We start from the raw sequence: 56,218 nt of genomic DNA, 5'->3' as shown, positions 1-56,218 counted from the left end.
ATGGTCTGACGCCGCAAATTCTCGATCACGCGAAACACTCCTTCGGCGCGTCGTCGCGCCCTGTCCTGCTGGGGATACCGAGTCACATCTCGTCGATATCAGGGCGAGAAAATGTCGAAGGCGCGACCTGCAAGCTTCCCGCCCTCAAATCATCGCGCATCTCGGGATCTGCGACGAGACCGCAACGGCAGGGTGTTCGGAGCATCGTGAACACCGCGTGTGCGAGAAGCCGACGCGCGGCCGATGCGCGGCCGAGGCGTTCGTCACCGGGCAAGATCAGGTAGCTCGAAGGGTCGCATATCACCACTCGTGCATAGATATGACGCGTGGCACATCAGTATTTTGCCAGCAAATGGAATGGCCGTTGGCGTGTTTGATGGATATGTCACAAGCTTGTCAAACGAACGACATAGCTTTGCCGGCGGAAAGACTTCAGCGGAGAGGCGGCGTGGGGTCGTTGATGATCCGGGCGGCGTGGCATGATCGAGATCCCGCTTCCCTCGCCCATTGTGACCGCCCCCTGCCTTGTCGCGACGCCGCTCGGCGCTCTCGAGGCGGACAAGCGCGAGCCCTTGGCCGGATCTTGGTCTGACCAAGCGGACGCGCGGTGACGCGAACTGAGCTGGTGAACGCCTGCCTCAGACCTGCAGCCGACGGTCGAGGCGAGCCGTCGGGCCGACCTAGCCGACAACGAGACAGGACGCCCATGGCCCTCGGAATGCACGACACCGGTTCCTCGCGCGCGGGCACGCTCGGGCCCGATCTCGACCGCGACGGCGTCGCCAAGGCCTACGGCCGCTGGGCCCCGGTCTATGATCTGGTCTTCGGGCCCGTCTTCGCGCAGGGCCGTACCCTGGCGGCGGCCGCCGCCGAACGGATCGGCGGCCGCATCCTGGAAGTCGGCGTCGGCACCGGCCTGTCGCTGCCGGCCTACAGGCGCGCCCGCAGCATCGTCGGCATCGACATCTCGGCCCCCATGCTCGAGAAGGCGCGTCAGCGCGTGGCGCGGCTGCGTCTGCGCAACGTGGAGCGCCTCGCCGTCATGGACGCCGAGCAGCTCGACTTCCCGGACGCCGCCTTCGACGTGGTGGTGGCGCAGTACGTCGTCACGGCTGTCCCCAATCCCGAGGCGGCGCTGGACGAGTTCGCCCGGGTGCTGCGCCCCGGCGGCGAGATCGTGATCACCACGCGGATCGGCGCCGAGGCCGGCCTGCGGCGCGCGGTGGAGCGCACCCTCGCTCCGGTGACGAGCCGCCTCGGATGGCGGACCGAGTTCGCCTGGGAGCGCTACGCGGCCTGGGCCGCCGGCGCGCCGGTGGAGATCGTCGAGCGCCGGGCGCTCCCGCCGCTCGGCCACTTCTCCCTGCTGCGCCTGCGCAAGCGCGCCGCCTGAACGCGCATCAGCTTCGACCAACCCACCACCATCGATCGGGGACCCACATCATGGCGAGTTTTCGGGAGGCACTGCGCGTCCAGCGCTGGGACGACCACCGCTACTATCACCACAACCGCGTCAATCAGAGCTTGCACGTGGTGAGCGCGATCAGCTTCCTGGTCGCCTACGCCCTGGCGTTCAGGGATCCGGCCACGGCGGCCCTGATCGGCTGGCTGGTGGCGATGACCTCGCGGCAGGCCGGCCACCTGTTCTTCGAGCCCAAGGGCTACGACCACGTCAACGACGCGACCCACGAGCACAAGGAGGAGATCAAGGTCGGCTACAACCTGCAGCGGAAGGTCGTGCTCCTGGCGATCTGGGCCCTGTCGCCCCTGCCGCTCTACTTCGACCCGAGTCTGTTCGGCCTGATCGCGCCGCACCAGAGCACCGCGGACCTGATCCGCAACGTCGGCTGGATCTGGCTGTGGCTGGCGCTCGCCGGCCTGCTGTTCCGAATGGTGCAGCTCTTCGTCCAGCGCGACGTCCAGACCGGCCTCGTCTGGGTGGCCAAGATCCTCACCGACCCGTTCCACGACATCAAGCTCTACCACAAGGCGCCGCTGGCCCTGCTGCACGGCGAGCTGGTCGAGGAGCGGGAGCCGCACGAGCGCGGCGCCTGAGCATAGGTCGCGCGCCGGGCCCGTCGCCCGGCGCGCCGGATCAGCCCTGATCCGGGGCCCGCAGGCCCAGGCGGGCCCCAAGGCCGCCCAGGTGGATGGCCGCGACCTCCCGCAGGATCGACCGGCGGATCGCCCTGTCGCTCGGCGCGCCGCCGTCCCACCAGCCGTCCGCCCGCATGGCCCGCGCCGCCGCCTCGAAGCGCGTCGCCACGGCCTCGAAGGCCGCGTCGTCGTACGCGAGGCTGAAGATCATCCGGCCGGTCCCGACCCACGACAGGGCCAGCCCCTCGGCGCGCAGGTAGAATTGCAGCATCCAGTTGTAGCGCGACGGCTCGGTGTACAGGACCGTCCACACCGTCGACATGTTGGCGACCCGCACCGGCAGGCCGGCCTCCGCCAGCCGGGCGTTCAGGTGACGCGCGCGCGCGTCCCAGGTCGCGTCGAGGTCGGCGTAGAGTGCGGTCACCGCCGGGCTTTCGAGCCGGTCGAGGAACGCGCCCATCGCGCCCATCACGTAGGGATGGGCGTTGAAGGTGCCCCGCGCGAAGCAGATGTCGACGGGCCGGTCCTCTCTGTACCGGCGCATCAGGTCGGCGCGCCCGCAGAGAACGCCGACCGGCAGGCCGCCCCCCAGGGTCTTGCCGTAGGTGACCATGTCGGCGCGCACGCCGAAATACGCCTGCGCGCCGCCGCGGGCGAGCCGGAAGCCGAGGAAGACTTCGTCGAGGATCAGCACGATGCCGCGGGCACTGCACACCGCCCGGAGGTCGTGGAGCCATTTGGTGTAGGCGGCGCGGTCGAAGGAAGCCCTGCGGCCGCTGTCGACCAGCGCGGAATCGGCCGGCGCGCCGGCATTCGGGTGCATCGCCTGGAGCGGGTTGACCAGGACGCAGGCGACGTCGCGGCGGCCGGCGAGCACCCGCAGCGTCCGTTCGGACATGTCGGCCAGGGTGAGCGTGTCGCGGGTCGGGACCGGGTTGCCGATGCCCGGCTGCACCTCGCCCCACCAGCCGTGATAGGCGCCGCACAGGCGGACAATCCGGCGGCGGCCGGTGTGGTAGCGGGCGAGCCGCACGGCCTGCATCACCGCCTCGGTCCCGGACATGTGGAACGAGACCTCGTCGAGGCCCGAGATCGCCTTCAGCCGCGCGACGTTGCCGGTGACGACCGGGTGGAGCGGCCCGAGCACGGGACCGAGGGCCGAGACCCGTGCCGCGCCCTCCTCCAGGCAGGCCCGATAGAAATCGACGCCGAACAGGTTCACGCCGTAGGAGCCGGCGAGGTCGTAGAAGACGTTGCCGTCGAGGTCCGTGACGGTGACGCCGGCGGCGGCGGCCGCGAAGGCGCCGGTGCCGAGATGGGCGCGCACGTGCCGGGCGTACTGGAACGGCACCCGGTAGAGCCCGGTGAACTGGAGATCCGAGAGCCCGTCGCGGACCGCCTCGGTCTCGGCGCGTGTCCGGGCGAAGCGCGCCCGGAACAGGTCGGAGAGCCGCGCGAAGCCGGCCTCGCGCCGGCGCGCCACCGCCTCGTCCGGATCGTCCGACCGGAAGAAGGCGCGCTCCGAGTAGGCGTAGTTCGGGATCAGCCCGGCGACGCGCCGGGCCATGCGGGCGTGGCCGGTGAGCGAGCGATGCTTCGCCCGGGAGAGCTGCAGGCGCTCGGCCGCCCGCGGCAGGGCGAGCACCGCGGCGACGGTAGTGGCGGACAGGGTGACGAGGATCGCGGACATCGCCCCGCGCCCTACCGGAGGCGGTTCACGGCATGATGACGGTTTCCGGATCCCGGCTGCGGACGGTCCTGGCGCGTGTCGGGGCGCAGGAGGATCTCAACTTCCTGCTGACGAACCGCCTGCCGCGCCGTCTCGCCACCCGCTTCATGGGCTGGTTCAGCCGGATTGAGCAGCCGCTGATCCGCGACCTCTCGATTTCGACCTGGCGGCTGTTCTGCGACGTCGACCTCCGCGACGCGCGGGAGACGCGCTTCCCCAGCCTCCACGCCGCCTTCGTGCGCGCCCTGCGTCCCGGTGCCCGGCCGATCGCGGCCGATCCGGCCCTGCTGACGAGCCCCAGCGACGCGATCCTGGGAGCCCACGGTCGCGTCGAGGCCGGCCGCCTGCTCCAGATCAAGGGCCTGTCCTACCCGCTCGCCGACCTGCTCGGCGGGGACGTCGCGCTGGCGCGCGCTCACGAGGGCGGCAGCTACGCCACCCTGCGCCTGACGGCCGGGATGTACCATCGCTTCCACGCGCCGCACGACCTGCGGGTCGAGTCGGTGCGGCATATCTGGGGCGACACCTGGAACGTGAACCCGATCGCCCTGAAACGCGTCGAGGCGCTGTTCTGCCGGAACGAGCGCGCCGTCCTGCGCTTGCGCCTCGCGGAGGGCGGCCACGCGGTGACGCTGGTGCCGGTGGCGGCCATCCTCGTTGCCGGGCTGCGGCTCGGCTTCCTGCCCGAGGGTCTCGCCCTGCGCGAGACGGGCGGACGGACCCTGCTCACCGCGGCGCGCCTCGCGAAGGGCGCCGAGATGGGCTGGTTCGAGCACGGCTCCACCATCGTGGTGCTGACGCCTCCGGGCTTCACGCTCTGCCCCGGGCTCTCCGTCGGATCGATCCTGCGGGTCGGCGAGCCCCTGATGCGGCTGCCACCGCTCCCTGGATCGCCCGGCCGCTGAGCGTGTCGCCTCAGGCGGCCCGCACCGCCGCCAGGTATTCCGCGACCGCCGCGTTCAGGGTCTCCGACTGTCGCGACAGGGCAGTGGCCGCGTCCAGGGCCGCGGCCGCGGTCCGGCCGGTCTCGCCCGCAGCCTGCGTGATGCGCCCGATCGTGACCGTGACCGCCTGGGTGCCGTCGGCGGCCTGGCTGACGTTCCGCACGATCTCCTGCGTCACCGCCTCCTGCTCCTCCATCGCGGCCGCGACGCCCGTGGCGATGGTCCGAAGGTCCAGGACAGCGGCGGTGATCGCCTGGATGACGTCGACCGCGCGGTGGGTCTCCTTCTGAATGGTCGCGACCTGCTCGGAGATCGTCTCGGTCGCCCGGACGGTCTGCGCCGCCAGCGCCTTCACCTCGGTGGCGACGACGGCGAAGCCGCGTCCCGCCTCCCCGGCGCGGGCCGCCTCGATGGTGGCATTCAGCGCGAGCAGGTTCGTCTGCGCGGCGATCCCGGCGATCAGGCTGACCACGGTCCCGATCCGCTCGGCGCCGTCGGCGAGGCTCATCACGAGGGTGTTCGTCTCCGACGCCTCAGTGGCCGCGCGCCGGGCCATGTCCGAGGAGCGCGTGATCTGGCAGTTGATGGACCCGATCGACGTGGCCAGTTCCTCGCCGGCCGCCGCGACGGTCTGAACGTTGACCGCTGTCTGCTCGGCCGCCGAGGACACCTGGAGCAGCTGCGTCGCGGTCTCGCCGGCGCTCCGGTCCATCGTCGCGGCGGCGGCTTCCATGGACGAGGCGCTGGCGGACAGCGCCTCGGTCAGGCGATCCATCCGGGCACGGAACGCCGCGGTGGCGCTGTCCAACGTCTCGGCGCGGCGCGCCTTCGCTTGCGCCTCGTTGGCGGCGGCGGCATCCGTCGCGCGCTTCGCGACAAGCGCGTCCTTGAAGACCTGGACAGCCTTGAGCATCGCGCCGATCTCGTCGCCGCGGTCCGCGCCGTCGATCCGCACGTCGAGGTCGCCCGCGGCGAGACGGGTCATCGTCGCCGTGGTCCGCGCGATCGGGCGGGTGACTTGGACGAGGATCACGCGGATGCCGTACCCGACCGCGAGCGCGGCCCCGGCGAGTGTCGCGAAGAGCAGGATTCGCAGGCGCCGCGCCATCGCGTCCGCGCGTTCGAACTCGGCGCGGGCCTCGCGGACCTGCAGGTCGGACAACTCGCCGATGGTCGCCGTCGTCGGACCCATCGCGCGGAGCAGATCGATCCGGGTCGCGGTCACAGCGTCGAGGTCCCCCTTCGTCAAGGCGCGGACGAGGTCGGTGACGATCGCCACGTCTCGATCGAATTGCGTCGTCAGGCTCGCGACGAGCTGTGCCTCCTCGGGCGTGAGGTACGTGGTCAGGTAGGCGGACCAGGCTTCCTTCGCCCGTGCCAGCTGGCGATCGAGGATCGTCACGGCTTCGGCCGCCTGAATCGCGTGGAACTCGAAATCCCGCGTCGCGGTCAGCATGGCATCGAAGGCATCGCGCATCGCGCCGAACTGGCTGAGCGGCATGACCCTGTCGGCGTAGATCGATTCGAGGCCCCGGAAATCTCTGTAGAGCGCGTAATTGCTGAGTGCTGCTGATCCTACGAGGAGTGTACCCAGCACCCCGAGAAGCGCGAAAAGCCTACCTTTGATTGTGTGAATCATCGATGGCGACCGTATCGTAGTCGGAGTCTCGAGCGACGATGGCGGTCTAACACTCTGCATGAGCGTTTCAAGAATTTTCATGTCCTTCGAGACGGCGATACCGTGGAGATTTCACGCCGTTGGATCTGGTTTTTTGAAGAAAACGACAGTTCTATTGAGATAATGACTTGTTCATTGGTTCGATCGTGCGAGCAATGCCAATTCTGTTCCTCGGATGGACGTTGAAGCGCGGGCGTTCAGGTGATGCGTCCAGCTCGATGCCGGCGGCTCCGTGAACGCCGCGCAGCACCACAGCTCCGACTCGCGCACAGCGCCGTCAGTTCTGCGGAACGGTGTCCTGCTGTAGCCCGGCGTACAGACCTTCGGGTGGCGGAGCCGCGTTCGACGACGAAGCCTGCCGCTCAGCGCTGCACGGCCTCGATATCATCCTCGTAGATCGAGTCCGGCTGGCAGGCGTGCCATTCCTTCTTCTCGTCCGCCTGCCCCTTGCGGCCCCAGCAATAGCCCGCCTGCGCCAGGCGTCCGCTCAGCCGATCGCGCAGCCGACACTGCTCACGCGTGATGGCGGGATCGCCGGTGCTCTCGCAGGCGCGTGCGGCGTTCGCCTCGGCCGTCAGCAATTCCGGGACGGTCGGCAGCTGCTGCTGGGCGCGCGCGCCCGTGGCGGCGAAGACCAGAGCGAGGACGGCGAGATCGGCGCGCATGGGCGCACGATAATCGAGCTCCGGCGTTCCGCAACCGCGGGCCAATCGACGCCGGCGCCTTCAGGGCAGTGGCCGCCGAGGTCGGCTCGTGCTTCGGCCATCGATCGATCGCTCGTGGACTCTCCGCGAGCCGGTCATCACCCTGTGGCGGTCGCGCGGACATGCGCGAACAGGCCGCTCCCGCCGCGCTCGATGTCCTCGCGCACGGCATCCCGGGCCGCCTCCGGGTCACCGCGGCGCAGGGCGTCGATGATGCGGCGATGGGGGTGCGGCTCCCAGTCGGGGACGCCGTCATCGTAGAGGTGCGACAGGATCGGGCCGCAGCGCACCCACAGCAACTCCACGATCTCGTACAGGATCGGCATCTGTCCGAGCCTGCACAGCGTCAGGTGAAACTCGGTGTTGAGGTTCACCGCCCGCGCGAAGTCGCGGCTCGCGTGACAGTGCGAGATCTGCGCGTGGATCGCCTCGAGGTCGTCGACCTCGGCCGCGCGGCTGGCTGCCCCAGCGGCGGCGGCACGCCCCTCGAGATCGGTGCGGATCGCCCGGATCTCTAGGAGCTGATCCAAGGTCAGGCGGGGCACGACGACGCTGCCGCGCGCGTCGAGGGCGAGGGCCTTCTCGGCGACGAGCCTGAGAAGGGCCTCGCGCATGGGGGTCGCGCTGATGCCGAACCGGGCCGACATCGGCCGGAGCCGCAGGCGCGTGTCGGGTCGCAACTGCCCGCGCATCAGCGCGACGCGCAGCTCGCGGTAGGCCCGCTCGCTCAGGCTCTCCTTGACGATCGGACGGACCCAGTCCGGCACGATATCGCCTGTTTCCGGTTCGGACGCCGCAGCGCTTGACATATTCCTCCCCTTCGTCCGATGTTTGTTATAACAAATTACGCCTAGCGTCGACGGCACGTGCCGCGAGGCAGGCCGCCGGGCCGGCAGGCTCGGCGGGAGACAGGGGACGGAAATGCTTGCGTTGCGCAAGGCGACCGCCGCCTTCGGGGCGGACCTCGTCCACGTCGATGCGCCCGCTGCCCCGGGCACGGGACGCGTCACCGTCGCGGTCGCCGCGGCCGGCATCTGCGGCAGCGACATCCACGCCTTCGAGTGGACCCCGGGCTACGGGTTCATGACCGCGTTCATGCCGGTCACTCTCGGTCACGAGTTCTCCGGCACGGTCCGGGCGGTGGGGGACGGCGTGACCGCGCTCGCGGTCGGCGACCGGGTCACCTGCTGGCCGACGGTGCCGTGCGGCGCCTGCGCGGCCTGCGCCGCCGCGCGGCCGCAGGATTGCCAGGGCCGCCGCATCGTCGGCCTGCACGCCGACGGGGCCTTCGCCGAGCAGGTCGTCGTCCCGGCCGACAATTGCCGCCGCCTGCCGGACGGGTTGCCGCTGACCGTCGCGGCCCTGGCGGAGCCGCTTGCGGTCGCGGTCAACGCGGTGGACGTGGCGGAGGTCGGTCCCGGCGACCGCGTGGCGGTGCTCGGGCCGGGCCCGATCGGCCTCTGCATCGCCTTCGTGGCACAGCAGCGGGGCGCGGACGTGCTGCTCGCCGGGCTCGACGACGCCGCGCGCCTCGACCTCGCCCGGCGGATCGGCATCCGCCACACGGTCGATCTCGCCGGCATCGGCCTGGACGACGCCGTCCGGCGCGCCTTCGACGGGGAGGCCGACCGGGTAGTCGAGGCGACCGGTTCCGCCCGGTCGGTCAGTGACGGGTTGGCCGTCCTGCGCTCGGGCGGCGTGATGGTGGTGGCCGGCATCCATTCCGGCTCCCTCGACCTCGACCTGACGGGTTTCGTGCGCAGCAAGAAGCAGCTGCGCGCGGCCCACGACACGACGGCGCGCGCCTTCGACGCCGCGCTCGCGCTCCTCGCGGCGCATGCCGGGACGCTGGCGGCGCTGATCACCCACCGCCGCCCCCTCGCGGAAGCCGGGGCGGCGTTCGAGCTGGCGCGCAGCCGGCAGGCCATGAAGGTGCTGCTTCTCCCGGAAGCGGCGGTGGGCCGGGAAACGGAGCGATGAGCATGGGCATGCGAGCCGTGATCGCCGTCGGACAGGGCGGTCCCGAGGTCCTCCGGATCGTCGAGCGTCCGCGCCCGGAGCCGGGCCAGGGCCAGGTGCTCGTGCGCGTCGAGGCCGCGGGCATCAACCGTCCGGACGTGATGCAACGCGAGGGCCGCTACCCGCCGCCCCCCGGCGCCTCGGACGTGCTCGGGCTCGAACTCGCCGGGATCGTCGAGGCGCTCGGGCCCGGCGCGGGCCGCTTCCGGACCGGGGACCGGGTGATGGCGCTGGTCCATAGCGGCGCCTACGCCGAGTGGGCCGTCGTCGACGAGGCGGTCGCGCTGCCCGTGCCGGCGGGCCTCCCGGCGGTCGAGGCGGGGGCGATCCCCGAGACCTACTTCACCGTCTGGAGCAACGTGTTCGAGCGCGCCCGGCTGCAGGCGGGCGAGAGCCTCCTGATCCACGGCGGCTCCTCGGGTATCGGCACCACGGCGATCCTGCTGGCGAAGGCCCGGGGCGCCCGGGTGATCGTCACCGCGGGCTCGCCCGAGAAATGCGCGGCCTGCCTGACGCTCGGCGCGGACGCGGCCATCGATTATCGGCGGGAGGATTTCGTCGCCGCGGCCAAGGCCGCCACCGGCGGGAGCGGGCCCGACGTGATCCTCGACATGGTCGGCGGCCCTTACATCGCCCGCAACCTCGATGCCGTGGCGGTCGACGGGCGCATCGCGCAGATCGCCTTCCAGCAGGGCTCGCGGGTGGCGGAGATCGACTTCCAGCCGCTGCTGATGAAGCGGGTGACGCTCACGGGCTCGACGCTGCGCGCCCGGCCGGTGGCCCTGAAGGCGCGCCTCGCCGAGGCCCTCGCCGAGCACGTCCTGCCGCTGCTCGCGGCGGGCCGGGCGCGGCCGCCGATCGATTCCGTGTTCCCGTTCGAGCGGGTCGCGGAGGCCCATGCCCGCATGGATGCGGGCCAGCATATCGGGAAGATCGTCCTGTCGATGGGCGACGCCGCGCAGGGGAGCCGCTGATGTCCGAGATGTCCGAGCGCGCCAACATGACCGGTGCCCACGCCCTCGCGGCCGCGCTCCACCGGCACGGCGTCCGCGACGTGTTCGGCCAGAGCATCCCCTCGGCGCTGTTCCTGGCCGCGCCGCACCACGGCATCCGCCAGATCGGCTACCGCACCGAGAACGCGGGCGCCGCCATGGCCGACGCCTACGCGCGGATCTCCGGCCGGGTCGCGGTGGTCGCGGCCCAGAACGGTCCCGCCGCGACCCTGCTGGTGCCGGGCCTTGCGGAAGCCCTGAAGGCCTCGATTCCGATCGTGGCGATCGTCCAGGACGTCCACCGCCGCTTCACCGACCGGAACGCCTTCCAGGAACTGGACCACCTCGCCCTGTTCGCGGGCGTCGCCAAGTGGGTCCGCCGGGTCGCGGTCGCCGAGCGCATCGACGACTACGTCGACATGGCCTTCGCGGCCGCGGCCTCCGGGCGGCCCGGGCCGGCGGTGCTGCTGGTGCCCCTGGACCTCCTCGACGAGCGGCCGGACTTCGAGGCCGCCGCGCCGCGCCGGTCGGCGAGCCTGGGCACCTACCCCCTCGACCGCACGGTCGCCGACCCGGCCCGGATCGCCGAGGCCGCGGACCTGATCGCCGGCGCGCGGCGTCCCCTCGTGATCGCGGGCGGCGGCGTCCATTCCTCCGGGGCCTACCCGGAACTCGCCGCCCTGCAGGGTCTCGGACTGCCGGTCGCCACCACGGTGATGGGCAAGGGGGCGGTCGCCGAGACCGACCCGCTCTCCGTCGGTGTCGTCGGGTACTTCATGGCGCCGCGGGCGCGCTCGTCCCACCTGCGCAGCCTCGTCACGGAGGCCGACGTCGTCCTCCTCGTCGGCAACCGCACCAACCAGAACGGCACCGACAGCTGGTCGCTCTACCCGGCGGACGCCCGCTTCATCCATCTCGACGTCGACGGGGGCGAGGTCGGCCGCAACTACGAGGCCCTGCGCCTCGTCGGCGACGCCAAGCTGACCCTCGCCGCCCTCGCCGAGGCGCTCCGGCAGCGCGACCTCGCGGGATTGGAGGGCCGCCGCGCGCCGCTCGCCGACACGATCGCCCGCGCCCGCGAGGCCCAGGCCGGCGACATGGCCCGCCTCGTCGACATGGAGGCCGCGCCGATCCGCCCGGAGCGGATCATGGCGGAGATCGACGCGGTCACGACCGCCGAGACCGTCGTCGTCGCCGACGCGAGCTACGCCTCGATCTGGATCGCCAACTTCCTGACGGCGCGGAAGGCCGGCCAGCGCTTCCTGACGCCGCGCGGCATCGCGGGCCTCGGCTGGGGCCTGCCCTTCGCCCTCGGCGCCAAGGCCGCCCGCCCGGACGCGCCCGTGATCTGCGTGACCGGCGACGGCGGCTTCGGCCACGTCTGGTCGGAGCTGGAGACGGCGCGGCGGATGCGGCTGCCGGTCATCGTCGTCGTCCTGAACAACCAGATCCTCGGTTACCAGAAGCACGCGGAGCTGAGCCTGTTCGGCGACTTCACCGACGTCTGCGACTTCGAGGCGGTCGACCACGCCGCCATCGCGCGGGCCTGCGGCTGTGCCGGGACGCGGGTCGAGCGCCCCGAGGATCTCGCACCGGCGCTGCGCGACGCGCTCGCCGGCGGCGCCGTGACGGTGATCGACGTGATCACCGACCAGCGCGCCTACCCGCCGATCACCAGCTTCGAGGGCAAGGACGCCCTCGCCTACTGACGCCGACGATTGACCCGACCGAAAGGCGCGCGAAGCGCCGGGTCGACGACTGACACGGGAGGAAACGATGAGAGTTCTGGCGCGTGCACTCGCCGCCGCCCTCGTGCTGGGCGCCGCGGCCCAGGCGGCGGGACCGACGACGGCCCGAGCCGCCGACGTGAAATTCGGCGCGCTCTTCCCGTTCAGCGGGCAGCTCGCCCTGCTCGGCGAGGAGAGCGCCCGGGGCGTCGAGATCGCCGTCGACGAGATCAACGCCGCCGGCGGCGTCCAGGGGCAGAAGGTGGTGCTCGCCCGCGGCGACGCCGTCGACAACAACCAGGCGATCGGCGAAGCGCGCCGCCTCATCTCCCTGGAGAAGGTGGCGGCGATCTTCGGCTCCTACTCGTCCGCCCGCTCCATCGCCGCGAGCCAGGTGGCCGAGCTGTCCGGCATCCCGTATTTCGAGCTCGGCGCGGTGGCCGAGGAGGTCACCGGGCGCGGGCTGCAATATCTCTACCGCACCAACCCGACGGCCGAGGACATGGCCAAGCTGGCGGTGGAGATGATCGTCAACAAGGTCGCCGCCGGGCTCGGCAAGAAGCCCGAGGGCCTGAAGATCGGCATCATCTACGAGGATTCGAGCTACGGTACCTCGGTGGCGGGCTTCCAGAAGAAGTTCGCCGCCCAGGCCAAGCTCAACGTCGTGACCGCGCAGGGCTACCCGGCCTCGACGGTCGACATGTCCTCCCTCGTCCTCGACCTGAAGGGGCGCGGCATCGACGTTCTGCTCCAGACGTCCTACCAGAACGATTCCGTGCTGTTCCTGCAGCAGGCCAACGAGGCGGGCTTCAAGCCGGGCGCCATCATCGGCGGCGGCGGCGGCTACTCGATGCAGCCCACCGCCGACGCGGTCGGCCACAAGGTCATCGAGGGCGTGCTCGACACGGATTTCACACAGTACCTCGTCAACACGAAGTACACGCCCGGTATCGAGAACTTCGTCGCGGCCTATCAGAAGAAGTACGGGAGCGCCCCGCGCTCCGGGCACTCCCTGAACAACTACGTCGGCGCCAAGCTCATCCTCGAGGCCATCGGCAAGGCGAAGGGCTTCGAGCCCGACACCATCGTCAAGGCCGTCCAGGCCATCGACGTGAAGGACGGCGTCACCGCGGTCGGCTACGGGTTCAAGTTCGGCAAGAACAACCAGAACGAGCGCGCCGCGATGATGGGCATGCAGTGGCAGGGCGGCAAGCTCGTCACGGTCTATCCCGACAGCGCCGCCGTCGCGCCCATGGAGATGCGCAAGTAACCGCAGGTCTCCGAAGGTAACAGCGCCGCAGTCACGCAGGTCCACGGAGATCGGGGATGGACGTCTTCCTCCAAGTGCTCGCCAACGGGGTGATGCTCGGCGGCCTGTTCGCGATCGTCAGCGTCGGGCTGACCCTGATCTTCGGCATCGTGAAGGTCGTGAACTTCGCCCACGGCGAGTTCCTGATGGTCGGGATGTACCTGACCTATCTCGCGGTGACCGGGCTCGGGCTGCACCCCTTCGCGGCGGTGATCCTCGTCGTGCCGGTCCTGTTCCTGCTGGGCGCCCTCACCCAGCGGTTCCTGATCCAGCCCCTGCTCGCCGCTGGCGACCATCACATCCAGATCTTCGCCACGGTGGGCCTGTCGACGGTGCTGATCAACCTCGCCCTCCTCGTCTTCGGGGCCGACATCGCCAACACGCCGCCGTCGGGCCTGCGCCAGCCGCTGGAGATCGGCCCGGTCCGGGTGCTGCTCGGGCAGGTGGTGATCCTCGGATCCGCGATCGTGCTGGTGGCGGGGCTCCAGATGTTCCTGGCGCGCACCCGCACGGGCCGGGCGATCCGCGCGGTCGCCCAGAACCGCGCGGCGGCCGAGCTGATGGGCATCGACGTCGACCGGATCTACGCCCTGACCTTCGGCATCGGCGCGGCCTGCGTCGGGGTGGCGGCGGTGCTGATCGCGCCGCTCTACCCGACCTCCCCCAACAGCGGCACCTACTTCGTGCTGATCGCCTTCGTGGTCGTCGTGCTCGGCGGCCTCGGCTCCATCCGCGGCGCCTTCGTCGGAGCGATCCTGATCGGCCTGATCGACAGCGTCACGGGCTTCTACGTCGGCGCCGACATGCGCGAGGTCGCGGTCTTCGGCGTGTTCCTGGCGATCCTGATCCTGAAGCCCTCGGGCCTCTTCGGGCGGCAGCTGCGGCTGTCCCACGTCTCGCCGTGAGGGAGCCCGCGATGACCGATATCCCGCTCGCCGCAGCACCGTCCGCGGCCCCGACAGCCGCACCGTCCGCCGCACAGTCCGCCGCATCGTCCGCCTTCCCGCGCCGGGGCGCGGCAGCGCTGGCGCTCGTCCTCGCGGCCCTGGTGGCGGTGCCGGTCGCGATCGGCAACCCGTTCATCTACCACGTCTTCATCACGATCTGCGTCTTCGCCGCGCTCTCGACCGCCTGGAACATCGTCGGCGGCTACGCCGGCCAGCTCTCCCTCGGCCACGGCATCTTCTACGGTCTCGGCGCCTATTGCGGGATGCTGCTCGTCGGCGCCGGGATCAGCCCGTGGATCGGCATGGTGGCCGGCGCCGCCCTCGCCGTGATGGTGGCGCTGGCGATCAGCTACCCGTGCTTCCGGCTGCACGGGCCGTTCTTCTCGCTGGCGACCATCGCCTTCCTCGAAGTCTTCCGCGTCCTGGCGCTGCATTTCCGGGACCTGACCGGCGGCGCCACCGGTCTGATGATCCCGCTGAAGTTCGGCTGGACGTGGATGGTGTTCCGGGACCGCTGGCCGCCGCTGGCCATCGCCTTCGGGCTCCTCCTGCTGACCCTGGCGGTCGCGTGGTGGATGCGCAGCCACCGGATCGGCTTCTACCTCGTCGCCACCCGCGAGCGGGAATCGGCCGCGCGCGCCGCGGGCGTGCGCACGGTGCGGGTGCGGCTCGTCGCCGTGGCGGTGTCGGGGGCGCTTACCGCGATGGTCGGCACCTTCCACGCCATGTACCTGACCTTCATCGAGCCGGCGGCGATGTTCTCGCTGACCCTGTCGATCCAGATCGCGATGTTCGCGCTGATCGGCGGACTCGGCACGGTGTTCGGGCCGCTCCTCGGCGCGCTGCTCCTCGTGCCGATCACCGAACTGGCCCGCGGCTGGCTCGGGGCCAAGGCTCTGGGGCTCCACGGCCTCGTCTACGGCCTCGTTCTGGTGCTCGTCGTCCTGTTCCTGCCCAACGGGCTGATGGGCCTCGTGTCCCGCTTCGCGCGGGCCCGCGCGGGCGGCCGCGGTGCGCAGGCGGCGTCGGTTCCGGCCGTTCCGCGGGCCCCGGAGCGGCCGCCGGTCGGCGCGGACCTGATCCGGGTCGAGGGCCTGCAGAAGCGCTTCGGCGGCCTGCACGTCACCAACGATGTCGGCTTCACGCTCCGGGAGGGCGAGATCCTCGGCCTGATCGGCCCCAACGGGGCGGGCAAGACCACCGTCTTCAACATGATCTCGGGCTTCCTCAAGCCCGATGCCGGCACGGTGAGCGTCCGCGCGCCGGACGGGACGTGGCACCGGCCGGGCCGGCCGTCGGATTTCGCGACGCTCGGCGTCGGCCGCACCTTCCAGATCGTGCAGCCCTTCGCGGCCATGACGGTCGAGGAGAACATCATGGTCGGCGCGTTCCACCGCCACAGCGACGTCCGCGAGGCCCGGGCGGTCGCGCGCGAGACCGCCGAGCGGATGGGGCTCGCGCCCTGGCTCGGGAGCGAGGCGCGCGGCCTCACCATCGGGGGCCTCAAGCGGCTCGAGGTCGCCCGCGTGATGGCGATGCGCCCGCGCGTGCTGCTGCTCGACGAGGTCATGGCCGGCATCAACCAGACCGACGTGCGCCGCGCGATCGACCTGATGCTGTCGATCCGCGACACCGGCGTCAGCATCATCGCAATCGAGCACGTCATGCAGGCGGTGATGGCGCTCTCCGACCGGGTGATCGTCCTGAGTTCCGGGCAGATCATCGCCCAGGGCAGCCCGCAGGACGTGGTGCGCGACGGAGCCGTGATCGAGGCGTATCTCGGCAAGGAGTTCGCCCATGCTCACGCTTGAGCGCGTGGATGCCGGTTACGGCGCGACCAGCATCCTGCACGCCGTCTCGCTCGAGGTGCGCGCCGGCGAGGTGGTGACGATCGTCGGCGCCAACGGGGCCGGCAAGACGACGACGCTGCGGACCATCGCGGGCCTGGTGAAGCCCACCCGCGGCCGGATCCTGTTCGAGGACGAGGACGTCACCCGGCTCTCGGGCCACGAGATGGTGGCGCGCGGCGTCACCCTGATCCCGGAGGGGCGCCAGCTCTTCCCCGAAATGACGGTGCGGGAGAACCTGCTGATGGGCGCCTACCGCCGCGCGGCGCGCGAGCGCCAGTCGGAGACGCTCGCGGACGTGCTCGACCTGTTCCCGCGGGTGCGCGAGCGCCTCGACCAGAATGCCGGCTCCCTCTCGGGCGGCGAGCAGCAGATGGTGGCCATCGCCCGCGGGATGATGGCCCGTCCCAAGCTCCTGATGTTCGACGAGCCCTCGCTGGGCCTCGCGCCGATCGTGGTGGCGCAGGTCTTCGCGGTGGTGGACCGGATCGTGAAGACCGGCGCCACCGTCCTGATCGTCGAGCAGAACGTGTTCCACACGCTGCAGGTGGCCGACCGGGGCTACGTTCTGGAGAACGGCGAGATCGTCCTCGCCGACGCGTCCGCGGCCCTTCTCGACAACGACCACGTCCGACGCGCCTATCTGGGGATCTGAGATGACCGAGCGGCAGACGAACGCCGAGGCGATCGCGCGGCGCCCGAGCCACGCCGGCCGGCGCGTCCTCGTCACCGGGGCCGGCCGCGGGATCGGCCGGGCGATCGCGGAGGGGTTCGGCGCGCGGGGCGCCCTGGTGGGCGTGGCCGACGTGAACCTGGACGACGTCGCGGCGACCGTCGCGGCGATCGAGGGCGGAGACGGTCGCGCCCTGCCGCTGCGCCTCGACGTCGCCGACTACGCGGCCGTCGAGGCGGCTCTGTCGGAGGCCGCCGCCGCGATGGGCGGCGCGTTCGACACGGTGGTCAACAACGCCGGCATCTCGCCCAAGCACGACGGGGCGGCACACCGGGTCTGGGAGATGGATCCGGCGGAGTGGAGCCGCGTCGTCGCGGTCAACCTGACGGGGGCGTTCAACACCGTCCGCGCGCTGGCGCCCGCGATGTGCGCGGCCGGGCGGGGCTGGATCGTCAACATGTCGTCGGTGGCGGGCAAGACCCACTCGCCGATCGTCGCCTGCCACTACGCGGCCTCGAAGGCCGGCCTGATCGGGCTCACCAAGCACCTCGCGGCCGAGCTCGGCCCGTTCGGCATCCGCGTCAACGCGATCGCGCCGGGGCGGATCGAGACCCCGATGGTCCGGGCGGTGGGCCGCGCCGTCAATGACGAGCAGGTGCGCCTGACCCCGATGGGCCGGCTCGGCGCCCCCGAGGAAGTCGCCGATCTCGCCCTCTACCTGACCTCCGCCGAGGCCAGCTTCGTCACCGGCCAGACCGTCGACGTCACCGGCGGCCTCTACATGACGTGAGCCGGGACCGGTCGGACAGGCGATGGACGGGAGGACGGCCATGAGCAGCGCGGTCACCGCGACCGGGATCACCGGGCGGACCCGGGTCTACGGGATCCTGGCGGACCCGATCTACCACGTGAAGGCGCCCGAGGTGATGGCGGCGCTCTTCGCCCGCCACGGCGTGGACGGCGTCCTCGTCCCGCTGCACGTGGCGGCGGACGGCCTCGCCGCCGTGATGGACGGGCTGCGGCACCTGCGCAATTTCGGCGGCTTCATCGCCACGGTCCCGCACAAGACCGCGATGACCGGCCTGTGCGACGCGCTCACCCGAGAGGCCGAGCAGATCGGGGCCGTCAACTGCGTCCGGCGGGAGGCGGACGGGCGCATGATCGGCACGATGCTCGACGGGATCGGCTTCGTCGAGGCGCTGCGCGCCTCGGGCCTGGAGCCGCGCGGCCGGAGCGCGGCGCTGGCGGGGGCCGGCGGCGCGGCGAGCGCCATCGCCTTCGCGCTCGCCGGGGCCGGTGTCGCCCGCCTGACGATCCTGAACCGCACCGCCGACCGCGCCCAAGCGCTGGCGCAGCGCCTGCGCGCCGCCTTTCCCGAGCTGGCGGTCGCGGCCGAAGGCGTCCAGGCGGAGCACGATCTCCTCGTCAACGGCACGTCGCTCGGGATGCGCCCGCAGGACGCCGCCCCCTTCGACCTGGGCGCCCTCCGCGCCGGCCAGTTCGTCGCCGAAGCGATCATGGATCCGGAGACCACGCCGCTGCTCGCCGCCGCGCTGACGGCGGGCTGCCGCGTCCAGAAGGGCCTGCCGATGCTGGAGTGTCAGATCGCCCTGATGGCCCGCCACATGGGCGCCCTCTGAGGCGGGAACCGGGGACTGAGCTTGGGGCGCACCGTGGGACCGACCGACATCGACGCCGTCGCGGCCGGCGCGTTCGACTACGTGATCGTGGGCGGCGGCACCGCGGGCTGCGTCCTGGCCAACCGCCTGACCGAGTCCGGGACGCACCGGGTCCTGCTCCTCGAGGCGGGGGGACGGGCGCGCAGCCCCTGGGTCGCGATCCCGGCGGGCTTCAGCCGCCTGCTCCAGCACCCATCCTACAACTGGCGGTTCCGGACCGAGCCCGAGGCGGCGACCGGCGGCCGGGTGATCGCGGTCCCGCGGGGCAAGGGCCTCGGCGGGTCGACGCTGATCAACGGCATGATCTACGTGCGCGGACAGCCGCAGGATTTCGATGCCTGGGCGCAGGCCGGGTGCCGCGGCTGGGGATTCTCGGACGTGCTCCCCTATTTCCGCAGGCTCGAGGATTACGAGCGCGGCCGCGAACCGTTGCGCGCCCGCGGCGGTCCGCTGCCGCTGACGGAAGTGGCCGAGCGTCCTGCGATCGCGGAGGCCTTCATCGCCGCCGCGCAGGCGGCAGGCTACCCGCGCAATCCCGACTACAACGCGGAGAGCCAGGACGGCTTCGGCTACTACCAAGTGAACCAGCGGCGCGGCCGGCGGGTCAGCGCCGCCGATGCCTATCTGCGGCCGGCCCTGGCCCGCCCGAACCTCGCCGTCGTGACCGACGCGCACGTCCTGCGGCTGACCTTCGACGCGGGTCGGGCGAGCGGCGTCGCCGCTCTGGTCGGCGGTCGCGAGCGGCTCTTCCGCTGCCGCGGGGAAGTGATCCTCGCCGCGGGGGCCGCCCAGACCCCGCAGATCCTGGAACTGTCCGGCCTCGGCGATCCGGCGATCCTCGGAGGGCTCGGCGTCGCCGTGCGGCGCGCCCTCCCCGGCGTCGGCGCCAACTACATGGATCATTACTGCACGCGCATGAACTGGCGCGTGCGCCTGCCGGTGACGCTGAACGAGCAGACCCGCGGCCTGCGCCTCGGCCTCGCGGCGGCGCGCTACCTCGCGACGCGGCAGGGCATCCTGGCGCTGGGGACCGGTCTCGCCCACGGCTTCGTGCGCACCCGGCCGGGGCTCGACGGGCCCGACGTGCAGTACTTCTTCATGCACGCGAGCTACGCCAACGCCGCCGAGCGCAAGCTCGACCGCCTGCCGGGCATGACGATCGGCGTCACGCAGTTGCGACCGGAATCGCGCGGGACGATCCACGCCGCGTCGCCCGACCCGCTCGCCCCCCCCGCCATCCGCCCGAACTTCCTCGCCACCGCGGAGGATCGCCGGGCGATGGTCGAGGGCATGAAGATCGCCCGCGCCATCGTCGCGCAGGCGCCGATGGAGCGCTTCCGCGGGGCCGAGCTCAACCCCGGTCCGGACTGCCGGACCGACGCGGACTGGCTCGATTTCGCCCGCCGCGACGGCCAGACGATCTACCACATCTGCGGCACGTGCCGCATGGGCGACGATCCGGATTCGGTGACGGATCCCAGCCTGCGCGTGCGCGGCGTGGCCGGCCTTCGGGTGGCCGACGCCTCGATCATGCCGCGCATCGTCTCCGGCAACACGCAGGCCGCGGTGTTCATGATCGCCGAGAAGGCCGCCGACCTGATCCGGGCCGATGCCTGATCCGGTCTGGCCATCGGGCGCCGCGGCGCGTACGGCAGCCCCGCGCCGGTCTCGGCCGCGTCTCGGCGTCGTCCGGCGCTTCGCGACGCAGCAGACCGCAGGTCAAACGCCCCGGCACGACCGGCGGCAGAGGTTCGACGTCATGCTCTACATGGTCCACATGCAGGTCAACATTCCGGCGTCCCTCCCGAAGGAGGAGGCGGCTCGCCTGAAGGCCGAGGAGAAGGCCTACGCCCAGAAGCTCCAGCAAGATGGCCGATGGCGGCATCTCTGGCGCATCGCCGGGCAGTACGCCAATTACAGTGTCTTCGACGTGGCGGGAAACGATGAACTTCACGAAGTCCTGAGTTCGCTGCCGCTCTACCCGTATATGGCGATCAGCGTGACGCCGCTGGCGCAGCATCCCTCCGCGATCGCGGCCAACTGACGGGACCACCGCCATGCCTTACATGATCGAGACCTTCGACAAGGCCGGGAGCCTGGACGTCCGCAGGGCGAACCGCGCGGAGCATCTCGTCTACCTCGACCGGATCAAGGACCGGCTCCTGGCCTGCGGCGCGAAGCTGAACGACGACGGGAGCGACGCCGGCGGCGGCCTCTACGTCGTCGACGTCGAGACCCGCGCGGAGGCCGAGGCGCTCATCCACGCGGACCCGTTCTACAAGGTCGGGCTCTTCGAGCGCGTCGAGATCAGGCGCTGGCGCAAGGCCTACCTGGACGGCCGCAGCTATCTCTGAGACCGAGGGAACGCGGTTTCGAAGGACAGGCGGCCTTCCGGTACGGGGCAGCCGCTGAAGAACAAGAGATTGGGGAGGAAACAATGATCCGTCGCCCTTGGGTGGCGGCCGCTGCGTTCGGCGCCGCTGCCCTCACCGCCCTGCCCGCCTCCGCGCAGTACGCGGATGGCGGCATCAAGATCGGCATCCTGACCGACATGTCCGGCGGATACTCGGATCTGGCCGGCCGCGGCTCGGTGACGGCGGCGCAGCTCGCGGTCGAGGATTTCGGACGACCGATCAACGGTCGGAAGGTCGAGCTCGTCTTCGCCGATCACCAGAACAAGGCGGACATCGCCTCGTCGATCGCGCGCCGGTGGTTCGATACCGAGGGCGTCGACGCCATCTTCGACACCAATTCCTCGGTTGCCGGGCTGGCGGTGCGCGAGGTCGCGCGCAGCAAGGGCAAGATCGACATCAACTCCGGCGCCGGCTCCATGGCGCTGACCAACGCCGCGTGCTCGCCGACCGGCGCCCACTGGTCGTGGGATACCCACTCGCTCGCGGCCGGCACCGCCGCGGCGCTGGCGGACGATCCGAAGAACACGTGGTTCTTCATCACGGCCGACTACACCTTCGGGCACGATCTGGAGGCGCAGGTCACCCGGGTCGTGAAGGCCAAGGGCGGCACGGTGCTCGGGTCGGTCAAGCACCCGTTCCCCAATCCGGATTTCTCATCCTACCTGCTGCAGGCACAGGCGTCGGGCGCGAAGATCATCGGCATGGCCAACGCCGGCGCCGACACGATCAACACCATCAAGCAGGCGAGCGAGTTCGGCATCCTGCAGGGTGGCCAGAGGCTGGGCGGGCTCAACATCTTCCTGACCGACATCTACTCCGTCGGATTGCCGGCGGCGCAGGGCATGATCCTCACGACGGGCTTCTACTGGGACATGGACGACCAGACGCGCGCCTTCGCGCGGCGCTTCGGCGAGCGGATGGGCGGGCGGATGCCGACCATGGTCCAGGCCGGCGACTACTCGGCGGTGCTCCACTTCCTGAAGGCGGCCGAAGCCGCCGGCACGGATGACGGCCTGAAGGTGATGGCCAAGATGCGCGAGCTGCCGATCCAGGATTTCTTCGCCCGCAACGCCACGCTGCGCCCGGACGGCCGCATGGTCCACGACATGTACCTCGCCCAGGTGAAGTCCCCGGCGGAATCGACGGGCCCTTGGGACTTCTACAAGATTCTGAAGACGATCCCGGGCGACCAGGCGTTCCAGCCGCTCTCCGAGAGCACGTGCAAGCTGGTGAAGGGCTGACGCGCGCCTTCGCGGGTCGTCACTCACAGGGGGGCGCGGGCCGTGCACCCCTGTCTCCACCAGGGTCGCCGCTCGAGACGGCCCTAGTGGGACGTGCTCTCGACCGCGGCGGCGAAGACGTAGCCGACCCCGCGCTCGGTCACGATCAGCTTCGGGTCGCTGGGCCTGCGCTCGATCTTCCGGCGCAGCCGCAGGATCTGCACGTCGATGCAGCGATCGAAGACGTCGTCGTGGACGCGGGTGACCTGGAGCAGGTACTCGCGGCTGAGCGGACGCTGAGGTGCGTCGAGGAACGCTGCCAGGAGCGCGTAGTCGCGCTTGCCCAGGACGACCTCTTCCCCGTCGGGATTGATCAGACGCCGGCGTCGGCGGTTGAGGACCCAGCCGTCGAAGCGCCGGCACGGTGCTTCCGCCGGTCGGGACGAGGCCTGCGCCGCGACGCGGCGGAGGACGACGCGCACGCGCGCCAGGAATTCGCGCAGGCCGTAGGGTTTGACGATGTAGTCGTCGGCGCCGAGTTCGAGGCCGAGCACGCGGTCGAACTCTTCGCAGCGATGGGCCGTCGTCAGGATGACGGGAACATCGCTCACCGCGCGCAGGTCCCGCAGCAGGTCGAGGCCGTTCTCCGCGCCCGGGCGAAGATTGAGCACCACGAGGTTGAACTGCGACGGATCCGCGAGCTCTCCGCGCGCCTCGGCCCGCGTCGACGCCGGGACGACGTCGACCCCGTGCCCGTCGAGGTATCCGGAGACGACACGCTGAACCTCCGCGTCATCGTCGACGAGCAGAATGCGCAGGCCGTGATGATGCATAAGCGATGCTCCTCCGGAGTTCCGACTGGCGCGATCTTCGGAGCAGCGGCCCGAGGGTGTCCGGCCGTCCCGAGGCGGCCTGATGCGCGTCGTCATCCCCTCGCCTGCCGATCGGCCTGGCCGCTGCTCCCGCGGCGTGACGGTTCAGCGGCAGACCCGCTCGTAGCGGCCCCACACCGGGCTGAAGACCAGGTGACAGTCGCCGAAGTAGCTGCCCGCGGCGTATCCGCTCGCCGGGCTCCACCAGCCATGGCCGCCGAAGCGGTGATGGAAGCCGTGATGGAAGCCGCCGTGGTGGAAGCCGTGATGGAAGCCGCCATGGTGCCCGAAGCTTCCGTGCCCGAACCCGCGCGCTTCGGCTCGTCCGGGCACGGTCGCCAGGGCGGCGAGGGCGAGACAGGACAGGATCGCGGTCTTCGTCGAGGTGATCGTCATGAGATGTCTCCCGTTGCGATACGGGGACGATGCACCGGAGAGCCCGGGGGGACTGTGACCCGAGTCACAGTTTCAGTGTGATCCTCCGGTCGGTCAGCGACGCGCTCGGGGGAGCGGCTAGGACGTCGTCGCGCGCGGGTGGCGCAGCCAGACCTCGAGGGGCTGGCTGCGGCCGCGGATCGCCGCGGTCCGGCTCTCGAAAGCGCCCTCCGACCGCTCGAACCCGGCCGCCTGCGCCAGCTCGGCGCTGAGTGCCAGGCGAGCGTGGGCGTCCGCCGCGACCGCCAGCAGGCGGCTCGCCACGTTGACCGTGTCGCCCGTCGCGGTGATGTGCTGGTTGGTGTCGCTGCCGAGGCGCGAGAGGATCACCGGCCCGTAATGCGCGCCGATGCGCAGATCGAGGGCCGGCCCGGCCCCGTGCAGGACCGGGCTGTCCGCGATCCAGGCGCGCGTTCGGACGATGAGTTCCTCCGCGGCCTGGACGGCGTGCGCCGCCTGGTCCGGGTCCGGATCGAGGGCCCCGAACAGGATCATGGCGCCGTCGCCCATGAAGTTTACCACGACGCCCCCGCGCAGGGTCACCGCTTCGTCCACGAGATCGTGGAACGTCTTGAGCATCGCCCGCGTCCGCGCCGGGCCGAGCTGCTCGCTCCGGCGCGTGAAGCCGGTGAGGTCGACGAACAGCACGGGGATGTCGCGCGCGACCGGCTCGGCGAGGTAACCCGGATCGCGCGCGAGCCGCTCGGCCAGGGCGGCAGGCTGCATCCGCCGCAGCACCTGCTCGGACCGCGCCACGCGCGCGCTCTGGCGGCGCTCGAGCGTCTGGCGGCCGACCGCGCAGACCAGCGCCGGCAGTCCCACGGCCGCGAGCGGCAGGGCGGCGCTCAGCCAGATGCCGTGGGCGAATGCGATGGCGCCCGCGGCGAGCCATCCTGCCGTCGCGAGCAGGACCAGGATCAGGCCCGGGCCCGGCGGCAGCAGCGCGATGGCGAGCGCGGACCCGACCGCCAGGAGGACCGAGGCCGCGGCGTCTCGCTGCCGCACGCCGGCGTCCCGGACGAGGGCGTCCCCCGTGGTGAGGTGGGCGATGCCGGTGGCGAGGAGTTCGACGCCGGGCAAGACGGGATCGAACGCGGTGGCGAAGGTGTCGCCGCCGCCGAGCGCGGTTACGCCGATCACGACGATACCGTCCGAGAGCGCCGCGGCCGGCGCCGTCCCGTCGAGGAGGGCGGCCGCGCTCACCGTCGCGATCGTGCGTCGCGGACCGTAGGGGCGCAGCGGGAGGTGGTAGCCGAGGTCCAGCGACAGAGCGCGGTCGCCGATCTGGACGCGCCCCTTGCTGAGCACGGGGTCGTTGCGCGCCGCCAGGGCGGCCGCGCGCAGCACGAAGGACGCGGCGACGCCGTCGGCCGTGCGCACGACCAGGGGGAGATGGCGGGGTACGCCCGACGCGTCCTCGGCGACGTTGACGACACCGGACGCGACGTCTTCGCCGAGCTTCGGCGACGGCCGGTGGAGCGCGGTGGCGAACGGGATGCCGTCCTCGCTGGCGCTCCCGTCGAAGACCGCAGCCGAAGCCAGGATCGCTGTGGTCTTCCCGAGGGCGACGGCGAGCGCGCTGTCCGCCTCCGGCTGCCGCCCCGCCTCGAGGAAGAGCACGTCGACGGCGATCACGCGCGGGCGGGCCTCCGCCACCCGCTCGACGATCCGCGCCATCGTGGTCCGCGAGACCGGGAAGCCGCCTTCGCGCCGCACCGTCGCGTCGTCGATCGCCACCACGGTGAGGTTGGCGGGCGGCGTGCGCGGGCCGGCGAGCCGCAGGCGCAGGTCCGTGAGGGCGGATTCCAGGCGATCGAGGGGCGTCGCGCGCCCGGCGAGATGGAGATGGCCGAGCCAGGCACCCCAGGCGAGCGCGCCGAGCGACGCGGCGAGCAGGAAGACGCGCCGCGCCAGCCGGAAGGTCCGGTCGGGCGTCGGAGCCGCCGGCCGACCGGCCTCGCTCAACGCCCGAACCGCTCGAGCAGGCTCCTGACGCGCTCCTGGGGCCAGCGCCGGACCTCCAGAGGGTCGCGGCCGTCATCGACGTCGACCCCCTCGCCCGGCCCGAGCGTGACGGCGACCTGCGGGTCGGTGCGCCGGGCGACGTCGACCCGTCCCTGCGCCACGAAAACGGACGTGCGCGCCCGCGTCACGTCGACGGCGTAGACCGTGCCCCGCACCGAGGCCACCGCGTGGGGGGTGAGGATCTGGAAGCCGTCGCGGCGGACGCGGCGGCTCGCCGGGATGGTGACGAAGACCGCGTTGCCGCCGATCTCGGCGCCCTTGAGATGTCCGTCACCGTCGGGACCCACGGGGCGCAGGCTGCCCGCGCGCTCGGTTTCGAGCGTCAGGCCGTCGGCGCAGTGCAGGATCCGCAAGGGCGGATCGAAGCGCGTCGTCTCCGTACATCGCGTCTGCGCTGCGGCGCTCGACGCCGCGAGGGTGAGGGCGGCCGTGGCCGCCAGGCGCGCTGTCGTTCTCATGCGGTGAAGCCCTGTCGCCCCGATCATGTCTGCGCCCGCGCGACGAGCGCGACGAGCCGGTGTGAGGCCCGCACGGTGACGCGCGCGCGGCCGAGATCGATGAGGCCCGATCTCTGCCAGTCCTGCAGGACGCGGTTCACGCTCTCCCGCGCCGCGCCGACGAAGGCCGCGAGTTCCTGCTGCGTCACCTGGATCTCGGCGCCGTAATCCTCCGACAGCATGATCAGGCGCCGGGCGAGGCGCATGTCGAGCGGCAGCAGCGTCGCCTCCTCCATGCGCGCGCTCATCCAGCGCAGGCGCTGGCACAGCAGGCCGATGATCCGGACCGCCAGGGCGGGATCGCCGTGGAGCAGTTTGAGGAAGGCCCGCCCCTCGACGACGAACAGGTCGGCCGGCTCGAGCGCCACGGCCTCGGCGGTCCGTGGATGGCCGTCGAGGAAGGCGATCTCGCCGAAGACGTCGCCCGGCCCGAGCAGGTTGAGGGTGACCGCGCGCCCGTCGTCGGAGCCGGCCCCGATCCGGATCTGCCCGCGCCGCACGGCGTAGAGGGCATCGCCCGGATCGCCCTTCTGGAAGAGGATCTCGTGTCGCGCGAGGCTGCGCGTCGTGCAGAGCCCGGCAATGGTCTCGATCGCCTCCGGACCAAGCTCAGCGAAGAACGCGTTGGCCTTCAGAAACCGAACGAGCGTGTGCGGCGTGCTCACGACTGCATCACTCCGGCCGTCGAGCTGGGGCTTATGCGCGTGTCGAGGGCCGATTAGCAAGGCTTACACTGCGAGAGCGGAGGATGATCATGGGCTCCGACCGCGGGCGTGCTCACGGTGGCGACGATTGTTACAGGCCGCGCGCCCGCTCCAGCATGCCGGTGGCCCGTTCGCCGATCACCCCGCACGGCGCCTGGCTGTCGCCGCTGGCCGCGCGGGGCAGGATCGAGGCGTCCAAGACCGTCCGAACGTCGCGGCCCGTTCGGGCGGTGCAGCCCTGGAGTCGGTCGGTGACCGCGGCAGCGCGGATTCAGTCCGCCCTCGCCGCGCCGGACGGGCGGAACGCCCGCGCGCTGCCGCGGGCGCGGCAGAGGTCGGCGCGGGCCGCGGTCGCCGTCACGTCGGCCGGGTGGCACAGGTCGTTCGCCTCGATGACCGGCGGCGTCGCCATGTCGCGCGCCGCGCGCGATCAGGCCTCTCGAGAGCGTCTGCGGCGGGTCGGAGCGACTGTCGCGCGCGGATCGTATCCCCGTGGACGATCACTTGTCCGAGCGCGTCTTCCTCGGATCGTCGGAGGGATTGATGTAGTCGAGCCCGAAGGGCCCTGTTCCCGAGACCTGGATCACGGCCGGGTCGCGCGTCGTCCAGAGCGCGTGGGGCATCTTGGCCGGCAGATACAGGAAGGCACCCGGCCGGAGAGACTGACCCCGGCTCGCGTCGATCGTCTTCCCCATGTCGTGGACGAGTGTGCCGGACAGCAAGGTCACGCTCTCGTCGGTCGCGTGCGTGTGCGGAGCGATGACGTAGTTCGGCGGGAACCGGAGCCTGAGCGTGAACGGTCCGGGCTTGTCCGGATCGCCGGCGATGATGCTGATCTCGCTGCCCGTCGGGAGGGAGGGCGGCGCGGCGCGCCACTGGACGGCGTCGTCACCGGTGACCATGACCATCTCGCCCGCGCGCGCGTCCGGCGCGAGGCATGCGAGGAAGAGGACGAGACAGCAGCTCTGGCGCAAACGCATCGACAATCTCCAGATCGGCGCTGGGGCGAGCCCGGATCGAACCTGTCCGCTGACATCGAGCCCGCTTTACCGTCGGCGGCGCTCGCGACAGGGTCCGTCCTGTTAGACCGTGCGCCTTCGGACCCGCTACGGCAGAACGCCCGTACCGACCCGGGCAAATCGCACGACCTTGCCGCGGACGCTTCCAAGACGGTCGCGGGCTCGCGTACTCTCGGCCTTTCGGGAGAACACGGGTGACACCCTTCAGGCTCAAGCAGGTCCTGACCGTCTGGGACGCGCGCGAGCTGGATCTCAAATGGGCCCTCGTCGGCCGCATCGCGCTGATCGCGATCCTCTGCGCTGCCGGAGCGGCCGCCTACGCGATGCACGACGTCGCGGCGAAGACCCGACAGCGGAACGCCGAGACGGCCGATGAGGTGCACAAGCAGCTCCGCCTCCAGCTCCTGCGAATCGAGCGGGCGGCCGACATTCCCCAACGCTTCCCGGATTGGGAGATCGTCACCCGGTACGCTCTGCAACCCGGCCAGTGCGTGCAGCTGATCCCGGCGAAGGCCGGTCCGACACGGTCGAGCTGCGTGGGCGTCGAGGCGCACGCGCGCGCCGCACCCGACTGGTTCGCGACGCTCTACCGGTTCCCCTTCTTCGCCGGATCCACCGTCCGCCTGCCCCTCGAGCATCAGGGATCGCGGATCGGGATCGTCGAAGCGGACATCGATCCCGACGCGGTCGTCGGGTCGGCGTGGATCGTGCTGAAGCAGGTGTCCGGCGCTCTCGCGGCCATGACCGTCGTCCTGTGCGTGCTGGTCTACGGCGCGGTGGCGCACGCGCTGCGTCCCGCCAACGAGATCCTGGTCGGTATCGATCGCGTCGCGAAGGGCGACCTCGGATGGCGTCTGCCGAGCCTCCGCCTGCGCGAGCTCCGCCGCATCGCGACGGTCTTCAATCAGCTTGCCAGCCATCTCCAAATCGCCACGCGGGAACGTGCCGAACTCGCGCGCCGGCTGATCGATGCCCAGGAGCAGGAGCGGCGGTGGCTGTCGCTCGAACTGCACGACGACGTCGCGCAGCGTCTGACGGCTTTGAGCCTTCTCGCCCGGTCGATCCAGGAGGGCGCGCGCTCCTCGTCGCCTTCGGTCGTGGCCGAGAGTGCCGAACTCGCCACCATGGCGTCGGACGCCGTGCGCGCGCTCCGGAGCACTCTCGCCGCGCTCAGGCCGCCGGAGATCGACGATCTCGGGCTGCGGGTCGCGCTCCGGAGTCTGATCGCCGCCCAGGCGCAGCGCGCCGGGGGCCGGATCCACGTCACGCTCGCGGCCGACGCGCAGGCCGATCGCCTGCCCTCCGACGCGGCGGCCCATATCTACCGGATCGTCCAGGAAGGCCTCACCAACGCCGTCCGCCACGCGGCCGCGCGCACCGTCGCGATCGCGCTGAACGTCGCGGAGACCGACGGCGGCGCCGAGGTCCAGCTGATCCTCACGGACGACGGAAGCGGCGCTCCCGTGGAGGCGCTGGAGCGCCCGCATTCCGGTCTCGGCCTGCTCGGCATGCGCGATCGCGTCCACGCGCTCGGCGGGCAGATCGTGACGGAAACGTCCCCGGGCGGCGGGTTCCGCCTGCGGGTCCGCTTTCACGCCGCGCTCGCGGGCGACGAGGTGTCATGACCAAACGGCGCATACGCGTGATGCTCGTCGACGATCACGCCGTCGTGCGGGAGGGCTATCGGCGGCTCCTGGAGCGGCAGCCCGACATGGAGGTCGCCGCCGAGGCCGGGGACGGCGCGGAGGCCTATCGCGCCTACCGCATGGTGGAGCCGGACGTCGTCATCATGGACATCAGCATGCCCGGCCGCGGTGGGATCGACGCCATCCGTCAGATCCGTCAGGTGGATCCGAGCGCCCGCATCCTCGTCTTCAGCGTGCATGCCGCGGTGAGCTACGCGCTCCAGGCCATACGCGCCGGCGCCCGCGGCTACATCACCAAGAGCAGCGCTTCGGATCTCCTCATCGAAGCGGTGCGAAGCGTGTTCAACAACAAGCTGACCCTGTGCGCGGAGATCTCCCACCTGCTGGCCGCGAGCCGGCTGGCGGAGGAGACGTCCCCGATCGACCAATTGTCGCCTCGGGAATTCGAGATCCTGCGGATGATCCTCGACGCACGGCACACGGACGCGATCGCGGCCGATCTCAGCCTCTCGCCCAAGACCGTCGCGAACTATCACTACGCCATCAAATCGAAGCTCGGCGTCAGCTCGGACGTGGAACTCGTCTACTGCTGCATCCGATGCGGGCTGATCGATCCCTTCGCGGTCGTCGGAGCGGACTAGAACGCGCGGGCGCGCGGCCCGCAGCGGTGCGCGTCACACGTCCAGGTTCGCGACGCTCAGCGCGTTCTCCTGGATGAACTCGCGCCGGGGCTCGACCACGTCGCCCATCAGCTTCACGAACAGGTCGTCGGCATCGGTGACGTCCTTGACCTTGACCTGCAGCAGCGAGCGCACGTCGCGGTCGAGTGTGGTCTCCCAGAGCTGCTGGGCGGTCATCTCGCCGAGGCCCTTGTACCGCTGGAGCTGAAGGCCCTTCCGGCCGAAGGCCATCACGGCCTCGAAGAGCGCCACGGGCCCGTGCAGCACCGTCTCGTCGGACTTCCGCATCAGCGTGGCCGGCTCGCCGTAGATCTCCCGGAAGGCGTCGGCCCGCTCGGAGAGGCGCCGGGCCTCCTGCGAGGTGATCAGCCCGGCGTCGAGGGTCGAGACCTGCCGAACGCCCCGGAGCGTCCGGCTGAGGCGATAGCCGTCCTCGAACGACTCGCCCTGCCAGCCCCGCTCGATCTCGTCGGCGATCGCGTCGAGCCGGCGGGCGGTCATGTCGGCCAGCACCTCGGCCTCGCCCGGCCGCGACGCCGCCTCGGCATCGAAGGCACCGGCCAGCACCGCCTGCTCGACCACGGAGCGGTCGTAGCGTGTGTGCAGGCCCTGCAGGATGCTCCGGAACGTCCGGGCCTCCTCGACGAGGCTCTTGAGCTGCGCCCCGGCGAATTCCGCGCCGGTGGAGAGCCGCAGGATCGCGCCGTCGGTGCCCTGGTCGATCAGGTAATCCTCGAGGGCGCGCTCGTCCTTCAGGTAGATCGCCCGGCGGCCGCGCTCGGCTTTGTAGAGCGGCGGCTGCGCGATGTAGAGGTGGCCGCGCTCGATCAGCTCCGGCATCTGCCGGAAGAAGAAGGTCAGCAGGAGCGTGCGGATGTGCGAGCCGTCCACGTCCGCGTCGGTCATGATGATGATGCGGTGGTAGCGCAGCTTCTCCGGGTTGAAGCCCTCCCGGTCCGTGGAGGAGCGCCCGATCCCGGCGCCCAGCGCCGTGATCAGGGTGCCGATCTCGGCCGAGGACAGCATCCGGTCGGCGCGCACGCGCTCGACGTTGAGGATCTTGCCGCGCAGGGGCAGCACGGCCTGGAAGGTCCGGTCGCGGCCCTGCTTGGCCGAGCCGCCGGCGGAATCGCCCTCCACCAGCAGGATCTCGCACTTGGTCGGGTCGCGCTCCTGGCAGTCGGCGAGCTTGCCGGGCAGCGAGGCGATGTCGAGCGCGCCCTTGCGAGTCACGGTCTCGCGCGCCTTGCGGGCGGCCTCGCGGGCGGAGGCCGCCAGCACCACCTTGCCCATCACCGACCGCGCCTGGCTCGGATTCTCCTCGAGCCACGTGGACAGGCCCTCGTTGAGCACGTTCTCCACGGCCGGGCGTACCTCGGACGAGACGAGCTTGTCCTTGGTCTGCGACGAGAATTTGGGGTCCGGCACCTGCACCGAGATGACCGCGGTGAGCCCCTCGCGGCAATCCTCGCCGGTCAGCGAGACTTTCTCCCGCTTGGCGACGCCGCTGGACTCGGCGTAGCCGGTGATCTGCCGCGTCAGGGCGGCGCGGAAACCGGCCATGTGGGTGCCGCCGTCGCGCTGCGGGATGTTGTTGGTGAAGGGCAGGACCGTCTCGTTGAACGAGTCGTTCCACCAGAACGCGACCTCGACGCGAATTCCATCGCGCTCGGAGCTGACGACGACGGGACTCGTCATCCCGTCGATCGGCTTGCGGGAGCGGTCGAGGTACCGGACGAAGGCCTCGATGCCGCCCTCGTAGTACAGCTCCTCGCGCTTCTTCTCGGCGTGGCGGGCGTCGGTCAGGACGATGCGGACGCCGGAATTGAGGAAGGCGAGCTCGCGCAGGCGCTTCTCCAGCGTGCCGTAGTCGAACTCGATCATCGTGAAGGTGTCGGTCGACGGCAGGAAGGTGACTTCCGTGCCGCGCCTCCCGTTCCCGGGCCCGATGATCTCCAGGGGCGCCACGGCGTCGCCGTGGCGGAACTCCATCGCGTGCTCCTTGTCGTTGCGCCAGATGCGCAGGCGCAGCCACGACGACAGGGCGTTCACCACCGAGACGCCCACGCCGTGCAGGCCGCCAGAGACCTTGTACGAGTTCTGGTCGAACTTACCGCCGGCGTGCAGCTGGGTCATGATGACCTCGGCCGCCGAGACGCCCTCCTCCTTGTGGATGTCCACCGGGATGCCGCGCCCGTTGTCGGAGACCGTGCAGGAGCCGTCGGCGTTGAGCGTCACGGTGACGAGGTCGGCGTGGCCGGCCAGGGCCTCGTCGATGGCGTTGTCCACGACCTCGTACACCATGTGGTGGAGGCCGGAGCCGTCGTCGGTGTCGCCGATATACATGCCGGGCCGCTTGCGGACGGCGTCGAGGCCCTTCAGCACGCGGATGGATTCCGCGCCGTAATCGGCGGGCTCGGTCTGGGGGGTGTCGGCCATGAACTTCCTCGGCAGGCGGGCCTGATCGCGTCGGTGGCAGATGCGCCCTCGGGCGCCCGCGCCTGAACTCTCGCTTGGTCCGCCTGATATAGGGGTTCCGCGTTGAGATTGCACGATTTTACGGGTCCGCGGCGGGCCCGTCCCGTCGCTTTTGTGACGCCCGTCGCTTAACGCTGCGTTAGCCCTCGATGCCGCCCGCGCTCGCCGCATCCAGGCGGTCGATCGCCCCGGGTGCGAGCGTCAGCCGGACGGCGCCGAGCAGCTCGTCGAGCTGCGCCACCGAGGTCGCGCTCGCGATGGGCGCGGTGATGCCGGGGCGGGCGATGATCCAGGCGAGCGCGACCTGGGCCGGACTCGCGCCGTGGGCCTGCGCGACCGAATCGAGGACGTCGAGCAGCGCGAGGCCGCGGGGGTTCAGGTACTTGGCGACCCGGTTCTCCCGCGGGCGTCCCGCCGCGTCGTCGGCACTGCGGTACTTGCCGGTCAGGAAGCCGGCCGCCAGGGAGAAGTAGCCGATCACGCCGATCTGCTCCGCCCGGCAGAGCGGCTCAAGCTCGGCCTCGTAGCCGCGCTGGGCGAGGCTGTAATCGGGCTGCAAGCACTCGTAGCGCGGCAGGCCCGCGGAGGCCGAGACCGCCAGCGCCTCCTTGAGCCGGGCCGCGCTGTAGTTCGAGGCGCCGATCGCCCGGACCTTGCCGGCCGCGATCAGGCGCTCGTGCGCTCTCAGGGTCTCCTCGAGGGGCACCGCCGCGTCGTCGAGATGCGACTGGTACAGGTCGATCCGGTCGACCCCGAGGCGCCGCAGCGAGGCCTCGCAGGCCCGCTCGATATGGGCCGCCGAGAGGCCCTGGCCGGCCTCGCCCAGGTCCATGCCGACCTTGGTCGCCAGCACGATCCGGTCGCGCGCACCCGACCGGGCCGCGAGCCACTTGCCGATCACCGTCTCGGATTCCCCGCCGACATGGCCGGGGGCCCAGCGCGAATAGACGTCGGCGGTGTCGATGAAGTCGAAGCCGCTCTCCACGAACCGGTCGAGGATCGCGAAGGACGCGGCCTCGTCGGCCGTCCAGCCGAAGACGTTGCCGCCGAGGCAGAACGGCGCGACCGTCAGGTCGGAGCGGCCGATGCGGCGCCTGTCCATGCGCGTCAATCCTGTAGGAAGGGGTTGGACACGCGCTCCGCACCGAGGGTGCTGGTCGGTCCGTGGCCGGGGATGAAGGCGACGTCGTCGCCCAGCGGCAGGACCTTGTCCTTGATGGCGCGGATGAGCTGCTCGTGGTTGCCGCCGGGCAGGTCGGTGCGGCCGACCGAGCCCTTGAACACCACGTCGCCGACGAGGGCGAAGCGCGCGTCCCGGCTCACGAACACGACGCTGCCGGGCGAGTGGCCGGGGCAGTGGAGGATGTCGAAGCCGAGCCCGCCGACCGTCACGGCGTCGCCCTCGTCGAGCCACCGGTCGGGCGTGACCGGCCGGGCGGCGCCGAGGCCGTAGTTGGCCGCCGTCTCGGGCAGGGAATCGAGCAGGAACTTGTCGGCCTGATGCGGGCCCTCGATCGGCACGCCGAGGCGCTCGCGCAGCTCGTCGGCGCCGGCGGCGTGGTCGACGTGCCCGTGGGTCAGCAGGATCTTCTCGACGGTGACGCCCTGCTCGCGGATCGCCGCCTCGATCCGGTCGAGGTCGCCGCCGGGATCGACGACGGCGCCGACCTTGGTGGCGTCATCCCAGATCAGGGTGCAATTCTGCTGGAAGGGCGTGACCGGGATGATCCCGGCGCGTGGCGTACCTGGCATGTCGTTCCGCGAGTTGGCAGCGCCGCTCCGGACGCCCTTCGCCCCAGTTTAGCGTAGAACGCCGGTGGGCGGCACCCTGCGCGGCAGGCTCAGGCCGCGTCGCCCCTGGGGCGGCGCAGGCTGTCGTGAAGCGCCAGCATCTCGGCCATGCCGAGCGCCCGCGAGCTCCAGCGGGTCTCCGCAGCGTTGACCTGCGTGAACCGGTCGTGGGACCGCCCGCCATAGGCGCCGAACAGGGCTCTGCCCGCCTCGACGGCACCGTCGCCGGGCGCCGTCTCGTCCGGCCGGTCGATCCGGTAGGACGGCGTCGGGGAACGGCCGGTCACGCCGATCCGCACCCAGGCGTCGCCGTGATGCTTCTGGCACATCCGCATGGTGCTGAGGACCTGGCGCAGGTAGGCCTCGCCGTCGTCGAGATCCGGCAGGACGTCGGCGATCGTCGCGTCCGGGGGATGATGCTTCGTCCGGGCCATGTCCCACCTCGCTCCGGCCTGTCCTACCGTGTCGGCCGGCCGAGGGCGAGCCGGGCTCCGGTGTTCCTCACGTCGGCCGCCGCTTCAGCAGCGCGTCGAGCCCGCCGACGCGGAACCAGTGGTAGCCGTATCCCTCCAGGAACAGGCAGTGGCGGCCGTCGTCCTTGACCTCGCTGCGGGCGCCGGTGAGCAGGTCGACGAGGATGTCGTGCTCGCGATCCTCGGATCCCGACGCCATCGCGACCTCCACGGGCTCCGGCGCCAGGTTGTGGACGCACAGGATGGCATTGCCGCGCCACGCGTAGCGCAGCGCCAGGACCGACGGGCGCCCGGTCTCCATCGCGACGACGTCGCCCCAGCCGATCTCCGGCGCCTCCTTGCGCTGCCGGATCATGCTCTGCATCCAGTTGAGCAGCGAGCCCTCCTCGTGGCGCTGGTCGGCGACGTTCACGTGCGCGTAGCCGTAGGGGCCGTGGTCGATCAGGGGCAGGACGGTGCGCCGGGCCGTCGAGAAGCCGCCCTGGTGCTCGCTCGTCCACTGCATCGGCGTGCGGGCGCAGTCGCGCTCCGGCAGAGCCAGCTCGTCGCCCATGCCGATCTCGTCGCCGTAGCGCAGCACCGGCGTACCCGGGAGGGTGAACATCAGCGAGTAGGCGAGCCGGATCCGGCGGGGATCGCCCGCCAGCATCGGCGCGAAGCGGCGGCGGATGCCGCGGTCGTAAAGCTGCATCCCCTTCTCGGGTCCGAAGGCGTCGAACACGCTCTGGCGCTGCTTGTCGGTGAGGCGCCCCAGGTCGAGCTCGTCGTGGTTCCGCAGGAAGATGCCCCACTGGCAGGAGAGCGGGCGCGGCTTCGTCCGCTCGATCGCCTTGACGAGGGGCCGCGCATCGTGGGCCGCCAGGGCGTAGAAGGTCGCCTGATTGACCTGGAAGTTGAACATCATGTGCATGCGGTCGGCGTCGTCGCCGAAATAGTCGAGGTCCTGCTTCGGCAGGATGTTGGCCTCGGCCAGGATGATCGCGTCGCCCTGGCGCCACTGCAGGAACTCGCGCAGGTCGCGCAGCATCTCGAACTGCTCGCGGGGCTTGCCGCCGACATCGGCGCCCTTCTCGGCGATGACGAACGGCACCGCGTCCATGCGGAAGCCGGAGACGCCGAGCTGGATCCAGAAGCCCATGATCTTCAGGATCTCGGCCAGCACCTCCGGATTGGCGGTGTTGAGATCCGGCTGGAAGTTGAAGAAGCGGTGGAAGTACCAGGCCTTGGCCTTGGTGTCGTAGGTCCAGGTGGTTTCCTGAACGCCCGGGAAAACCATGCCCTCGTCGGCGGATGCGGGGCGCTCCTTCGACCAGACGTACCAGTCGCGGTAGGGCGATTTGGGGTCGGACCGGGCCGACTGGAACCACGGATGCTGGTCCGAGGTGTGGTTGACGACGAGGTCGATGAGGACACGCAGGCCCCGCTGCTTGGCGGCGTGCGTGAAGGCGACGAAGTCCCCGAGCGAGCCGTAATCCGGATCGACGCCGTAATAGTCGGCGATGTCGTAGCCGCCGTCCTTCTTGGGCGAGGGCTGGAACGGCATCAGCCAGACCGCGGTGGCGCCCAGGCCCTGGATGTAGTCCAGCCGGCGCTCCAGCCCGGCGAAGTCGCCGATGCCGTCGCCGTTGGCGTCCATGAACGTGCCGACGGACAGGCAGTAGATGATCGCGTTCTTGTACCACAGGTCGTTGATCATGGGCCCCCCGGCGTCGTCGCGCCTCACGAACGTGGGAGCCGGCCAAAGCGTTGCCGTGCGGCGTCTCCTTAAATCAGCCGCGTTGTGCACGCCCTGTTCAGGCGCGCTCCCGAAAGGTCCGCGCTCGCCCCGTCGCGTCCCCCGAATCCGGCCCGTATGAACGCCATCCTGATCAAGCTGTTCGCGACCGCCCTGACGCTCAGCCAGGTCACGACACGGCCGGACGCGGTCCGGACGCAGTTCGATCCCGCGACGGACGGCCCGGAGGTGGTGCGCCTGCTGCGCGACGGCTGCGCCCACATGCGCAAGGCCTTCGACATCGAGGACATCAATCTCGACGAGTTGATCACCACCGCGATGGAGGATCCGTCCACGGTCGCCGGTCCGGCCGCGCCGAAGATCCTGCACGGTCTCGATCTGACCGAGCTGAACACGAGCTACAAGCAGTTCTGCAAGGGCGAGAACCCGGCGAACTCGCCCTTCGACGCGAAGGCGGTCATCGAGTTCTACGACAACGCCACGAAGGACCTGCCCAGCGCCGAGGCCCTGCGCGACAAGGCCCTGCCGGGCATGACCCGGATCCTCGACGGGGCCGGCAAGCCCTTCGCGGAGGCGTCGGAGCCGAATGGCCGCCGCGTCGTGGTGCCGATCACGGCCGTCCCGAATCTCGTGCAGAAGGCCTTCATCGCCGCCGAGGACAAGCGGTTCGAGACCCATCACGGCATCGACGAGCGCGGGGTGATCCGCGCCTTCATCGCCAACCTCGCCTCGCCGGGGCGGCCGGCGGGCGGCTCGACCATCACCCAGCAGGTGGTCAAGAACCTCTCGGTCGGCGACGACGTCACCTACGAGCGCAAGATCCGCGAGATGATCGTCGCGTCGCGGCTGGAGCGCATCCTGACGAAGCCGCAGATCCTGGGGCTCTACCTCAACGGCATCTATCTCGGCCGCGGCGCCTACGGCATCGAGATGGCCGCGCAGAGCTATTTCGGGAAGCCGGTGGGGCAGCTGACCCTGCCGGAAGCGGCGCTCCTCGCCGGCATGCCCAAGGGGCCGAACTTCTACAGCCCGGACAAGTACCCCGACCGGGCGCGGGAGCGGCGCGCCTACGTGCTCGCCCGCCTCAAGGAAGAGGGCGCGATCACCGAGGCCGAGATGAGCGCGGCGATCAAGTCCGATCTCGGTCTGAAGCCGATCGAGACCGCGCGCCGCGATTCCGGCTTCTACGTCGTGGATTTCCTCAATCGCGAGGCCCGCACCTTCGCGGGCGTGGATTCGCTGACCTCCGGCTCGCTGACTGTCCGTTCGACGATCAACGCGGGGCTGCAGCGCGCCGTCGAGGACGCCCTGCAGGACGGCCTCGCCAATTACGAGCGCGGCACCGGCCGTCAGGCCTTCACGGGGCCGGAACTCAACCTCGCCGACAGCGTCCGGCGTATCCAGGCGGCGACGCCGGCACCGGAGGGCTCCGCCTCGGCCGCGCCCGCCGTCACCGGCGCGCGGCCGGAGGCCGCGAAATCCGATGCCAGGCCGGAGACCGGGCCGGCCGCGAAGTCGCGCCGCGGCGAGAGGGTCGCGGCCGTGCCGCAGAAGAAGCCGGCGTGGCTCCTGGCACTCGAGAGCGCCCGCCCGGTCCTCTACGACGTTCACTGGCCGATGGCCGTGGTGCTGGAGACCGGCCGCGGCGGCGTGAAGGTGGGCCTCGCCGACGGCCGCACCGCCTCCCTCGACCCCGGCATCGCCCGCGGCAAGCTGCAGCCCTACGACGTGATCCGCGTGAAGGTCAGCGCCGGCAAGGGCGGCCCGCGCGCGCAGCTCCGCGTCCGGCCGACCGTCCAGGGCGCGGCCCTGGTATTGGAGAACCAGACCGGCCGGATCCTCGCGATGGCCGGCGGCTTCTCCTACCCGCTGAGCCAGCTCAACCGGGTCACCCAGACGGTGCGCCAGCCCGGCTCGACCCTGAAGCCGCTGACCTACCTTGCCGCGCTCAACGCCGGCCTGCAGCCGAACACCCTGGTGATGGATTCCGCCGTGACCCTGCCGCCGATCGGCGGGGCGGGCGATTCCTGGTCGCCGAAGAATTACGAGGGCGGCGGCTCGGGGCCGACGACCCTGCGGCGCGGCCTGGAATTCTCCAAGAACCTCGTCACCGCCCGGCTCCTCCAGGGCGGGATCGCCCCGAAGGCGCCGGCGAGCCTGAAGCGGGTCTGCGACATCGCCCTCGAGGCGCAGATCTACGCCGAGTGCGAGCCCTACTACCCCTTCGTCCTCGGCGCGCAGCCGGTGCGGATGCTCGACCTCGCGGGCTTCTACGCGGCGGTGGCCAACGAGGGCGCCCGCCCGGCGCCCTACGCTCTCGAATCGGTCGAGCGGGACGGCAAGCCCCTCTACGCGCACGCCGCCAAGGAGCCGGTGCGGATCGCCTCGGCGGACCGCGTGGCCTTCTACCAGCTCAAGACCATGCTGCAGGGCGTGACGCAGCACGGCACGGCCGCGGCGCTCGCGAAGGTCTCGGCCTACGTCGCGGGCAAGACCGGCACCTCGGAGAACGAGAACGACGCGTGGTTCGCCGGACTGACCAACGAGATCAGCGTGGTGGTCTGGGTCGGCTACGACAACGCCGACGGCACCCGCAAGACGCTCGGCCGCGGCCAGACCGGCGGCCACGTCTCGGTGCCGATCGCCTCGGCGATCCTGCAGGCGGCCTGGGCGAACGGCGTCGCCAAGACGCCGCTGCGGGGCCCCTCCCCCGAGGCCCGCCCGTTCATCGCCGACCTGCCGATCGACCCGCGCAGCGGCGTGCGGATCGCCGGCGGCGGCTTCCTCGAGCATTTCCGCACCAGCGGCGACGGGCGCATGGCGGACACGCAGTACCGCCTCGTGCCGCGCGAGACGCTCTACGCCATGCGGCCCGACGCGCAGGACGGCGACCTCGCCGGCGACGACGGCGCGAGCGTCGCGGGCGACTACTACGGCAACATGACCGGCGAGCGGCCGCGATCCGACTTCCTCGACCCGTTCGGCGAGCGTCCCGCGCCGCGCAGCCGCCGCGCGCAGGGCGACGTGGATCTCTACGGTCAGGATCCCTACAAGCCCTGGCCGGGCCAGACGAATCGGTCGCCCTTCGGCGGGGACGACGACGCGCGCCGCCCGCGCCGCCGCGATCCCGACTACCTGTTCGGCGAAGACCCCGGTTACTGACAGCCCTCCCCGACAGACGAGAATCCCGTTGCGCCAGCAGCTTCCCGCGGCCCTGGCGGCCGCCCTCACGGCCGCGCTCCCGGCCCTTCCGGCACGCGCCCAGACGCCCGCCGCCAACACCGCCCCGGCGCCGGGGCCCGAGCGGATCAAGGAGGTGCCCTCGGTCACGGCCGTCGATCCGGCCGCGATCAAGCCGGGCCAGATCCTGTTCACCGACCATCGCGACAACCCGTCGGCGCCGGAGAACGGCCTGATCCCGTACCTCGACTGGCTGAAGGCGCGGCCGGCCGAGGCGGCGGCGCTCGCCCCGTATCCCGGCTACAAGGAGCCGGACTACACGGTCACGGTGAACGGCGTGACCAAGCCGCGGCACGAGACCCTGAAGGTCTACGTCGCCGAGGGGCGCTTCGTCGTCCCGCGGCCGCCCGAGGCGATCGACCTCCAGGCCTTCGCCAACCTCGCCTTCGTCCAGAAGATGGATCCGGCGATCAAGCACCGCACCCTGGCGGTCGCCGACGTGACGCCCAACAAGGACCCGGCCGCCGCCTTCGCCAAGCGTCCCGACCGTCCGTGGTGCGAGGGCGCGGGCGCCTGCATCGAGTCGCGCTACGACCTCGAGGGCAAGCTGCCGCTCGGCGTGAAGCTCGCCAACAAGCTCGAGGAAGGCTCGACCAAGAAGATCGCCGAGTTCGTCTCGTTCCAGAGCGAGTTGCGGGTGCTCGGGCCGGACCAGGGTGACCGTCTCAAGGCGCTGACCAAGATCGACACCGCGGTGACCGGCGGCCTCGAGCAGACGATCTTCTGGGTCAACCAGATCCTGCGCTTCGGCAAGTTCCTGGCCGTGTTCCAGCCGATGCCGAACGACCCGACCAAGACGGTGGTCACCACCTACATGGCGCTGGCGATCAAGGGCGACGTCCTCGACCGCAAGGCCGAGTACGCCCGCGTGCCGGTACTCAAGAATCTGCTGCCCGCACAGGTGCTGATGGGCAATTCCAGCTTCAACACCGGCAACTCGATCAGCGCCGGCCTGCCGGTCTACGCCCGCAACCGGATCGCCACCTTCGCGGACGCGCTCACCAAGCGGTGACGCGCCGCGCGCCTCACATCCCGCGGTTGCCGATCGTCGGCAGCGTCGGCTGGGTGTAGGCGCGGTTCACGTCGCGGCGGGTCTGGGTGCCGTTGGTGTTGCCCGAGGCCCGGTAGTTGTCGAGGTTGAAGGTCTCGGCGAGGCCGCTGCGGGAATCCGGGCCGTCGCTGGTGCTGCAGGCGCAGAGGCCGCCGAGGGTCAGCGCGGAGAGGGCGAGAAGGGTCAAGCGCATCGCGTATCCTGAAAGCGGGCCGTGGCCGGGCCGCGACCGGCCACGGCCGGAGCGACCCTCTCGGGACGTCTCGCGGCATGGTCAGCGCGGAGGCGCCTCCGTCAAGGTCGCGCGCAAGATGTAAATCCGTTCTGCCGCCTCCGATGCGCGCCGGCCACGGAAAATCCACCACAGACCGGGATTGCGGCGGATAGGGCCGGCCAATCGTGTTGAGTTCGGCCCCCTCCCCCTGGCGAATCCCGGTCGTTTCGGGCGACAACCCTCCGCGATGAGCAACGTCTTGCCCTTCCGTCCGCGCCCGACCGTCACCCGCCTCGCTCGCTGCGAAGTTGTGACCGTGGCCGGTGATCTCCTCGCCCTGCTGGAGCAGCTCGAGGATGTGAGCGCCCGCGCCGCCGCGATGGGGCGTCCGGCGATCGAGGTCGAGCGCACCGTCCAGCACCTCTTGGATGCCGTGAGCGCCGTGGAGCGCGCCCTCGACTGCATCGGCGAGGGCGAGCAATCGGCGCCGGGCTAGACCGCGTCCCTGCGCGCTCGGGCGCGCCGGGCTCCTGACCGCGGGGACGTCGAATCCCGCGCCGGCGGGTCGCCGCGGGGCGTTCCTAAGCAGACTCTAAATCATCCGGAACCCTCCAGTACGCCTTGCGGTTGAGGGTCGGATGCTCGCGTCGGGCGTCGCTTCCGGAGGGTGCTATGAGGCTTCGCACGAGCAGCTTGCTGGCCGTCATGGCGGCCGGCGGTCTCCTCGCCGGGTCGGCGCTGCGCGCCCAGGCCGCCGAGGTCGGTTTCCTCGAGATGCTGTTCGGCGCCCGGCCGGCCCCGCAGCAGGCCCAGCCGGCCCCTGCCCCGGCCCCCGCCTTCGACGGCCGCACCTTCGGCCGCCACGCGACCCCGCGGCTCGGGGCGGCGCGCCGCCGCTTCCAGACCCGCTACGCGGCGCTCCCGCTCAAGATCCGCGTCAAGGAGCGGGAGATCAGCGAGCGCCAGACCCCCATCGACATGAAGGGCGGCGCGACGGCGGCGCTGCTCAAGGACGAGACGCTGCGGCCCGGCGACATCGTGGTGCTGAATTCTGGCGCCCGGGTGTTCACCGGGAATCCCGACAAGCGCCACGCGATCCGGGATTTCGAGCCGGTCCAGAACTCGCGCTTCGTGAGCCGGGGCACGCGGAAGGTCCTGGCCGGGCTGTTCACGCCGGTCGGCGCCTTGCCCGCGCAGGAGGCGCGGCGGATGATGGCCCGCGCCCGGCAGCCGATGCCCGAGGTGGCGACGCCGATCCCAGCGCAGAAGACCGCCATGCGGGTGATCAACCCGTGGCAGAGCGGGCAGTGACCGGCGCCGCGCCGCTCAGAAGAAGCGTTCCTTGATGACGATCGTGTCTCCCGGCCGGACCGCGTAGGTCATCGGCACGATCCCGGAGATCAGCGAGCCACCGGCGTCGCGGGTCAGGACGGCGTAATCGCGCGCTGCCCTCGGGCCGAAACCGGCCGCGATCGCCACCGCGGTCTCAACGGTCATGCCGTTGACGAACGGGTACTGACCGGAGGTGGTGACTTCGCCGAGGATGTAGAACGGTCGGTAGGCGTCCACCTCCACGGTGACGTGCGGCTCGCGCACGTATCCGGAGGCCAGCTTGGCCTCGATCGCCTTGGCCGCCTGCGCGGTCGTCTGGCCGCCCACCTGCACGGTCCCGATCAGCGGCATGGCGATGCGCCCCGCGCCGTCGACCGCGTATATGTTGGACAGGTTGTCCTGGCCGAACACGATCACCCGCAGCTTGTCGCCCGCCGCCAGCGTGTACCGCGCGGCGATCGAGCCGGTGCCGGTGGCATCGAGCTGGTCGGTGCGGAAGCTCGGCCGCAGGCAGCCGCCGAGCGCCAGAGTCGAGCCGAGTGCGAGGAGCAGAGCGCGCCGGTTCATCACCATCGCCGTCATGGATGCAGTTGCGGGGTGATGTAGGCCGTTAAGGTTAATGAAACTTGATCACCGCGCGACGGAGGCGGCGCCGTCACCGGTCCGCGCGCCCCTTAACTCTTGAGCAACCTTAACATCCACTAATGGCCGCGGGACGGCAGTAATGCCTGCCCGGCCTGTCTCCGCGTTCAGAGCGTCCGCATGTCCACGATCCGTCAACGCTCGACCTACGCCGTGCCCGGATCCCAGCCGCGCGCCGAGGAAGGCCTCGGCCTCGCGCAGCTGCCGCGGATCCTGCGGCGCTCGATCGGCTGGATCGTCGGGCCGACCCTGGTGGTCGCCCTGGGCGCGAGCGTCTTCGTCAACGTGGTCAGCCCCCGCTACACCGGCGAGGCGAAGGTGCTGCTCGAGAGCCGCGACCCGGCCTTCGCCCGCACCGCGCAGGAGCGCGGCGACCAGCTCGCGCCGATCGACGAGCAGGCGGTGGCGAGCCAGGTGCAGGTCGTGATGTCCCGCGATCTCGCCCGCGAGGCGATCCGCCGGCTCAAGCTCGTCGGCAACGCCGAGTTCGATCCCGGCGCGGGCAGCATCGGCGCCGTGCAGCGCGTGCTGATGATGCTCGGCATCGGTCCCAATCCCCTGGATCGCCCCGCCGAGGACCGGGTCCTCGACGCCTACTTCGACCACCTCCTGGTCTTCCCCGCCGGCAAGTCGCGCATCCTGACGATCGAGTTCCGCGCGAAGGACCCGAAGCTCGCGGCCGAGGCCGCCAACACCATCGCCAAGCTCTACATCGGATCGCTGGAGGCCGATAAGGTCGACACCGCCCGCTACGCCTCCACTTGGCTCGGCGGCAACATCGACGGGCTGCGCAAGCGCGTCGCCGAGGCGGAGGCCAAGGTCGAGGCGTTCCGCGCCAAGAACGGCCTCGTGGGCAGCACCGGCCTGGCCGGACGGCCGCTCAACGCCCAGCAGCTCGGCGAGCTGTCGAGCCAGCTCTCCGCGGCGCGGAGCCTGAAGGCCGACCTCGACGGCAAGGTGAAGGCCATCAAGGACCTGATCAAGGACGGGCGCGCCTTCGAGATTCCCGACGTCGCGAACAACGAGGTCATCCGCCGGATCGTCGAGAACCGGATCTCCGTGCGCGCCCAGCTCGCCCTCGAGTCGCGGACCCTCCTGCCGGCTCACCCGCGGATCAAGGAGCTGCACGCCCAGCTCGAGGACCTCGACGCCCAGATCAAGGCCTCGGCCGAGCGCGTCGTGCGCACGATGGAGAACGACGCCAAGATCGCGGGCGCCCGGGTCGAGAGCCTCCAGGCCGCCGTCGACGGCCAGCAGGACGTCGTCGTCCGCGGCAACGCCAGCGAGATCCAGCTCCGCGCGCTGGAGCGCGAGGCCAAGGCGCAGCGCGAGCAGCTCGAATCCTATCTCGGTCGCTACCGCGAGGCGGCGGCGCGCGACGGCGAGGCCGCGACCCCCGCCGACGCCCGCATCGTGTCCCGCGCGGTGACGCCCGAGGTTCCGTCCTTCCCGAAGAAGCTGCCGATCGTCGCTTTCGCGACGCTGCTGACGCTGATGCTCTCGGTCGGCGGGGTCATCGCCAGCGCGCTGCTGGCCGAGTCCGGCCGCGCCGCCGGCGACCGCGACGGCGATCCGGCAGACGATCGGCGGCGCCGCGAGCCGGTGCTGGATCGGCCGTCCTTCACCTTCCCGGAGGCGACACCGGCCGCCCGCTGGTCCGAGGCGTCGGGCGCGGCTGCCGCCGCGTCGGCGGCGCCCGCCGCGGCCGCGGCGCTCCGCTCCCCCGACACGTTCGATCTCGCGCCGCTCGTCGCGCGCATCGCGGCGGCGCCCCGCGCACCGGAGGCGCAGGCGGGTCGCCGCGTCCTGATCGTCGAGACCGAAGCCCGTCGCGGCGTCCCGACGCTGCCCGAGGCCCTGACCCGCGCGCTCGGTCGCGAGGGAAGCCTCGTCGCCGTCGACCTGAACCTGCCGAACGACGGCACGGCGCGGCTCGGCTTCGCCGACCTCATCGCCGGCGAGGCCGCGTTCCTCGACGTGATCCAGGCACGCCGGGACGGCGGCCAGCATCGGATCGAGGCGGGGCTGCTGGAGTCGACCGTCCTATTCGACGAGCCCGATGCCCTGGCCCTGACCTTCGAGGCCATGGCCGAGGCCTACGACTGGGTGGTCTTCCGTCTCCACGCCGCGCCGGGGGCCGTCGACCTCCTCGAGCTCGTGGCCGGCTTCATGGACAGCGTCGTCATCGCGTCGAACGCCGATGCCGAGGATCCGGCGCTGGCCGACCTCTACGCCCTCGCCGAGGAGGCCGGCGCGGGGCAGATCCTGGTCGCGCAGGATCGCCCGGCCGCGTCCGATGTCGAGGAGGCGCGGGCGGAGCTGCGCCTCAACGCCGCCTAGGCCGCGCGCCGATCAGGACCGGCGCAAGGTGCGGAGCCGCTTGAGGGCGGCGTAGAGGCGCGGGTCGCGCTTGATCCGCCGTTTCGTCCGCGTCAGGCCCCGGCGCAGGGCGCCGTAGGCCCGGCCCCGCAGGGTGACCGGGATGATCGTCTCGACGAGGCTGATCGTCTCATCGCAGATGCTGGCCTTGTAGCGCGCCTCGCCGACGCCGAGATCGAATCCCTGCCGGCCGCGGGCGGTCTGGTCGCGCACGAGATGCTGCAGGAGAAGGTCGCCGGGACTGTAACGGGCGACCTCGGGGTCGCCGTCGAACGCCGTCATCATGCCGCTGAAGCGTCGGTCGCTGACGGCACCGCCGAAGGTGGCGAGGACGCGGCCGCTCTCGGCGAGACACAGGGCGTACAGCTCCACGGCGGGCTCGGCGCCGGTCGACGCGGCCGTCAGGAAGGACCGGATCGCGGGATCGGCGTAAGGGTCGGCCACGCCCATGCCGGCGAAGCGGGCCGATTTCTGCGCGAAGAACGCCGCCAGCAGGCGCGCCGCCTCGTCGGCGGTCTCGGCGCGGCGGTAGACGATCGCGCCGTGCGCCTCCACGAGGCGCTTCTCCTTGGAGCGCAGCTTCTTGCGGGCGTCCGCGCTGAAAACCCGGCGCACGGTCGCCTCCGGATCCGGCCCGAGCATGAGGCCGTAGCCGTCGCTGGCCTCCGCCTCGCCGGTCGCGGCGAGCGGGTTCGCTGCCCCGTCCCACATCCGGGGCTGGTGCTTGAGCGCGAAGGCGTCGATACCCTCAGCGCGGCCGGCGCGGATCAGCGCCGCGGCGATGCTGCCGGGCCCGACGGCCGCCGCGTCGCGGGTGGCGAAGAGCGGCATGTGATAGTTGGCGTGCGTGCCGCCGACCGTGCGCGCGAGGCGCAGCCCGTGCTCCCGGCTCAGGGTGAACGGGACGAGGATGCGCGGCCGTCCGTCGGCATCCCGCAGGACCGCGACGCGCGCGCGCTCGGCCTGTCCCGTCGCCCGCAGATAGGCGCTGATCCAGTCGAACCGCTGGTAGGGCGTGCCGAGGCTCGCCGGATCGGCATCCAGGCGCCGCCACAGCGCCTCCGCGGCGGCCAGATCGGGGATGATCTCCGCGACGAGCCCCCCGGCGCTGCGCGAATCGACCATGTCCGTTCCCGCTACGTGGACACCGACCGCCATGACCCGATCTCCCGGGGACCGCGCGCGATCCCGTGCCACGCGCACCCTGACGGCAAGCGGCTGAATAGCCCGTCACTCCGATCGATGATGGCGCGATACCGGCGCCGGACGGTCCGTCAAAGAACAGTCGTGGCTAATGATAGCTTGCTTTCGCCGCGGCCACGCATGCTTTCGGCTTTGTTTACCCGGGCGAGCCAAGGCTGTGCCGAGCTGGGCCGCGGGCCCGAACGGTTCAGGTCCATGCTGTCGTCGCTTGCCAAGCATCGGGTCTTCGCGTCCGGGTTCCGCGCGATCCAGGCGCTCGGGGCGGACCGCTGGCTCAGCCCCGCGGCGCGCGGCCTCGGCGTGATCCTCACTTTCCATCACGTCAGCCCCGACCCGGTCCCGGCCTTCGCGCCGAACCGCCTGCTCGGCATCACCCCCGAGTTCCTCGACCTGACCCTGCGCGAGCTCGATGCCCGCGGCTTCGAGATCATCGGTCTCGATTCGGTGCCGGAGCGGTTGGCCGAACCGGATTACGGGCCGCCCTTCGCGGTCCTGACCTTCGACGACGGCTACCGCGATAACGTCGAGCACGCCCGTCCCGTGCTGGCCCGCCACGGCGCGCCGTGGACCCTGTTCGTCACCAGCGGCTTCGCCGACCAGGCCGGGCGGCTCTGGTGGATCGAGCTGGAGCAGGCGATCGCGCGCCTGGACCGGGTGCGCATCGACGTCGGCGCGCGGAGTCTCGACCTTCCGGCGCGCAGCCCGGAGGAGAAGGCGCTGGCCTTCGAAGCCCTGTACCGCGACCTGCGGCGCGGGGACGAGGCGGACCTCCTCGACCGGATCGCGGCCCTCTGCCAGCAGGCCGGCTTCCCGCCCGGGTGCCTCGCCGCCGACCTGTGCCTGTCCTGGGCTGAGCTGCGCGACCTCGCCGCCGACCCGGCCGTCACCGTCGGCGCCCACACGGTCAGCCATCCGATGCTCGCCAAGCACGCTCCCGCGATCGCGGCGCGCGAGATCGCCGAGGGGCGCGCGCGGATCGAGACGGAACTCGGGCGGCCGGTGCGGCACCTGTCCTACCCGGTCGGGGATCCGACCTCCGCCGGCCCGCGGGAATTCGCCCTGGCGCGGGAGATGGGCTTCGCGACGGCCGTGACCACGCGGCCCGGCCACCTCTTCGCCGAGCACGCCGCGCACCTCCAGGCCCTGCCCCGGGTGTCGGTGAACGGTTGCCACCAGACGCGCGCGGCGCTCGCCGGACTGCTCTCCGGCGTCCCGTTCCTGGCGTGGAATCGCGGGCGACGGCTCAACGTCGCCTGAGGCGACGACCCGCCCGCGGGCGGCGTCAGCGGAACAGCGCGTCGAACAGGTTCTGCGGCTGCTGCTGCGGCGGCGGGGCCGGCGCCGGCCCCTCGTTCGACGGGAAGAACTTCCGCGAGGGCTTCTGGCGGGGCTGCACCGGCACGCCGCGCGGCGCCTCCACGTCCACCTGCCCGTTGGCATTGAGCTGCTGGGCGGTCTTGGTCGCATCCTTGCCGGGGCGCTTCGCCTTCTCGGGCTTGGCCGCCACGGCCGGGACGTCCTCCTGCTCCTTGGCCTCGGCGATCACGTCGCTGCCGCCCTTACAGTCGACCAGCCACACGTCGTAGATCGGGTGCTCGATCGCGTGCAGGCCGGGGCTCGACGCGAACATCCACCCGGTGAAGATCCGGCGGTACTTGTTGTCGAGGGTGACCTCGTCGACCTCGAGGAACGCCGTGGTCTTGGCGCTCTCGGTCGGCGGGCGCGTGTAGCAGACCCGCGGGGTGAGCTGCAGGGCGCCGAACTGCACGGTCTCGTCGACCGCCACCTCGAAATTGACGATCCGGCCGGTGATCTTGTCGAGGCCGGAGAACACCGCGGTCGGGTTCTTGATCTTGTCGGCGGCGGCGGGGCCGGCGCAGACGAGGAGCGCGAGGCCCGGGGCGAGCGCGCGGCGTGCGAGGGCGGTGATGCGGCTCAAGGCTCGGACCCCTGGACGAGGGTGACCGGCCGCGCCAACGGGTGCGCGGCGGGCGATCGGGATTGACCCGTCATGAACACCGGAACGGTGGCGGCAAAAGGGCGCCGGCTCCGCGACGGGTCGCGGCTCTACTCGCCCGGCGTCCAGGACACGTAGTCGCCCGTCGCGGCCGGCCGCTGGCCCCAGGAGAGCTGCGAGCCCGCCGGCCGGTACGCGTTCGCGGTGCCGGTCTGGTTCTCGATATGGGGCTTCTGCCACGCCTTCGGCTGATAGGTCTCCTCGCTCGGCGCGACGTCGACGTTGTGGCAGAGCCAGCCGCGCCAGCCGGGGGGCACCTTCGAGGCGTCGGCGTAGCCGTTGTAGACGACCCAGCGGCGCTCCAAGCCCACCGATCGGTCGATCAGCGCGCCCTCCGCCTTGTAGTACTTGTTCCCGAACTCGTCCTCGCCGACGAAGATGCCGGTGCGCGCGGTCTGGAGCGCGACGGAGACGGTCTGGCCGTTCCACCACGTGAAGATGCGCAGCAAAGTGTCCTTCAGCGCCATCGCCGGTCCCGGAATCGTGGCGCGCCGCGAGGGCGCTCGTCGGCGCCGTTATGGTGACCGCGCGCGTGTGAGTCCAGCCGCATGACGGAAGTGTCGCCCCGGGGCAACGCTCGGCCCGCGCTTTCGGTCTCCGGTTCCGGCCATCCGCCAGTTCCGCTCCCTAGGGTTGTGAATCTAAAATTTTCCCGATCCGATTCCCGAAAGCCGGAAGGACACTTATCCCGGCCCGGGACGATATCCACAGGCTTTTGCGAGCCGGCACAACATCTAGCGGGGAACAAGGCCGCCGAACACCACTTGTTGACGTGAGAGTGAAGGCGGCGGTAATCTCCCTGCATCGGTCGCGCCCCGCGGAAGTGGTGCGTTGGGCAGGGGCGGCCGTTCCTAATTTTCGTTCGCGGAACCGAGGCACGTCTCTCAGCCGGGCGTGGTCGGCCGCGAATCCCACTATCGGGCTAGACCCCGCGTCGCGCGGGGCCGGGACCCTCGTGTCCCGACGGGAGAGGTGTGTTTCATGCGGTTCGAGCGTCGCTACACCACGGCCGGACAATCGCCCTACGCCGGGATCCCCTTCCGCAAGGCCCTGAGCGAGATCCGCAACCCGGACGGCTCGGTCGTGTTCCGCCTCGACGGCATCGACGTGCCGGAGAGCTGGAGCCAGGTCGCGAGCGACGTTCTCGCGCAGAAATACTTCCGCAAGGCGGGCGTTCCGGCGCGGCTGCGCAAGGTCGAGGAGAACGCGGTCCCCTCCTTCCTCTGGCGCTCGGTGCCGGACGACGCGGCCCTGGCCGAGATCCCCGAGGACGAGCGCTTCGTCTCCGAAGCCTCCGCCACGCAGGTCTTCGACCGGCTCGCCGGCTGCTGGACCTACTGGGGCTGGAAGGGCGGCTACTTCTCGTCGGAAGAGGACGCCTCGGCCTTCATGGACGAGCTGCGCTTCATGCTGGCCCGCCAGATGGTGGCGCCGAACTCGCCGCAATGGTTCAACACCGGCCTGCACTGGGCCTACGGCATCGATGGCCCGAGCCAGGGCCACTACTATTGCGACCCGCAGACCGGCGTGCTGACCAAGTCGGCCTCGGCCTACGAGCACCCGCAGCCGCACGCCTGCTTCATCCAGTCGGTCCAGGACGACCTCGTCAACGACGGCGGCATCATGGACCTGTGGGTGCGCGAGGCGCGCCTGTTCAAGTACGGCTCCGGCACCGGCTCGAACTTCTCGATGCTGCGCTCGGAGAACGAGAAGCTCGGCGGCGGCGGCAAGTCCTCGGGCCTGATGAGCTTCCTGAAGATCGGCGACCGGGCGGCCGGCGCGATCAAGTCGGGCGGCACCACGCGGCGCGCCGCCAAGATGGTGATCGTCGACATCGACCACCCGGATATCGAGGCCTTCATCGACTGGAAGGTGAAGGAGGAGCAGAAGGTCGCTGCCCTGGTGACGGGCTCGAAGGTCGTCTCCAAGCACCTGACCCTGGTGATGAAGGCCTGCACGCAGTGCGAGGCCGAGGGCGATGCCTGCTTCGATCCGGAGCGCAACCCGGCGCTCAAGCGCGAGATCAAGGCCGCCCGCCGCGCCTCCGTGCCGGATTCCTACATCAAGCGCGTGGTGCAGTTCGCCCGCCAGGGCTTCACCAAGATCGAGTTCCCCGTCTACGACACCGACTGGGATTCGGAGGCCTACCTGACGGTCGCGGGCCAGAATTCCAACAACTCGGTCTCGCTGACCGACGACTTCCTGCGCGCCGTCGAGGCGGATGCCGACTGGCAGCTGACCGCCCGCACCACCGGCAAGGTCACCAAGACCCTGAAGGCCCGCGACCTGTGGGAGCGGATCGGCGAGGCCGCCTGGGCCTCTGCGGACCCGGGCCTGCACTTCAACACCACGATGAACGACTGGCACACCTGCCCGGCGGGCGGGCGGATCCGGGCCTCGAACCCGTGCTCCGAGTACATGTTCCTCGACGACACCGCCTGCAATCTCGCCTCGGCGAACCTGCTGACGATGTATGACCGGGATACCAAGCGCTTCGACGTGGAGGCCTTCGAGCACCTCAACCGCCTCTGGACGGTGGTGCTCGAGATCTCCGTGATGATGGCGCAGTTCCCGTCCAAGGAGATCGCGGAACTCTCCTACCGCTACCGGACGCTGGGTCTCGGCTACGCCAATATCGGCGGCCTGCTGATGACCATGGGCCTTCCTTACGATTCCGACGCGGGCCGGGCGCTCGCCGGTGCCCTCACCGCCATCATGACCGGCGTCGCCTACGCCACCTCGGCCGAGATGGCCGCGGAACTCGGCACCTTCCCGGCCTACGACGAGAATGCCGACGCGATGCTGCGGGTTATCCGCAACCATCGCCGGGCCGCCCACGGCGAGGCCGGTCGCTACGAGTTCCTGAACGTCGCGCCGGTCGCCCTCGACCACGCCAACATTCCGCAGGCGGATCTGGGCGACCATGCCCGCGCCGCCTGGGACCGGGCGCTGAAGCTCGGCGAGGAGCACGGCTACCGCAACGCCCAGGCCACCGTGATCGCGCCGACCGGCACGATCGGCCTCGTGATGGATTGCGACACGACCGGCATCGAGCCCGACTTCGCCCTGGTGAAGTTCAAGAAGCTCGCCGGCGGCGGCTACTTCAAGATCATCAACCAGGCCGCTCCGGACGCCCTGCGGGCGCTCGGCTACCGCGAATCCGAGATCGCCGAGATCGAGGCCTACGCGGTCGGCCACGGCTCGATGGGTCAGGCGCCGGGCATCAACCCGACGACGCTCCGCGCCAAGGGCTTCACGGACGAGAAGATCGCCGCGGTGGAGAAGGGCCTGAAGTCGGCCTTCGACATCAAGTTCGTGTTCAACCGCTGGACGCTCGGCGACGATTTCCTCACGCAGACCCTCCGGGTCCCCGCCGAGAAGCTGTCGGACCCGACCTTCGAGCTGCTGCCGTTCCTCGGCTTCACCAAGAAGGAGATCGAGGCCGCCAACACCCACATCTGCGGGGCGATGACCCTGGAGGGCGCGCCGGGCCTGAAGCTCGAGCACTACCCGGTCTTCGACTGCGCCAACCCGTGTGGCCGGATCGGCAAGCGCTACCTCTCGGTCGAGAGCCACATCCGCATGATGGCGGCGGCGCAGCCCTTCATCTCGGGGGCGATCTCCAAGACCATCAACATGCCGAACGACGCCACGGTCGAGGATTGCAAGGCGGCCTACCTGCTGTCCTGGCGCCTCGCCCTCAAGGCGAACGCCCTCTATCGCGACGGCTCGAAGCTGTCGCAGCCGCTCAACTCGGCGCTCATCTCGGATGACGAGGACGAGGCCGATGAGGGGATCGAGGCCCTGATCCAGGCGCCGGCCGCCGCCAAGGCCGCCGCCGCCGCGGAGAAGATCGTCGAGCGGGTGATCGAGCGCGTCGAGCGGATCCGCTCCCGCGAGAAGCTGCCGGCCCGCCGGAAGGGCTACACCCAGAAGGCGGTGGTGGGCGGCCACAAGGTCTACCTGCGCACCGGCGAGTACGACGACGGCCGCCTCGGCGAGATCTTCATCGACATGCACAAGGAGGGCGCGACCTTCCGGAGCCTGATGAACAACTTCGCCATCGCGATCTCGCTTGGCCTCCAGTACGGCGTGCCGCTCGAGGAATACGTGGAGGCCTTCACCTTCACGCGGTTCGAGCCGGCCGGCTTCGTGCAGGGCAACGACGCGATCAAGAACGCGACCTCGCTCCTCGACTACGTGTTCCGCGAGCTGGCGGTCTCGTATCTCGGCCGCGCCGACCTCGCCCATGTCAGCCCCGCCGAGATCGGCGGCACGGTGATCGGCGGCGGCGAGAGCGGCGACACGACCCGCGAGGGCCCGAAGCCCGCGCCGGCCTCCTCGGTCGTGTCCCGCGGCCTGCTGCGCGGCTCGGCCGACCGGCTCACCCTGATCCAGGGCGGCCCGGCGGGTGCCAGCCTCGGGGTCGGTGCGGCGAATGCCGGCCAGACGGCGCCTGCCGGCGGCACGGTCCACGCGCTCCGCGGCAGCACGGCGCTGAAGGCGGAGCCTGCGGTGGCCGGTCAGGCCGAGACGATCGCCGACACCCTCCCCTTCGCCAAGGCGGAGAGGAGCGTCGCCGACCGGCGGGCCGAGGCGAAGATGAAGGGCTACGTCGGCGAGGCCTGCCCGGAATGCGCGAACTTCACGCTGGTCCGCAACGGCACCTGCCTGAAGTGCGATACCTGCGGTTCGACGACAGGGTGCTCCTGATACGCCGACGGCTCGTACGATAAAGAAGGCCTAAGTTGCTTGCCGCTCTGAGTTGAACCTGCTGAGGTTTCAGCGAGATATATCTCAGAGCGGCATTCGACCGCCTGCGTCCGAGAGGGGCGCCGATTAGCGGACGATATCCGCGCTCGCTGTACCGGTCAGTGATCCCCCGAAGATGTCGAACATGTTCGGGGGAAGCTGCGCTTAGACGGACCGATGGTCTCCGCCCTGCGCGTGCGACGAGATCGAGATCTGTTCGCGATTAGCCTGTAGCGCCTGCGATGGCGCGGATCAGGCTTTTGTCCTGACCGGAGGTTGGAAGGGCGCGCGTGACGACATGGTCATCGCGGCTGCCAAGCGGCCAGAGGGCGCCTATGTATCGGGCGAGGCAACGCCAGCCATCGAACCGGGCTGGTCTCCACTGAAGTTAGCCGATCCGCGCGCCCGCTGAGACGACGTCGCCATGACCTCATCGACTTCGACCAGCGCGGTCGTGATCGGCGCCTCCGGCGGTATCGGCCGAGCCCTTGTCTCTGGACTGGCCGCGAGCGGAGCCTACGCTCCGATCTTCGCCCTCTCGCGCTCGCAGCCATCGTTCCCGCACGGCATCCGCAGCCACGCGATCGACCTCACCGACGAGGCGTCGATCGCTGCGGCCGCGGCCGCGGTCGCGGAGGCCGGACCGGTCGGTCTGGTCATCGTCGCGACCGGAATCCTCCATCAGGACGGCGTCGCGCCCGAGAAGGCGCTGAAGGCGCTCGATCCCGGCGCGATGGCCGCCGTGTTCTCCATCAACGCGATCGGTCCCGCCCTCGTCGCCAAGCATTTCGTCCCGCTGCTGGCGCGAGAGGGACGTTGCGTGTTCGCAGTCTTGTCGGCACGGGTCGGCTCGATCGAGGATAATCGCGCAGGCGGATGGTACGCCTACCGCGCCTCGAAGGCGGCTCTGAACCAGATCCTGCGGACCCTATCGATCGAGGTGGCCCGCAGCCGCCCGGACGCGATCGTCGTCGGCCTCCATCCGGGCACGGTCGCTTCCAACCTGTCGCGGCCCTTCCGCCCAGATCCGGGTGCCCCCGGCGTCTTTCGACCCGACGAGAGCGCAGCTCATCTTCTGCGCGTGCTCGGCGAGCTCGACGTGGCGGACACCGGAAGCGTCTTCGCCTGGGACGGCGCGCGCGTCCCGGCCTAGGGCTCGGAACCGGTCAGCGCGAGGCGGCGGTCCCGCCAGGCAGATCGCGTTGCCCCGGACGGATCAGTCCGCGTCGTCCTGGACGTAGGACGCCAGGCCGTTGCCGAAGGACCACTCGTCGCGCGCGTTCGGCGACAGGACGATGAGCACGTCTTCCGGACGAAGACCGGGATCGGCGACGAGGTTGTCGGTGATCGCCCTGTAGAGCGCCTTCTTCTTCGCCGTGTCCCGCCAATTGCCCGCGACGATGTTGATGATCACCACGTCGTCGGTGCGGTGGAGCCCGAGATAGTCGGAATCGTAGATCAGTTCGTCCGGAGCGTGCTGATGGATGAGGTGAAAGCGGTCGTCTGCGGGCACGCCGTAGGCGTCGCGCAGGCCGCGATGGATGCCGTCCGAGATGGCTCTGATATGGGCCGGCGACTTGCCCTTGAGGAGCGAGATCCGAACGAGGGGCATGGCTTGCGGTCTCCTGCGACGTCGAGCGGCTGGCCGCCTTGACGCTCCCCGTTTACGCCCCCAGGATCGTCCGGAAAATTTGAAACACCTGAATAAAGACTTTCCGGAAATCGAAGCATGGCGACGCGCACCAACCTCGACATGGACGTGCTCCGCACCTTCGTGACCGGGTTCGAGCTCGGCAGTTTCGCCCGCGCGGCCGAGCGACTGGGGCGGTCTCAATCGGCTGTCAGCACGCAGCTCCGGAAGCTGGAGGAACAGGTTGGTCAGCCGCTCGTGCAGAAGGCGGGACGCGGTCTCGCGCTGACCGCCGCCGGTGAGAGCATGCTCGGCTACGCGAAGCGGCTCTTGGAACTCAACGACGAGGCGGTCGACCGGCTGCGCGGACCCGAGCTCGAGGGCTGGGCGCGGCTGGGCCTCGCGCAGGATTTCGCCGAGGGCTGGCTGCCGGCGGTGCTCAAGCGGTTCTCGCGGGCCTATCCGCGTGTGCGTATCGAGGTTCAGGTCGGGCTCGGCGCGCAGCTCGTCGAGAAGACCCTGAAGGGCGAGCTCGACGTCGCGCTGGTCTGGGGGGACGGCAGCGGTGCCCCTCACGCGCACCGGGTCGCCGAAGTGCCGATCCACTGGATCGGACCCCCGGACTGGCCGGGTCTCGCGGACCCGGTCCGGGAACCCGTCCCGTTCGCGGCCTTCACGCCGCCGTGCACGTTCCGGTCCGCGGCCGTGTCTGCCCTGGACGGTCGCGGCTTGCCCTGGCGGCTCGTCTTCACCAGCCCCAGCCTCTCGGGACTCTGGGCCGCCGCCGAAGGTGGCTTGGGTGTCACCGCGCGCACCGCCGTCGGCCTGCCGAAAACGCTGAGCGTTCTCGATCCAGCCGCGACCGGCCTGCCGCCTCTTCCGAGCGCGTCACTGACACTCCACCAGGCCGAAGCCGAATTGGCGCCGGCCGTCGCGCGGCTCACCGATATTCTTCTCGAGACCATAAGGGAGCATGTCGCGTGAGGGCACGATGACCAGTAACGGGCTCTCGGCGCGCCGCAGACACCCCGGTCATCGAACATCAGTCCTCTCGGTCTCTGCCCGAGTACGAACGGTGATCGATCGCACTGGCCAGGACTTCTCGAGGAGAGTCCGCGAGAGGCACCCGACCGCTGTTCGGACCTTGCCCTGTCCGCGTCGCGAGGCTCGATCACGGGGCGGCGGAGCCGAGGGTGACGTGGCTCGCGCCAGCGGAGATGAGGCCAAATCATTCGGTTTTGCCGAACGCAGGGTAAAGAACTTTCAAATTATCCGAACTCTCAAGGTCACGTAACCCTTCGTCCGTTGGCCGCCGCGGCGGTCGCGAAGCCACGGACCGACGACCATGCCCTTCATCAATGTCAAAGTCGCGGGCACGCCCCTCGCACCCGAGCAGATCACGGCGATTCAGGCGGGCATCACCC

The 56,218-nt window shown here is 70.8% G+C and carries 51 protein-coding genes (2 of these 51 cut by a window edge); 28 read left to right on the top strand and 23 right to left on the bottom strand.

All coding sequences use genetic code 11. The annotated features are described in order from the left end of the window. Window positions 1-29, bottom strand: partial view of a lytic murein transglycosylase gene (locus tag BM419_RS01860; protein WP_020091711.1) — the beginning only. The gene continues 766 nt to the left of window position 1, outside the view; the window shows 29 of its 795 coding nt (coding positions 1-29); its start codon is at window positions 27-29; its stop codon lies off the left edge, out of view. 677 nt (window positions 30-706) lie between these two features. Between BM419_RS01860 and BM419_RS01855 the strand changes: the two genes are divergently transcribed. Continuing rightward, window positions 707-1,393: a class I SAM-dependent methyltransferase gene (locus BM419_RS01855; protein WP_020091710.1), complete on the top strand. Its 687-nt coding sequence runs from the start codon at window positions 707-709 to the stop codon at window positions 1,391-1,393. A gap of 50 nt (window positions 1,394-1,443) precedes the next feature. After that, window positions 1,444-2,055 carry a hypothetical protein gene (locus BM419_RS01850; protein ID WP_091924606.1) on the top strand — a complete coding sequence of 204 codons (612 nt, stop codon included), beginning with the start codon at window positions 1,444-1,446 and terminating at the stop codon, window positions 2,053-2,055. A gap of 40 nt (window positions 2,056-2,095) precedes the next feature. Here BM419_RS01850 and BM419_RS01845 read toward each other — a convergent pair whose 3' ends face one another. After that, the gene (locus BM419_RS01845; protein WP_091924603.1) at window positions 2,096-3,787 is read right to left on the bottom strand and encodes an aminotransferase class III-fold pyridoxal phosphate-dependent enzyme; all 1,692 of its coding nucleotides are present in this window, start codon (window positions 3,785-3,787) and stop codon (window positions 2,096-2,098) included. A 32-nt stretch (window positions 3,788-3,819) separates the two neighbouring features. Between BM419_RS01845 and asd the strand changes: the two genes are divergently transcribed. Next, entirely contained in the window at window positions 3,820-4,731 is a 912-nt protein-coding gene (asd, locus tag BM419_RS01840) for an archaetidylserine decarboxylase (protein ID WP_091924600.1), read from the top strand. Between the two features lie 10 nt (window positions 4,732-4,741). On the opposite strand, the gene BM419_RS01835 is transcribed toward asd, so the two are convergent. The 3 genes from BM419_RS01835 to BM419_RS01825 form a co-directional block, all read right to left on the bottom strand. Next, window positions 4,742-6,409, bottom strand: coding sequence for a methyl-accepting chemotaxis protein (locus BM419_RS01835; RefSeq protein ID WP_091924597.1), 1,668 nt, complete (start codon window positions 6,407-6,409; stop codon window positions 4,742-4,744). A 401-nt stretch (window positions 6,410-6,810) separates the two neighbouring features. Continuing rightward, window positions 6,811-7,113 carry a hypothetical protein gene (locus BM419_RS01830; RefSeq protein ID WP_020091704.1) on the bottom strand — a complete coding sequence of 101 codons (303 nt, stop codon included), beginning with the start codon at window positions 7,111-7,113 and terminating at the stop codon, window positions 6,811-6,813. Between the two features lie 137 nt (window positions 7,114-7,250). Beyond that, window positions 7,251-7,961: a GntR family transcriptional regulator gene (locus tag BM419_RS01825; RefSeq protein WP_091924594.1), complete on the bottom strand. Its 711-nt coding sequence runs from the start codon at window positions 7,959-7,961 to the stop codon at window positions 7,251-7,253. Between the two features lie 112 nt (window positions 7,962-8,073). On the opposite strand from BM419_RS01825, the gene BM419_RS01820 reads away from it, so the two are divergent. The 13 genes from BM419_RS01820 to BM419_RS01760 all read left to right on the top strand — a co-directional run bounded on the left by BM419_RS01820 (window position 8,074) and on the right by BM419_RS01760 (window position 22,000). Beyond that, entirely contained in the window at window positions 8,074-9,132 is a 1,059-nt protein-coding gene (locus BM419_RS01820; protein ID WP_091924591.1) for a zinc-dependent alcohol dehydrogenase, read from the top strand. Further along, window positions 9,129-10,145, top strand: coding sequence for an NAD(P)H-quinone oxidoreductase (locus tag BM419_RS01815; RefSeq protein WP_091678713.1), 1,017 nt, complete (start codon window positions 9,129-9,131; stop codon window positions 10,143-10,145). Before BM419_RS01820 ends, BM419_RS01815 begins: the two co-directional genes overlap by 4 nt. Further along, the gene (locus BM419_RS01810) at window positions 10,145-11,872 is read left to right on the top strand and encodes an acetolactate synthase catalytic subunit (protein ID WP_091924590.1); all 1,728 of its coding nucleotides are present in this window, start codon (window positions 10,145-10,147) and stop codon (window positions 11,870-11,872) included. Before BM419_RS01815 ends, BM419_RS01810 begins: the two co-directional genes overlap by 1 nt. Window positions 11,873-11,939: 67 nt before the next feature. Then, a complete protein-coding gene (locus tag BM419_RS01805) occupies window positions 11,940-13,160 on the top strand; it encodes an ABC transporter substrate-binding protein (protein ID WP_091924586.1) in 1,221 nt (406 codons plus the stop codon). Window positions 13,161-13,216: 56 nt separating this feature from the next. After that, entirely contained in the window at window positions 13,217-14,104 is an 888-nt protein-coding gene (locus BM419_RS01800) for a branched-chain amino acid ABC transporter permease (protein ID WP_020091698.1), read from the top strand. A gap of 11 nt (window positions 14,105-14,115) precedes the next feature. Next, window positions 14,116-15,957, top strand: a complete 1,842-nt coding sequence (locus BM419_RS01795) for a branched-chain amino acid ABC transporter ATP-binding protein/permease (RefSeq protein WP_244540683.1) — start codon at window positions 14,116-14,118, stop codon at window positions 15,955-15,957. After that, window positions 15,944-16,648, top strand: coding sequence for an ABC transporter ATP-binding protein (locus BM419_RS01790; protein WP_020091696.1), 705 nt, complete (start codon window positions 15,944-15,946; stop codon window positions 16,646-16,648). The genes BM419_RS01795 and BM419_RS01790 overlap by 14 nt, the downstream gene beginning before the upstream one ends. 1 nt (window position 16,649) lies before the next feature. After that, a complete protein-coding gene (fabG, locus tag BM419_RS01785; RefSeq protein ID WP_091924583.1) occupies window positions 16,650-17,456 on the top strand; it encodes a 3-oxoacyl-ACP reductase FabG in 807 nt (268 codons plus the stop codon). Between the two features lie 40 nt (window positions 17,457-17,496). Then, window positions 17,497-18,306 (top strand): shikimate dehydrogenase family protein, encoded by an 810-nt coding sequence (locus BM419_RS01780; protein ID WP_091924580.1) that lies wholly within the window; start codon window positions 17,497-17,499, stop codon window positions 18,304-18,306. Between the two features lie 33 nt (window positions 18,307-18,339). After that, window positions 18,340-19,962, top strand: a complete 1,623-nt coding sequence (locus BM419_RS01775; protein WP_091924578.1) for a GMC family oxidoreductase — start codon at window positions 18,340-18,342, stop codon at window positions 19,960-19,962. Between the two features lie 142 nt (window positions 19,963-20,104). After that, window positions 20,105-20,389, top strand: a complete 285-nt coding sequence (catC, locus tag BM419_RS01770) for a muconolactone Delta-isomerase (protein ID WP_020091692.1) — start codon at window positions 20,105-20,107, stop codon at window positions 20,387-20,389. Window positions 20,390-20,402: 13 nt separating this feature from the next. Further along, a complete protein-coding gene (locus tag BM419_RS01765) occupies window positions 20,403-20,699 on the top strand; it encodes a YciI family protein (protein ID WP_020091691.1) in 297 nt (98 codons plus the stop codon). A gap of 83 nt (window positions 20,700-20,782) precedes the next feature. After that, a complete protein-coding gene (locus BM419_RS01760; RefSeq protein ID WP_042675772.1) occupies window positions 20,783-22,000 on the top strand; it encodes an ABC transporter substrate-binding protein in 1,218 nt (405 codons plus the stop codon). A gap of 83 nt (window positions 22,001-22,083) precedes the next feature. On the opposite strand, the gene BM419_RS01755 is transcribed toward BM419_RS01760, so the two are convergent. From BM419_RS01755 to BM419_RS01725, 7 genes are all read right to left on the bottom strand, one after another. Beyond that, entirely contained in the window at window positions 22,084-22,812 is a 729-nt protein-coding gene (locus tag BM419_RS01755) for a winged helix-turn-helix domain-containing protein (RefSeq protein ID WP_091678728.1), read from the bottom strand. 144 nt (window positions 22,813-22,956) lie between these two features. Further along, window positions 22,957-23,247 (bottom strand): hypothetical protein, encoded by a 291-nt coding sequence (locus BM419_RS01750; protein WP_091924574.1) that lies wholly within the window; start codon window positions 23,245-23,247, stop codon window positions 22,957-22,959. Between the two features lie 117 nt (window positions 23,248-23,364). After that, a complete protein-coding gene (locus tag BM419_RS01745) occupies window positions 23,365-25,251 on the bottom strand; it encodes a CHASE2 domain-containing protein (RefSeq protein ID WP_091924571.1) in 1,887 nt (628 codons plus the stop codon). After that, window positions 25,248-25,769 carry a FecR domain-containing protein gene (locus tag BM419_RS01740; protein WP_091678736.1) on the bottom strand — a complete coding sequence of 174 codons (522 nt, stop codon included), beginning with the start codon at window positions 25,767-25,769 and terminating at the stop codon, window positions 25,248-25,250. Before BM419_RS01740 ends, BM419_RS01745 begins: the two co-directional genes overlap by 4 nt. Window positions 25,770-25,792: 23 nt before the next feature. Beyond that, window positions 25,793-26,473: a Crp/Fnr family transcriptional regulator gene (locus BM419_RS01735; protein WP_091924568.1), complete on the bottom strand. Its 681-nt coding sequence runs from the start codon at window positions 26,471-26,473 to the stop codon at window positions 25,793-25,795. Between the two features lie 310 nt (window positions 26,474-26,783). Continuing rightward, entirely contained in the window at window positions 26,784-26,924 is a 141-nt protein-coding gene (locus BM419_RS32245) for a hypothetical protein (protein WP_175556254.1), read from the bottom strand. Between the two features lie 88 nt (window positions 26,925-27,012). Then, window positions 27,013-27,492, bottom strand: coding sequence for a cupin domain-containing protein (locus BM419_RS01725; RefSeq protein WP_091678738.1), 480 nt, complete (start codon window positions 27,490-27,492; stop codon window positions 27,013-27,015). A 233-nt stretch (window positions 27,493-27,725) separates the two neighbouring features. Here BM419_RS01725 and BM419_RS01720 point away from each other — a divergent pair, with 233 nt between their 5' ends. After that, a complete protein-coding gene (locus tag BM419_RS01720) occupies window positions 27,726-29,156 on the top strand; it encodes a HAMP domain-containing sensor histidine kinase (RefSeq protein ID WP_091924564.1) in 1,431 nt (476 codons plus the stop codon). Further along, window positions 29,153-29,818, top strand: a complete 666-nt coding sequence (locus tag BM419_RS01715; protein ID WP_056521453.1) for a response regulator — start codon at window positions 29,153-29,155, stop codon at window positions 29,816-29,818. Before BM419_RS01720 ends, BM419_RS01715 begins: the two co-directional genes overlap by 4 nt. A 33-nt stretch (window positions 29,819-29,851) precedes the next feature. Here BM419_RS01715 and gyrB read toward each other — a convergent pair whose 3' ends face one another. From gyrB to BM419_RS01690, 5 genes are all read right to left on the bottom strand, one after another. After that, window positions 29,852-32,296 carry a DNA topoisomerase (ATP-hydrolyzing) subunit B gene (gyrB, locus tag BM419_RS01710; RefSeq protein WP_091924561.1) on the bottom strand — a complete coding sequence of 815 codons (2,445 nt, stop codon included), beginning with the start codon at window positions 32,294-32,296 and terminating at the stop codon, window positions 29,852-29,854. 178 nt (window positions 32,297-32,474) lie between these two features. Continuing rightward, window positions 32,475-33,437 carry an aldo/keto reductase gene (locus BM419_RS01705; protein ID WP_091924558.1) on the bottom strand — a complete coding sequence of 321 codons (963 nt, stop codon included), beginning with the start codon at window positions 33,435-33,437 and terminating at the stop codon, window positions 32,475-32,477. A 5-nt stretch (window positions 33,438-33,442) separates the two neighbouring features. Then, on the bottom strand, window positions 33,443-34,087 hold the full coding sequence (locus tag BM419_RS01700; RefSeq protein ID WP_020091678.1) for an MBL fold metallo-hydrolase: 645 nt from the start codon (window positions 34,085-34,087) through the stop codon (window positions 33,443-33,445). A gap of 89 nt (window positions 34,088-34,176) precedes the next feature. Further along, window positions 34,177-34,560, bottom strand: a complete 384-nt coding sequence (locus BM419_RS01695; protein ID WP_091924555.1) for a hypothetical protein — start codon at window positions 34,558-34,560, stop codon at window positions 34,177-34,179. A gap of 67 nt (window positions 34,561-34,627) precedes the next feature. Beyond that, the gene (locus BM419_RS01690; protein WP_020091676.1) at window positions 34,628-36,295 is read right to left on the bottom strand and encodes an alpha-amylase family protein; all 1,668 of its coding nucleotides are present in this window, start codon (window positions 36,293-36,295) and stop codon (window positions 34,628-34,630) included. 156 nt (window positions 36,296-36,451) lie between these two features. On the opposite strand from BM419_RS01690, the gene BM419_RS01685 reads away from it, so the two are divergent. Beyond that, a complete protein-coding gene (locus BM419_RS01685; protein ID WP_091924552.1) occupies window positions 36,452-39,496 on the top strand; it encodes a penicillin-binding protein 1A in 3,045 nt (1,014 codons plus the stop codon). Between the two features lie 28 nt (window positions 39,497-39,524). Then, window positions 39,525-40,586, top strand: coding sequence for a hypothetical protein (locus BM419_RS01680; RefSeq protein WP_091678749.1), 1,062 nt, complete (start codon window positions 39,525-39,527; stop codon window positions 40,584-40,586). A gap of 13 nt (window positions 40,587-40,599) precedes the next feature. Here the strand turns inward: BM419_RS01680 and BM419_RS01675 are convergent, their stop codons facing one another. Further along, window positions 40,600-40,818 (bottom strand): hypothetical protein, encoded by a 219-nt coding sequence (locus BM419_RS01675; protein WP_020091673.1) that lies wholly within the window; start codon window positions 40,816-40,818, stop codon window positions 40,600-40,602. A 268-nt stretch (window positions 40,819-41,086) separates the two neighbouring features. Between BM419_RS01675 and BM419_RS01670 the strand changes: the two genes are divergently transcribed. Beyond that, complete coding sequence (locus BM419_RS01670) at window positions 41,087-41,335, top strand: hypothetical protein (RefSeq protein ID WP_012317333.1); 249 nt, start codon at window positions 41,087-41,089, stop codon at window positions 41,333-41,335. 176 nt (window positions 41,336-41,511) lie between these two features. After that, window positions 41,512-42,150, top strand: coding sequence for a hypothetical protein (locus BM419_RS01665; RefSeq protein ID WP_091924549.1), 639 nt, complete (start codon window positions 41,512-41,514; stop codon window positions 42,148-42,150). A 15-nt stretch (window positions 42,151-42,165) separates the two neighbouring features. On the opposite strand, the gene BM419_RS01660 is transcribed toward BM419_RS01665, so the two are convergent. Then, window positions 42,166-42,744 (bottom strand): polysaccharide biosynthesis/export family protein, encoded by a 579-nt coding sequence (locus BM419_RS01660; protein WP_020091671.1) that lies wholly within the window; start codon window positions 42,742-42,744, stop codon window positions 42,166-42,168. 189 nt (window positions 42,745-42,933) lie between these two features. Here BM419_RS01660 and BM419_RS01655 point away from each other — a divergent pair, with 189 nt between their 5' ends. After that, window positions 42,934-45,153, top strand: coding sequence for a GumC family protein (locus tag BM419_RS01655; protein WP_091924547.1), 2,220 nt, complete (start codon window positions 42,934-42,936; stop codon window positions 45,151-45,153). A gap of 12 nt (window positions 45,154-45,165) precedes the next feature. On the opposite strand, the gene BM419_RS01650 is transcribed toward BM419_RS01655, so the two are convergent. After that, window positions 45,166-46,317 (bottom strand): GNAT family N-acetyltransferase, encoded by a 1,152-nt coding sequence (locus tag BM419_RS01650; protein WP_244540682.1) that lies wholly within the window; start codon window positions 46,315-46,317, stop codon window positions 45,166-45,168. A 273-nt stretch (window positions 46,318-46,590) separates the two neighbouring features. Between BM419_RS01650 and BM419_RS01645 the strand changes: the two genes are divergently transcribed. After that, on the top strand, window positions 46,591-47,652 hold the full coding sequence (locus BM419_RS01645; protein ID WP_091924541.1) for a polysaccharide deacetylase family protein: 1,062 nt from the start codon (window positions 46,591-46,593) through the stop codon (window positions 47,650-47,652). Between the two features lie 25 nt (window positions 47,653-47,677). On the opposite strand, the gene BM419_RS01640 is transcribed toward BM419_RS01645, so the two are convergent. Both BM419_RS01640 and BM419_RS01635 read right to left on the bottom strand, forming a co-directional pair. Then, window positions 47,678-48,334 (bottom strand): DUF2155 domain-containing protein, encoded by a 657-nt coding sequence (locus BM419_RS01640; protein WP_056521486.1) that lies wholly within the window; start codon window positions 48,332-48,334, stop codon window positions 47,678-47,680. Window positions 48,335-48,462: 128 nt separating this feature from the next. After that, on the bottom strand, window positions 48,463-48,879 hold the full coding sequence (locus BM419_RS01635; RefSeq protein ID WP_175556253.1) for an NADH:ubiquinone oxidoreductase subunit NDUFA12: 417 nt from the start codon (window positions 48,877-48,879) through the stop codon (window positions 48,463-48,465). Window positions 48,880-49,393: 514 nt separating this feature from the next. On the opposite strand from BM419_RS01635, the gene BM419_RS01630 reads away from it, so the two are divergent. Beyond that, a complete protein-coding gene (locus tag BM419_RS01630; RefSeq protein ID WP_091924538.1) occupies window positions 49,394-53,125 on the top strand; it encodes a vitamin B12-dependent ribonucleotide reductase in 3,732 nt (1,243 codons plus the stop codon). Window positions 53,126-53,588: 463 nt separating this feature from the next. Next, on the top strand, window positions 53,589-54,317 hold the full coding sequence (locus BM419_RS01625) for an SDR family NAD(P)-dependent oxidoreductase (protein ID WP_091924535.1): 729 nt from the start codon (window positions 53,589-53,591) through the stop codon (window positions 54,315-54,317). A 63-nt stretch (window positions 54,318-54,380) separates the two neighbouring features. Here the strand turns inward: BM419_RS01625 and BM419_RS01620 are convergent, their stop codons facing one another. Then, window positions 54,381-54,776 (bottom strand): tautomerase family protein, encoded by a 396-nt coding sequence (locus tag BM419_RS01620; protein ID WP_091924532.1) that lies wholly within the window; start codon window positions 54,774-54,776, stop codon window positions 54,381-54,383. Between the two features lie 117 nt (window positions 54,777-54,893). Between BM419_RS01620 and BM419_RS01615 the strand changes: the two genes are divergently transcribed. Together BM419_RS01615 and BM419_RS01610 are read left to right on the top strand one after the other, a co-directional pair. After that, window positions 54,894-55,778 carry a LysR substrate-binding domain-containing protein gene (locus tag BM419_RS01615; RefSeq protein ID WP_091924529.1) on the top strand — a complete coding sequence of 295 codons (885 nt, stop codon included), beginning with the start codon at window positions 54,894-54,896 and terminating at the stop codon, window positions 55,776-55,778. A gap of 361 nt (window positions 55,779-56,139) precedes the next feature. Beyond that, window positions 56,140-56,218: the 5' portion of a tautomerase family protein gene (locus BM419_RS01610; RefSeq protein WP_091924526.1), read on the top strand. It continues 311 nt past the right edge of the window; only the first 79 of its 390 coding nucleotides appear in the window; it begins with the start codon at window positions 56,140-56,142; the stop codon falls past the right edge of the window.

The organism is Methylobacterium sp. yr668 (assembly GCF_900116245.1).
GTDB lineage: Bacteria > Pseudomonadota > Alphaproteobacteria > Rhizobiales > Beijerinckiaceae > Methylobacterium.
This window is presented reverse-complemented; position numbering and strand designations above follow the sequence as displayed.

Excerpts from the sequence above, each read along its gene's own strand:
- BM419_RS01645 (WP_091924541.1), top strand. The coding sequence starts at position 46,591 with ATGCTGTCGTCGCTTGCCAAGCATCGGGTCTTCGCGTCCGGGTTCCGC.
- BM419_RS01780 (WP_091924580.1), top strand. The coding sequence starts at position 17,497 with ATGAGCAGCGCGGTCACCGCGACCGGGATCACCGGGCGGACCCGGGTC.
- catC (WP_020091692.1), top strand. The coding sequence starts at position 20,105 with ATGCTCTACATGGTCCACATGCAGGTCAACATTCCGGCGTCCCTCCCG.
- BM419_RS01750 (WP_091924574.1), bottom strand. The coding sequence starts at position 23,247 with ATGACGATCACCTCGACGAAGACCGCGATCCTGTCCTGTCTCGCCCTC.
- BM419_RS32245 (WP_175556254.1), bottom strand. The coding sequence starts at position 26,924 with ATGGCGACGCCGCCGGTCATCGAGGCGAACGACCTGTGCCACCCGGCC.
- BM419_RS01670 (WP_012317333.1), top strand. The coding sequence starts at position 41,087 with ATGAGCAACGTCTTGCCCTTCCGTCCGCGCCCGACCGTCACCCGCCTC.
- BM419_RS01845 (WP_091924603.1), bottom strand. The coding sequence starts at position 3,787 with ATGTCCGCGATCCTCGTCACCCTGTCCGCCACTACCGTCGCCGCGGTG.
- BM419_RS01790 (WP_020091696.1), top strand. The coding sequence starts at position 15,944 with ATGCTCACGCTTGAGCGCGTGGATGCCGGTTACGGCGCGACCAGCATC.
- BM419_RS01695 (WP_091924555.1), bottom strand. The coding sequence starts at position 34,560 with ATGGCCCGGACGAAGCATCATCCCCCGGACGCGACGATCGCCGACGTC.
- BM419_RS01850 (WP_091924606.1), top strand. The coding sequence starts at position 1,444 with ATGGCGAGTTTTCGGGAGGCACTGCGCGTCCAGCGCTGGGACGACCAC.
- BM419_RS01815 (WP_091678713.1), top strand. The coding sequence starts at position 9,129 with ATGAGCATGGGCATGCGAGCCGTGATCGCCGTCGGACAGGGCGGTCCC.
- BM419_RS01700 (WP_020091678.1), bottom strand. The coding sequence starts at position 34,087 with ATGCCAGGTACGCCACGCGCCGGGATCATCCCGGTCACGCCCTTCCAG.
- BM419_RS01725 (WP_091678738.1), bottom strand. The coding sequence starts at position 27,492 with ATGCGTTTGCGCCAGAGCTGCTGTCTCGTCCTCTTCCTCGCATGCCTC.
- BM419_RS01810 (WP_091924590.1), top strand. The coding sequence starts at position 10,145 with ATGTCCGAGATGTCCGAGCGCGCCAACATGACCGGTGCCCACGCCCTC.
- BM419_RS01650 (WP_244540682.1), bottom strand. The coding sequence starts at position 46,317 with ATGGTCGATTCGCGCAGCGCCGGGGGGCTCGTCGCGGAGATCATCCCC.
- BM419_RS01655 (WP_091924547.1), top strand. The coding sequence starts at position 42,934 with ATGTCCACGATCCGTCAACGCTCGACCTACGCCGTGCCCGGATCCCAG.
- BM419_RS01630 (WP_091924538.1), top strand. The coding sequence starts at position 49,394 with ATGCGGTTCGAGCGTCGCTACACCACGGCCGGACAATCGCCCTACGCC.
- BM419_RS01760 (WP_042675772.1), top strand. The coding sequence starts at position 20,783 with ATGATCCGTCGCCCTTGGGTGGCGGCCGCTGCGTTCGGCGCCGCTGCC.
- BM419_RS01765 (WP_020091691.1), top strand. The coding sequence starts at position 20,403 with ATGCCTTACATGATCGAGACCTTCGACAAGGCCGGGAGCCTGGACGTC.
- BM419_RS01820 (WP_091924591.1), top strand. The coding sequence starts at position 8,074 with ATGCTTGCGTTGCGCAAGGCGACCGCCGCCTTCGGGGCGGACCTCGTC.
- BM419_RS01795 (WP_244540683.1), top strand. The coding sequence starts at position 14,116 with ATGACCGATATCCCGCTCGCCGCAGCACCGTCCGCGGCCCCGACAGCC.
- BM419_RS01615 (WP_091924529.1), top strand. The coding sequence starts at position 54,894 with ATGGCGACGCGCACCAACCTCGACATGGACGTGCTCCGCACCTTCGTG.
- BM419_RS01825 (WP_091924594.1), bottom strand. The coding sequence starts at position 7,961 with ATGTCAAGCGCTGCGGCGTCCGAACCGGAAACAGGCGATATCGTGCCG.
- BM419_RS01755 (WP_091678728.1), bottom strand. The coding sequence starts at position 22,812 with ATGCATCATCACGGCCTGCGCATTCTGCTCGTCGACGATGACGCGGAG.
- BM419_RS01715 (WP_056521453.1), top strand. The coding sequence starts at position 29,153 with ATGACCAAACGGCGCATACGCGTGATGCTCGTCGACGATCACGCCGTC.
- gyrB (WP_091924561.1), bottom strand. The coding sequence starts at position 32,296 with ATGGCCGACACCCCCCAGACCGAGCCCGCCGATTACGGCGCGGAATCC.
- BM419_RS01855 (WP_020091710.1), top strand. The coding sequence starts at position 707 with ATGGCCCTCGGAATGCACGACACCGGTTCCTCGCGCGCGGGCACGCTC.
- BM419_RS01830 (WP_020091704.1), bottom strand. The coding sequence starts at position 7,113 with ATGCGCGCCGATCTCGCCGTCCTCGCTCTGGTCTTCGCCGCCACGGGC.
- BM419_RS01685 (WP_091924552.1), top strand. The coding sequence starts at position 36,452 with ATGAACGCCATCCTGATCAAGCTGTTCGCGACCGCCCTGACGCTCAGC.
- BM419_RS01635 (WP_175556253.1), bottom strand. The coding sequence starts at position 48,879 with ATGGCGCTGAAGGACACTTTGCTGCGCATCTTCACGTGGTGGAACGGC.
- BM419_RS01690 (WP_020091676.1), bottom strand. The coding sequence starts at position 36,295 with ATGATCAACGACCTGTGGTACAAGAACGCGATCATCTACTGCCTGTCC.
- asd (WP_091924600.1), top strand. The coding sequence starts at position 3,820 with ATGATGACGGTTTCCGGATCCCGGCTGCGGACGGTCCTGGCGCGTGTC.
- BM419_RS01835 (WP_091924597.1), bottom strand. The coding sequence starts at position 6,409 with ATGATTCACACAATCAAAGGTAGGCTTTTCGCGCTTCTCGGGGTGCTG.
- BM419_RS01660 (WP_020091671.1), bottom strand. The coding sequence starts at position 42,744 with ATGGTGATGAACCGGCGCGCTCTGCTCCTCGCACTCGGCTCGACTCTG.
- BM419_RS01665 (WP_091924549.1), top strand. The coding sequence starts at position 41,512 with ATGAGGCTTCGCACGAGCAGCTTGCTGGCCGTCATGGCGGCCGGCGGT.
- BM419_RS01620 (WP_091924532.1), bottom strand. The coding sequence starts at position 54,776 with ATGCCCCTCGTTCGGATCTCGCTCCTCAAGGGCAAGTCGCCGGCCCAT.
- BM419_RS01675 (WP_020091673.1), bottom strand. The coding sequence starts at position 40,818 with ATGCGCTTGACCCTTCTCGCCCTCTCCGCGCTGACCCTCGGCGGCCTC.
- BM419_RS01805 (WP_091924586.1), top strand. The coding sequence starts at position 11,940 with ATGAGAGTTCTGGCGCGTGCACTCGCCGCCGCCCTCGTGCTGGGCGCC.
- BM419_RS01800 (WP_020091698.1), top strand. The coding sequence starts at position 13,217 with ATGGACGTCTTCCTCCAAGTGCTCGCCAACGGGGTGATGCTCGGCGGC.
- fabG (WP_091924583.1), top strand. The coding sequence starts at position 16,650 with ATGACCGAGCGGCAGACGAACGCCGAGGCGATCGCGCGGCGCCCGAGC.
- BM419_RS01705 (WP_091924558.1), bottom strand. The coding sequence starts at position 33,437 with ATGGACAGGCGCCGCATCGGCCGCTCCGACCTGACGGTCGCGCCGTTC.
- BM419_RS01740 (WP_091678736.1), bottom strand. The coding sequence starts at position 25,769 with ATGAGAACGACAGCGCGCCTGGCGGCCACGGCCGCCCTCACCCTCGCG.
- BM419_RS01625 (WP_091924535.1), top strand. The coding sequence starts at position 53,589 with ATGACCTCATCGACTTCGACCAGCGCGGTCGTGATCGGCGCCTCCGGC.